A 50,217-nucleotide genomic window follows, 5' to 3' on the forward strand; every position below is an offset into this window, starting at 1 on the left:
CGGAAATAGTTGAGTGATGATAGAGGTATTTAGTAAATATGCTTTAAGGCGATATATTTTTGAGAATGAGAAAGGGAAGACTATTATTGATTGGCTGTTGTTGCGAGTAAAGACTTAACGCTTATTTAGAAAACGAAGATCAAATGAACAGGATTAAATTTTATGGTAAATGAAAAAGTAGTGCCGACTCAGCGTTTAAGGATTAAGTTGCGGGCGTATGATCATAAAATGTTAGATGATTCTCTTGCAAAAATTGTAGAAACGGCAAGACGTACCGGTGCGGCTATAACGGGACCTGTGCTTTTGCCTACCAGCATAAAAAAGTATACGGTTAACAGATCTGTGCATACCGACAAGAAATCGCGCGAACAGTTTGAAATGAGAGTTCACAAGAGATTGGTCGACATTCGCGAACCTTCTTCAAAAACTGTTGAGGAACTTATGAAACTTGATTTGCCAGCAGGCGTCGATATTGAAATCAAGATGTAATGGTTAAAATATTTGAATTTTAGAGAGAAAATATGTTAAAATCTATTATTGGAAAAAAAGTAGGCATGACGCAGGTTTTCAACGAGAAAGGGAATGTCGTACCTGTAACTGTGGTAGAAGCGGGACCCTGCATTGTCACAGGCGTGCGCACGGTTGAAAAAAACGGTTATGCCGCTGTTCAGCTTGGTTTTGGGGAAATAAAGGAAAAAAGCCTCAGCAACCCACAAGTGGGATTTTTTAAGAAAAACAATATATCGTGCAGAAAAATTATCAGAGAGTTCAGAGTCTCTGACGCGAGTGGTTTTTCTGTCGGACAAGAAATAAAAGCGGATGTGTTTAAAGCCGGCGATTACGTTGATGTCTTTGCTCTTACAAAAGGCAAGGGCTATGCCGGAGTTATTAAGAGACATAATTTTGGTATGCAGCCTGTTTCTCACGGGCAGTCTGATAGAACCCGCTCAAGAGGTTCAAGTGGCGCGCAGGGACCTCAGAAAGTTTTAAAAGGCATGAAAATGTCCGGACATTTAGGCAATGAATATGTTACGGTGCAGAAGTTGCTTGTTGTAAATGTTGACGCTGAAAAAAATATTTTGCTTATTAAAGGTTCTGTTCCTTCTGTTAATAAAGGAACGTTGTTTATAAGCAGTACGCTTAAAAAAATTCCAAAAATTTCAGTCGTGCCGGAAAAAGCAAAAGCTAAGAAGAAATAGTGTTACTGTTTTACAGCTTATGTTTGGCTTGGTTGAAATTTAGTTTGATTTGAAATGTGCGGTTTTGAGCATTTTTGAAATAGGCAACTGTCGCTTTTGAGTATGTCCTAGCGGATTTCGCGGTAAGAAAGCGAAGGTGTAAAATAGTTGTGTGTGAAGAATTTGGTTTGACGCAAAAGGCATGACGCTTACTGAGCTTTAGATATTTACCGCTTTGAAACCGGTTCGTAATTTGAAGCGGTTATTTGGTGTAGCTTTAGATAAAAATATAACGGATTTCCCCGCGATGTTTTGGATGAGGCTAAAAGAGAGAAAGTAAAATGGAAACAACAGTTTATGATGCAAAGGGCGACGAAAAAGGGAAAATAGAGCTTCCCTTTTTTTTCGACGTAAAAGTGTCCAGCGCGCTTTTGCATGAAATTACGACAGCGTATTTAAATAATCAACGGACTGGCACGCACAAAACAAAAACGAGAGGCGAAGTATCTTTTTCAGGAGCAAAACCATGGAAGCAGAAAGGTACGGGCAATGCTCGCGCGGGACAGAAAAATTCTCCGTTATGGAGAAAAGGCGGCATCATTTTTGGACCTCAGCCTAGGGATTATTATACAAAAATGTCAAAGCAGAAAAAGAGACTTTCTTTGAGTATGGCATTTTCAGCGCAGCTTCAAAACGGCAATATAATTGTTGTCGATTCGATAAAAGTAAGCGAAGTTAAGACGAAAAAAGTAGCGGAACTTATAAAAAATCTTAAAGTTGAAAATAAGAAAGTTGTTTTTGCGATTCCTGACGACGCGGATTTTAAAAAAGCGGCAAGAAATATAAAAAACGTCGTAATTGAAAATATTAAAAATATCAACGCGTATCAAGTTCTCTGGGCTGACAAACTGATTATTACTCCCGAAGCTGTTAATTTAATAAAAGAAAGACAGTCCGCCGCCGTATAAAGTAGAAATTGTCTTTTGTTATTTAGGAAATAAAATGGATATAAGACATATTATCAAGAAACCGGTAGTAACGGAAAAAGCCACAATTATGAAAGAAAAAAATAATAAATATACTTTTGTGGTAGATAAAGGTGCAAATAAATTTCAAATAAAGCATGCCATTGAAGCTTTGTTTAACGTAAAAGTAAAAAGCGTTCACACTTCAAACTATGCGGGAAAAAGCAGGAGAGTGGGAATGCATGGCGGCTCTGGGCTGGGCTACAAGAGTGATTGGAAAAAAGCGATAGTAAAACTTGGCGAGGGACAGGAAATTCAATTAGTCGACGAAGTCTGATTTCGGACGTGGTTTTTGTTGAAAAGCAACTTACTTTTCAACTGATGTCAAATCTGGTTATGGTTGTGCGATAAATGCGTAATTTGAAGTATCATGGATGAAGTCAGGAGAAAACAACATTTGTTTATTATAGAAACAGCTATGGGCGCAAATAAGATAGAGGTGTCGAAGACGTTTGCCCGATAACAGGAAAAAGCAATGCCGATTAAAACATTTAAGCCGTATACGCAGTCAAGAAGACATATGTCAGTTTCAAGCTTTTCAGATATCACAAAGACGAAGCCTGAAAAATCGTTGACAAAAATAATAAAGAAAAAAGGCGGTCGCAACAATACCGGGCAGATAATGGTTCGTTTCAAAGGCGGCGGCCATAAAAGATTTTACAGAATTATTGATTTTAAACGGAATAAATTTAACATTCCGGCAGAGGTAATGTCAGTAGAGTATGACCCTAACCGTTCAAGCAGAATCGCTCTTCTGCAATATAGGGACGGCGAAAAAAGATATATAATCCACCCTATAGGCGTAAAAGTTGGGGATTTGCTTGTGTCCGGTCCTGACGCTGCAATAAAACCGGGAAATTCTCTTCCTATTGCGAATATACCTGTGGGGACTTTTATACATAATTTGGAGCTTGCAGCGGGTAAAGGCGGACAACTCGTCCGTTCTGCCGGCGCCGCGGCGCAGCTTCTTGCCAAAGAGGGCGATTACGCTCATATAAGAATGCCTTCCGGCGAGATAAGGCTTATCAGAGTGAGCTGTTATGCAACAATTGGTCAGGTGGGAAATTTAGATCACGAAAATATCACTCTGGGTTCTGCGGGTAGAAATCGGCACATGGGCAGAAAACCTCATGTGCGCGGAACCGCGATGAACGCCGTCGACCATCCGCACGGAGGCGGCAGAGGCAGATCTAAAGGCAATAATCAGCCCAGGAGTCCTTGGAACCAGCCTGCTAAAGGTTTTAAGACGAGACCTAAAAAAATCTGGGATTGGACAATAATCAGTCATCGTAATAAAGCTAAGAAGTAGGTGGAGGAAAAAATAGATGAGTCGTTCAACAAAAAAAGGTCCTTATGTAGATGAAAAACTTTTAAAGAAAATGCAGAAACTTAATAAAACCGGCGACAGAAAAGTTATTAAAACATGGGCGAGAGCGAGTGTTATAACTCCGGAATTTGTCGGACATACGATAGCGATACATAATGGCAAGAAGTTTCTCCCGGTATTTATATCGGAACAAATGGTGGGTCATAGACTTGGGGAATTTTCTCCGACAAGGACTTTTAAAGGTCATAGCGGAATGACAAAACAAGAAACGTCTCTTGTATAAGCAAATATAAATAAAAATATGCAACGGTTGTGCTTCGTCGAAGGTGCAGTGTCGGCAGCTGTTGTTTGAGCGAAAGTGTTATTGTTAAACGTAAAAGGATATTTAGATGGAAGCAAAAGCAACGGCAAAGTTTGTAAGATATACTCCAAGAAAGGTAAATCAAGTTCTTGCGCTTGTCAGAGATAAAAAAGTCAGGAGAGCGTTTGAGGTTCTTTCTTTTCTTCCTAAATCGGCCGCCTCGTTTGTTGAAAAGGTCTTAAAAAGCGCGGTCGCAAATGCAGGAAAACTCAAGGATTATTCAAATCTCAAAGTGAAAGAAGCGTGGGTCGGAAACGGACCGACATTAAAAAGAATGAGAGCTGGATCTAAGGGGAGAAGCATGCCGATAAAAAAAAGGACTGTTCATCTTACGATAGTTGTTACAGATGTCGGCGTAATTCCGGAAAAAACAAAGAAAAAAGCGGACAAAAATAAAGTAAAAACGCAGGAAGCGGAGTAAGATAAAAAATTTTTAGGAAAGGTAAGAAAAATGGGGCATAAGGTACATCCAAAAAGCGTGAGACTAGGGTATATTCAAGACTGGGAATCTAAATGGTTTAATATAAAAGAGATGCCCAATTTTATAGAAGAGGATTACCACATAAGAGTTTATTTAAAAGATAAACTTAAATTAGCTGCGGTATCAAAAATTGTTATAGAGAGACCCGGTAAATATTTACGCATAAATATTTATACATCTCGTCCGGGCATTGTAATCGGAAAAGGCGGGCAGGGTATTGAGAATTTGAGAAAAGAAATTGAAACTATGTCGGCAAAGAAAACTTTTGTAAATGTCATGGAGATTAAAAGACCTGAAATAGATGCTCAGCTTGTGGCTGAAAGCATTGCATTTCAGCTGGAAAAACATGTTGCTTTCAGAAGAGTAATGAAAAAAGCGATTGAAAGAGCGATGATGTCGGGGATACAGGGGATAAAAGTGATGGTTTCGGGCAGGCTCGGCGGCGCAGAAATTGCAAGAACCGAGTGGCTTAAGGAAGGGAGAGTTCCTCTGCAGACATTCAGAGCCGATATTGATTACGGTTTTGTGGAAGCGTATACGACTATGGGACAGATAGGCGTAAAAGTGTGGATATTCAAAAAAGAACTTTTTAAAAAGACAACTAAAGAATTAATTGAAGAAGCAAAAGTTGTTGATTTAAATGCGGTGACGGAACAGGTGCAGACTGCTAAGGCGAAAGAAGAATCTAAATAATTGATGCATAAAAAGTCAGAGGACATTTATAATGTTGATGCCGAAAAGAGTTAAATATAGGAAAATGCACAGGGGAAGGATGAAAGGCAAAGCCAAAGGCGGTACTTCGTTGGCTTTTGGCAAGTATGGACTTCAAGCTCTTGAACCTGTGTGGATAAACAGCAATCAGATAGAAGCGGCTCGTATTGCGCTGTCGAGATCTGTAAAGAAAGGCGGAAAAGTTTGGATTAGGATCTTTCCCGATAAGCCGGTCACAAAGAAGCCTGCCGAAACAAGAATGGGTAAAGGTAAAGGCGATCCGCAGTTTTGGGTGGCGGTGGTCAAACCCGGAAGAGTAATGTTTGAAATGGAAGGTATTACGGAAGCGGAAGCAAAGAAAGCTCTGACGCTTGCTTCAAACAAACTTCCTATACATACAAAGATTTTAGTAAGAGCCGATATTTGAGGATGCAATGAAAAGTAAAAATTGGAATGAAATAAAAAATATGTCGGATGTCGAATTAAGAGCGGAGCTTGGCGAACTGCAGGATAGAATTTTCAGATTGAGATTCCGTCATTCGACATCTCCTGTCAAAAATCCTCTTGAAATAAGGAAAATAAGAAGGAATATAGCGAGAGTCAAAACTCTTATTAACTGGAAGAAGAGTCTAAACAAGATAAATAACGGGAAGGAACAATAATGTCAGAACGTGGAAAACGCAAGTTCCGTACGGGCGTAGTTGTAAGCGACAAAAACAGCAAGACAAGACGAGTCTCCGTTGAGAGGACGTATCGGCATTCTTTATATGACCGCGTGCTTCGCAGTAAAAGTAAATTTGTCGTGCATGATGAAAAAAATATTTCTCATACGGGCGATAAAGTCAGGATAATGGAGTCGAGACCGTTGTCAAAGACAAAAAGATGGGTCTTGGTCGAAGTAATAAATAAAATATCAGCAATCTGAAAATAAGCTTTTGGCGAAGGATAACGGAATGATTCAAGAGAGAACTATTTTAAACGTTGCGGATAATTCGGGAGCAAAAAAAATCCGCTGCTTCAGGGTCACTAAGGGTTTAAAACGTCGGTATGCCAGCATAGGCGATGTAATCCATGCGTCGGTACAAGATGCGTTGCCGCATGCAAGTATTAAAAAGGGCGATGTCGTTAAAGCCGTAGTAGTGCGTACGGTAAAAGAAATCCGCCGGATAGACGGAAGCTATATTAAGTTTGACGACAATGCAGCCGTTATTATTAATGACGAAGGTGAACCAAAAGGAACGCGTATTTTAGGTCCGGTCGCAAGAGAATTGAGGGAAAATAATTATCTTAAAATAATTTCTTTAGCGCCGGAAGTGATATAACTTTTATCCTGTCGTGTTTACCTGTCTGCCGAAAGATTGAACGACAGGTGAAGGCGTCCGGCCTGTCATTGCAGAGGGCGAAGCAAAATATTTGCGCTTATCTGTCTGTTACTTTAAAAGAACATAATAAGCGGAGATTTCCGAAAAAGGCGGTAAATAGATGTTTGGATATTTCGGAAATGAAATAGCTGTTTTATCAGTGCGGCGAGTATTAAGAAAGGGAAATATAACAAATGCTTAACATTAAGAAAAAAGACAAGGTGATAATTTTATCGGGAAAAGACAAAGGAAAAAAAGGCGAAGTTATTTATGTTTCCCCTGATAAAGATAGAGTTATCGTTGCAAAAGTAAATTTTGTCAAAAGACATACTAAACCCACGCAGAGAGAGTCGGGAGGGATTTGCGAGAAAGAAGCTCCTGTCAACATAAGCAAAGTTATGCTTATATGTCCCAAATGTGATCAGGCTTCAAGACCTAAATTTGACAGGCTTTCCGACGGGAAAAAGGTAAGAGTATGTCGCCGTTGTGGCGAGATGATAATTTAGTGCTTTGTCTTTTGGTTTTTTTATTTGCGGAAATCTCTTTAGTCTGCGGTTTTTGACGGGCTTTTTTAGTTTTGTTTAGCAGAAAGCTGAGAAAATCCTCATTAAAAAATACTCTAAAACGGTAGAAGCATAAAGGAAACGGATAAGGAAAGAATAATGAATCAGCCTCGTTTAAAAGAACTTTATAATAAAAATGTAAAAGCGGAACTCAGAGAAAAGTTCAACTTTAAGAATATTCACCAAGTTCCAAGTCTTACGAAGATTGTCGTAAACATAGGCTTAGGTGAGGCAAAAGAAAACATTAAAGTTTTAGATATTGCAACAGAGGAGCTTGCGGCGATTACTGGGCAAAAACCTTTAATTTGCCGTGCGAAAAAATCGGTATCAAATTTTAAAATACGACAGGGAATGCCTATAGGCGTTAAGGTAACGCTCAGAAACGCCATGATGTATGAGTTCTTAGATAGGCTTATCAATATTGCAATGCCGCGTATAAGAGACTTCAGGGGTATTGAATCTGATAGTTTTGATGGGAAAGGTAATTTTAATTTAGGACTTACAGAACAATATGTTTTTCCTGAAATAAACGTTGAAAAATCGGATAAAGCGAGAGGTATGAATATCACTATAGTGACGACAGCGGAAAAAGATGAACATGCAAAAGTGCTGCTTGAGTCTTTTGGTATGCCGTTTAAAAAAGTAATAGTCAAAAGTGGCAAATAAATTAAAGGATATTTTTCTATGGCAACAACTTCAGCAGAAGCAAAAATGCGTAAACCTCAAAAATTTGCAACGCGCTACAGAAATAGATGTCGTCTGTGCGGAAGACCGCGTGGCTATTACAGAGATTTCGGGATTTGTAGAATATGTCTGCGCAAATTAGCGCACAACGGCGAAATACCGGGTGTTACTAAGTCAAGTTGGTGATAACTTTTAAGAGAAGAGGTCAGTTTGAATGATTACAGATCCAATATCAGATATGTTTGTGCGCATTCGCAATGCAAATTTAAAATTACACGAAAAAATTAATATTCCGGCTTCAAAATTAAAAGTAGCAATTGCAAGGATTTTGAAAGAAGAGGGGTATATTACAGATTACAGAATCGAAAATGTTGAAAAGCAAAGTCATGGCATTTTGAGAATTCATCTTAGATATATCCACGGAGGCAAATCAGTTATTCAAGGAATAAAAAGAGTTTCAAAATCAAGTTTGAGAATATATAAGGGTTATGCGGATATGCCTAAAACCGTCGGTGGTTTGGGTGTTACCATTGTTTCTACATCTAAAGGTTTAATGACAGACAGACAGGCGAGAAGAGACAAAATCGGCGGAGAAGTGATAGGATACGTCTGGTGACGCAGGACAGACGGGTTAATGCGGCTGTTATTTTTAAGAATGAACTCCTAAGATATCTGACTGTTTAGCAGAAAATTTATATTGAGGATCAAATAATGAGTCGTTTAGGTAAAAAGCCGGTTTTTATGCCGGAAAAAGTGAAAGCGGAGTTTAAAGATAGAATACTTGAAGTAACGGGTCCTGCCGGCAGGCTTTCGCAGGCAATTGATAGGAAGATGAACGTAAAAATTGACAAAAATAGTATCCTTGTCGAAGCACTCGGAGACTCTCGCCAGCACAATATGCTGCACGGTCTTATAAGGGGACTTGTTGTCAATATGGTTGAAGGCGTTACAAAAGGTTTTAAGAAAGAACTTGAAGTAATAGGACTTGGCTATAAAGCGAATATAGAGAACGGAAAAAACTTAGTTATGACTGTGGGTTTCTCTCATTTAGTGACTCTTCCGATACCTTCCGCGGTGAAAACTACAGCGACTCTTATGCCAGATAAAAATACTTTGATTACGGTGTCGGGGACCGATAAATATGAAGTCGGAGCATTCGCCGCCCGTATAAGAGCTGTGAAGCCGGCTGAACCTTATAAAGGTTTTGGTATAAAGTATTCAGGCGAAAAGATTATAAGAAAGGCTGGAAAGGCAGCGTCAAGTTCAGGCAAAAAATAGAGGATTAAATGAAAGATTCAAATAAAAGATTTACTTACCGCGTGAAGAGAGTTAGAAACAGAATTAACGGAACGGCTGATAGACCACGCTTAAGCGTTCACCGCGGGCATAAACATATTTATGCGCAAATTATTGACGACGGCAAAGGCGTCACTCTTGCCTCGGCATCGACATTGTCGCCGGAACTTAAAGGAAAATTTGAAGTTACCGATACTGTGGCAGCTGCTAAGTCTGTCGGCGGGTTAATTGCAAAAAAAGCGGTTGAAAAAGGCGTGAAGAAGGTTGTTTTTGATCGTAGGGGCTACGAATATACTGGTAAAATTAAAGCTCTTGCAGATACCGCGAGAGAAAACGGACTTGAGTTTTAATAAATTTCTTTTTCCTCCCTTTTTGCGAGGATGAAGAAAAAGTATTGTTTTATTTTTAAGTGGTATATAGAATTTAAGCTGACGCAGAATTTAAATTGACATTGTCCGTTTTAGACGTCAATAAATAAACGCTTATCCGTAATTACTCATCTATCAAAAAACTCTTTCTGTATTTTGCATATATAATCTTTGTTTTCCTACTGAGTTATATGTTAACCGTTTTTGTGCTTATGGAGTCTTTGTCTTATTTTGTTTTTTTTAATATCGCGTCGGTTTTATAGTTTTTTTTCTCTTCTTACTGTTTGAAAATAAAACAATATGTTCCAACTTAGTGCTAGAACTGCTCTTTCTCTTTTCTGTCTCGTGTCTATTCTTTTTTTTGATGCTTTTGTGCATAAATCTAAAGAAGTATGCTTAATAACAATATTTTTATTTGTGAAAAAGATAAAAAAATGATAAAATTAAAAAAATATTAAATTATGAGAATAGAGCGCGTTTAAAAGATATAAACGCCTCCTTCAACTTTTTCTTCTTCCTTTACAGAGACTTGCATAGTTTATTTATGGCTGATATGCTCTTGTTTCCTAAGTAAACAGATGAGTTTGCCGATGCTCTAAGAGTGCAGCTCGCTTCTAAATATTTTCGCCTCATTTGAAAAGACAGATAAGTTTGTTGTCGGTAGCGAGGCAATAGCCGTACGGAAACGTCGTATAGGACTGTCCTTGAATCGCGTTATTGCCAGTCGAGCGTGGTGTTTTATGGAGCTGAATGTTTTTGACATTCAGGAATCCGTCAAAGACAAACAATACTTAATAAAAGAGTTTTGATGTAATTAAAGTTTTTACTATTGCGGAAAGCGGAGTTTCTCTAAAGGTTAACGAGAGAATTGAAAAATTGCGCGATTGTCATTGGGATAACGAAAAGAATGATTGAGTAAAAAAGAAGATAGATAATGTTAAAAACGATTATAGCAATTATACAAGCAATAATGCTAGTGTCGTTTTTCTACACGTATCGGGTGTGTCGCAAGACTCCGCTTACAACACCATAACCACAACGAGATTATCCACCATCACGCTGACAAGAGCGAGGCGTTTAATACTAATCACAGCAATAGCGCTAACATGCTCGCGTTATCGTCCGAAACCGACGCCGCGTGTGGATTGTTTTTTAAGTGGGGGCATTGTGTTGATAGTAACCGCAACTCTGCCAATAATTTGGCGTCTGGCATATGTCCGCTTACTGTACTTGCAGCTTACACCTCTGCTTCCTGCTATGATAGAGAGTGTGAAACATTCATTTATGGAGGCTATCAAATGAGGAGAGCGAGGTAACATTTTACGGACAAAACCTGTGCCGCATGTCCTACTGAAGGAACTTGATAGAGCTAGGAGAGTGTCTTTGTGCAAGAGTGGCTACGCGTACTCAGATGATGAACTAATAAGCGTAACTGCGTTTCTTAAACAAAAGGGACTTATAGCATCAATGACTCCTGATACTCTTGTAGTACGGGCAGCAGACAGAGGTACAAAGATACGCGAGGAAGTTAGTTATGGTATAAGCAAGATGAAGACATATCCAGACATGTTTTTTAGCAGGATAAGTCTCGGCGACAAATCATTTAATCGTAACAATAGGAAATGATAAGTTAGAGGAGCTGTTTGGCGATGCGCCTAATTGCTTTTTTACTCTTTCTACGAACGAACTAAAAAGAGTCAGGATGTGTGCTTGTGAACTTATCAACTATGCAAGAAATAGATTATAAGCTAGACGATAGCGATGCCGTACTATAGAAAGAAACGGATTTAGATAAAAGATTGAAAAATTTATTGAAGCTAAAGATGTTAGAAGTGGTCGGAGATAGAGATAACGTCGAAATAGCGGCGTGCAGTTTTAGGAGGAGGATAAGTTGGCTGAACAATCAAGACAACAACAAAACGACAGCGGTTTAAAAGAAACAGTAGTCGCCGTCAACAGAGTGGCAAAAGTTGTTAAAGGCGGCAAGAGATTTTCTTTTAACGCTTTGGTGGTTGTAGGTGATGGATCCGGAAAAGTAGGCTGTGGACTTGGCAAAGCAAACGAAGTGCAGGCTGCGGTTCAAAAAGGTAGAGTGCATGCTTCAAAAAATATGATTCCTATTCGTCTTAAAGGAAGTACTATTCCGCATGAAATAATTGGCGTTTTAGGTTCGGGAAAGGTTTTGTTGAAGCCTGCCGCTCCCGGAACAGGCGTTATTGCGGGCGGTGCTGTAAGAGCAGTGCTTGAAGCTGTGGGAATAAAAGATATTCTTACGAAATCAATGCGTTCTTCTAATCCTTTTAATGTAGCTTATGCGACAATTGAGGCTCTCAAGTCGCTTCGCTTAAAAGAAGATGTTGCTAAAATCAGAAGGAAAGAGGTCGCGGAAATATGATAGGTTTAGATAATTTAAAACCTGCACAGGGTTCAAAGCACAGAAAAAAGATTGTCGGGCGCGGGGTGGGTTCCGGTCACGGTCGCAGTTCCACACGCGGTTGTAAAGGACAAAAATCGCGTTCTGGAGACGGATCGAAAAAAGTGGGCTTTGAAGGCGGACAGATGCCTATTTTTAGGAGGATTCCCAAGAGAGGTTTTAACAATAGTCGGTTCCGCAAAGAATATGAAATTATCAACGTTAATGATTTAAATAGATTTGAAGCAGGCGTCGAAGTTACTCCGGTACTGCTAAAAGAAGCGAATCTTGTTGCCAAAATCAAGCTTGTGAAAATTTTAGGTTCTGGGGATATTAACAAACCTTTGACGGTGAAAGCCGCCGCCTTTTCAAAATCTGCGCTTGACAAAATTAAAGCTGCCGGCGGAAAAACTGAAATTATTTGACGAGACGACAAATAAAAGATTTTGAGGATCGTTTAGGCGACTTGAAGACGATATTAAATGCGGGATTTACGGATATCTTAAAGTTTTTGCTGTTCTTTTAGGTGAAGCAAGAATCTGCTATCGCATACGGAATATTTTTTATTTGCTGTTATATAAAAACGGGAAACAATAACAATATGCTTAAGACTTTTACTGATATATTTAAAATATCTGAACTGCGCAATAAAGTGCTGTTCACTTTGTTTATAATTATTGCTTATAGGATAGGAGCTATAGTTCCTATTCCGGGCGTCAATACTGAAGCGTTAAAGTCTTTTTTTGACGCGCATAATAACGGTCTTTTGGGTTTTTTAGATATGTTTTCGGGCGGAGCTTTAAATAGAATGTCAATTTTTTCTATGGGTATTATGCCGTATATTAATGCGTCTATTATAATGAGCTTAATGCATGGCGCTCACCTAATACCTTACTTGGACAAACTTGAAAAAGAAGGGGAACACGGTAGAAAAAAACTTACGCAGATTACAAGGTATGGAATGGTGATGTTAGGCACGCTGCAGTCTTTCGGCTGGATAATGATGATAAGCAGAATGCCTGCTCCGTCTGGAGTGCCTATAGTTGTCAATCCGTCGTTGTCATGGATTGTTATGGCGGTTTTAACTCTTGTTACGGGTTCCGTGTTAATTATGTGGCTTGGCGAGCAGGTTACAGAAAGAGGAATAGGAAACGGCATCTCTCTTGTAATTTTTGCAGGTATAGTAGAGAGACTTCCGCATTCAATGCTAAGCATTATAAAACTTGTGCAGATGGAAGAAATTTCGGTATTGTTCGTTTTGGCGCTTGCCATTATTGTGATTGTGGTTTTAGTTTTGGTTGTGTGGATTGAAACTGCGCAAAGAAAAATCCCTGTTCATTATGCAAAAAGAGTGATCGGTAGAAAAATGTACGGCACTCAGACGTCTTTTCTGCCGATAAAAGTTGACCAATCCGGCGTTATTGCCGTAATATTTTCAGTATCTGTTTTGTCTGCTCCTTTGACGTTAGCTCAGTTTACCCCGGGATGGACGTTTTGGGGTTTTCCAATAGCTAGGAAAATTACGGAATGGCTCAGTCATAACGGTTCCATAGTGTATAGTTTAGTTTATGCGTCTGTTGTTATTTTCTTTTGCTATTTCTATAATTCTATATCTTTTAATCCTAAAGACTTGTCGGAGAATATGAAGAAATCGGGCGGCTTCATACCGGGTATAAGACCCGGCGAACCGACTTCCGTGTATATACAGAAAATTTTAGAAAGGGTTACGCTCGGCGGAGCATTGTTTGTTGCTTGTATTGCCGTTCTGCCGGATTATTTAAGGTCGGTGGTTAGCGTTCCGTTTGTTTTCGGAGGAACATCGTTGCTTATTGTTGTAGGTGTTTCGCTTGATACTATCGGACAGATAGAATCGCATCTTATTATGCGTCATTACGAAGGATTTGTGAAAGAAGGACGCATAAAAGGAAGATGGTTCAACGTAAAATAAAGTATGAATTATATAATTTTGGGACCTCCCGGAGCGGGTAAAGGCACGCAGGCGAAAAACATTGCCGGAAAGTTTGGCATGGTTCATTTGTCTACGGGCGATATGTTCAGGGAAGAAAAAGAATCGGACGAAGTTGTGAGTAAGCTCCTCTCGGCGGGGCAGCTGGTTCCTGATGAAATAGTTGTCAATATGGTGAAAAAGCATCTTGAAAAAGATGACATAATAAAAAAAGGATTTCTTTTGGACGGGTTTCCTAGAACCGTGAAACAGGCTGAAGAATTAGACGCGGTGCTGAAATCCAAAAATATAAAAATAGAAGGAGTTCTTTTGATAGATGTTCCTTTTGAGGAAGCGGTTAAGAGAATAGTGGGAAGAAGAATTTGCGTATGCGGGGCAAGTTATAATATGACGTTGTTGCCTCCAAAAGAAGATGGAAAATGCGACCGATGTAGCGGCAAGCTGTTTCAAAGAAGCGACGATAAAGAAAATGTTGTCAGAGAAAGATTTGCCGTTTACGAAAGACAGACGAAACCTTTAATTGAATATTATGAAAAAAGCGATACGCTTATTTACATAAATGGTTTGAAAGACGAAAAAGACGTATTTGCGCAGATAAGTAGCTGCATTGCGAATGGATTATAAATTTTTTAAGAAACAAAACGTAGAATTAAAAACTCCAAAAGAAATTGAAAAAATGAGAATTGCCGGCAGAGTCGTGGGGGAAATACTGCAGAAACTCTCCGGAATAATAAAACCCGGAATAACGACGAAAGATATAGACGTTTTCTCAGAAAAATATATAAGGTCGCTGAAAATGACGCCTGCATTTTTAGGCGTTAGAGGAATAAGTTATCCTTTTCCAGCTTCTGCCTGCGTATCGATAAATGACGAAGTAGTACACGGGATTCCGAACGCTTCACGCGTGCTTAAATCGGGTGATATAGTTTCCGTAGATATAGGAGTAATTTACGAAGGCTATTATGGCGACGCGGCAATGACCTATGCGGTGGGCAGTGTTTCAGCCTCCGCCGAAAAACTTCTTGAAGTTACCGAACTATCTTTACAGAAAGGTATTGAACAATCGTTGTCGGGTAAAAGACTCGGCGACATTTCTTATGCGGTTCAGAAGACGGCGGAAGATGGGGGATTTTCTGTTGTAAGGGATTTTGTGGGACACGGGATAGGAAGATCTTTGCATGAAGATCCTCAAATTCCAAATTTTGGCAAAGCTGGTACTGGCATTAAGTTGCTTCCCGGTATGGTGCTTGCGATAGAGCCTATGATAAACACCGGAAGCTGTGAAGTCTGTATGACAAATGACAACTGGACGGTTGTTACAAAAGACGGCGGTTTAAGCGCCCACTTTGAACATACCGTCGCGATAACCGAAAACGGTTATGAAATTTTGACAAAGGTGTAGAATGAGCAAAGAAGAAAAGATTATTGTTGACGGAAAAGTTCTAGAATCTCTGCCGAATGCCGTGTTTAAAGTAGAAATTGAGGGAAAACATGTGATTCTGGCGCACATATGTGGTAAAATGAGAATGCACTACATAAAAATTCTTCCCGGAGATAAAGTAAAAGTTGAACTTTCTCCTTATGATTTGACAAGAGGAAGAATAACATACCGAGAGAAATAGAAGACCGTTTTGATGCTATTTGGCTTTCTGTCCGTAAAAATGAATTTTTTTCTTTACGTTTACAAAGATGGTCGTGATAGAATAAAAAAAATTAACGGCGGATTTAAGGCGGCAGTTGTTTTGTAATGAACCGCTGCGTCTCTCTTTTTTCCCCTTTTCTCTTTTGTGTATTGCGACGACATACATATAGAAATAAAACGGAGCGCTAAATGAAAGTCAGAGCATCAGTAAAACCGATTTGTCAGAAATGTAAAGTGGTGAAACGCAGAGGCGTTGTAAGGATAACGTGCCAAAATCCGAGACACAAACAGAGACAAGGATAAACAAAGACAGAATTGAGATTGAGCGTCAACAGAAACTACAGCATATTCTGTCAGTAAATATTAAGCGGTGTCAGAATTATTTCTGATAAATCGATTGGAGGATAGATAAATGGCGCGCGTAGCCGGAATAGACTTGCCGAAAAATAAAAGGCTTGATATAGCGTTAAGATATATTTACGGTATCGGACCTGCCATATCAGACGAAATTATTGCGGAACTTTCTTTGGATCCCGCAAAAAGAGTTAAAGATTTGACAGAAGAAGAAGTCAGCAGTATAAATAATCTTATAACAAAAAATCTTAAAGTTGAAGGAGACCTCAGAAGAGAAATTCAATCAAATATCAAAAGACTTGTGGAAATAGGAAGTTACAGAGGTTCGCGCCACAGAAAAAATCTTCCCGTTAGAGGGCAGAGGTCTAAAACCAATGCGCGCACAAGGCGCGGCAAAAGAAGAACTGTCGGAGCGGGCAAAGCGCCGTCTCCGAAGAAAAAGGGTTAGAAAATATAGCGTTGTCGGTGATGTTTTATCTGTTGTTGTGGACAAACGCAGCGAAGTGGAAAAATAGTCTGCGGGAAAGTCCGAATACTTAGTAAAAGAAACGACAGTTTCCTCAAAGGTTAAACGGCAGTTCGCAGGAAGCTGCGGCGCTGTAGTATGTTATTTATTATTGTTGGTTGTAGATCAATAATCGGGATAATGGATTATATGACGTAAACGGAGGAAGTATGGCAGAAGAAAAAAGGTCCGCCGGCTCTAAAAAGAAAAGATATACTGGCGGAGTGGCAAAAGCTTATATATTATCAACGTTTAACAATACTATTGTCAACGTAACAGACGAAAAAGGCAACACTTTAGTTTGGTCATCGTCGGGAGGTTCCGGATTTAAAGGCACAAAAAAAGGAACTCCTTTTGCAGCTCAGATGACTGCTGTTTCAGTGGGTAAAAAAGCTTTGAGCATAGGTGTGAAGCAGATTGCTGTTTTTGTAAAGGGTCCCGGACCGGGAAGAGAAACGGCTATAAGAGGTTTGCAGAGTTCAGGGCTTAGCATAACGGCTATAAAAGATATTACTCCCGTTCCTCACGACGGCTGTCGTCCGCCGAAACTGAGAAGAGTATAGGTGGAAATGATGTTCGGCGCAGCAGACTGCTGACGGACATTTATTTAAATTAAGTAATGCAAATAATCTTGGAGGATTTTTATAGATGTCACGTTATTTAGGGTCAGTATGTAAGTTGTGCCGCCGTGAAAAAGAAAGACTTTTTCTCAAAGGGGAAAGATGCTCTTCAAAGTGTACTCTTGACAGAAAGAGAGGCAAAAATGGTCCCGGACAGCACGGAACTACAAAAGGTAGAATGTCCGATTACGCAAAACATTTACGCGAAAAGCAGAAAGCTAGAAGAATATACGGTTTAACGGAAGAACAGTTCAGCCATTATTATAAAATGGCAGAGAAAATGAAAGGTTCCGCCGGCGATAATTTGCTTAAACTTCTTGAATCAAGACTCGATAACGTAGTTTATCGACTTGGGCTTGCTTCGTCAAAAAGAATGGCAAGACAGATTGTAAATCACGGGAATGTTTTGGTTAACGAAAAGAAAATAGACCTTCCGCGTTATCAAGTGAAAGTCGGCGATGTTATAACGGTTCCTGAAAAATATAAATCAAACGCGATTATAAAAAAACTCATTGAAAAAACGATGGGATACATTCCCGCATGGCTAAGTTTTGATAAAAACAAGATTGCCGGAACTGTCTTAGGTGAGCCGCCTGCCGGCGAAAGTTCTCATCCCATAAATAGTCAGCTTATTGTGGAATATTATTCGAAATAAACTAACCGCCGAAAGGCTTTTTGAGTGAGGTTATTAAATAATGAAAGCACTGGATTTGGAAAAATTGCGTAAACTTATTTTAGATGAAAAAACTGCTACTGAGTTTTACGGGCGTTTCAGCGCAGGACCTTTTGAACGCGGTTATGGTCACACAATAGGCAATTCATTGAGAAGAATTCTTCTTTCAAGTCTTGAAGGAGCGGCTGTCACTTCCGTAAAAATTGCGGGAGCTTTGCACGAATTTGCAGTTTTGAAAGGTATTAAAGAAGACGTGGCGCAGATTGTTTTAAATTTAAAAAAAATTAAAGTAAAACTCTATTCCTCATGTCCGGAAACGCTTTATTTAAAAGTTAAAAAAGCCGGGAAAGTAACCGCAAAAGATATTGAAGAAAACGCGAATGTCAGGATAATGAATCCTGAACAGGAAATTGCAAATATAGACAACGGAACGTCGCTTGAAATGGAATTGGAAGTTTCTGCGGGCAAAGGATACGTTCTTGCCGAAGAGATAAAATCGAGCGAATATTCAGTGGGGACAATAACTCTCGATTCGTTGTTTTCTCCTATAACAAAAGTTAATTACGAAGTTGAGAATACCCGCGTGGGGCAGGCTCTCAACTATGACAGACTTATCATGGAAATATGGACGGACGGCTCGTTGTCTCCACAGAATGCTTTGAAGCAGTCTGCAGAAATATTGAGAGATAGTCTTGCGATTTTTACAGACGATGCGGCGGCGGTTAACTCTGCGGAAGTTTCCGAAGATATTGAAGGCGTCGAAGAGGGAAAAGAGGCGGGACAGGTAAAAGAAATTTTTAGGCAGTCGATTAGCGCTATGGGTATTTCAACTAAAGTTTTGAAAATCCTGAAAAAAGCCGGAATTGAAACTGTGGGCGATCTTGTTAAAATGAAAGAAGAAGATTTGCTAACCTTTGATAAATTAGGCAAGCGTTCGTCTGAAGAAATTAAAGATAAAGTCAAAGAATTGGGCTTGTCGCTCGGAATGAAAATAGAAGGGGAGTAGAGAATGATAAAAACTTATAACGGGAGCAAACTTGGAATTACAAGTTCGCATAAAAGAGCTTTACTCCGCAGTTTGACGGTCGAGTTGTTTCTTCATGAGAGAATAACGACTACGCTGCCTAAGGCAAAGGAACTTGTAAGTTACTCCGAAAAGCTTGTAACAAGAGCAAAAAAAGCCGATTTAAGCGCTATCAGAGCAGTGAATGGAGAAATAAACAATAAAGATGTCGTAAAAAAAGTTTTTGACGTTTTAGTGCCTAGGTATAAAGAGAGACCCGGCGGCTATACGCAGATTTTGAAAATAGGAACTAGACACGGCGATAGAGCGCCAATTGCCATAGTTAAACTTGTCGATTAATCGATTAAAAACGGAATTGAAAAATGAAGTTAAGAACCAACTTCGGAAGATAGTTTTGAACTGTTTACATTACAGCGATGGCTAAGAGCGTTTTTTTCTGTTGTCGGCAGTCTCTTTAAATAAATTCAAGGCAGGCGGTTGTTTTTTTTAGAATCTTTAAGTTGGCTTTTGTAGTTTGCTCCATTTTTTGATTTTCGCTTTTAATATTGAGGAAAAAATGTTCAATTATATTTTTGGGTTGTTTTCAAACGACATGGGCATAGATCTCGGAACGGCTTCCGTTCTTGTTTTTATTAAAGGGCAGGATATTGTTTTAAGAGAGCCGTCTGTCGTGGCTATGGAACGCAATACGAAACGCGTTCTGGCTATTGGCGTAGAAGCGAAAAAAATGCTTGGCAAAACTCCTGCAAATATTATTGCCGTAAGACCTCTGAGAAACGGCGTTATTGCGGATTTTGAAGCAACCGAAAAGATGATAAGGTATTTTATAAAAAAGGTTCACAGCAAAAGAACGCTCCTTCATCCGAGGGTGGTTATAGGCGTTCCTTCTGGAATCACTGAAGTTGAAAGAAGAGCCGTAAGAGAATCCGCCGAACAGGCCGGGGCGAGAGAAGTTTATCTCATAGACGAGCCTATGGCGGCTGCAATCGGGGCGGGCATACCCATTCAGGAAGCTGAAGGAAGCATGATAGTTGATATCGGCGGAGGTACGACTGAAGTTGCCATTATATCTTTAGGCGGTATGGTCGTTGCGAAGTCGCTTGATGTCGCGGGCGATAAAATGGATGAAGCCATAATTCAGTATTTCAGACGGAGATATAATCTTACGATAGGCGAAAATACAGCGGAAGGAGTTAAAATGAAGACAGGCTCCGTATTTCCGCTTGAAAAAGAACTCTCTCTGGACGTAAAAGGCAGAGATCTGCTTACAGGTCTTCCTAAAACTGTCACTATTACTTCGGAAGAAGTTAGAAATGCGTTATCAGATCCTATCAAAAAGATAACGGAAGTTATAAAAAATGTTCTTGAAGAAACTCCCGCGGAACTTGCTGCAGATCTTGTTGACCGCGGAATAATATTAAGCGGCGGCGGTTCTCTTGTGCGGGGACTGCCGGAACTCTTATCAAAGGAAACCGAACTTCCCGTAAATCGCGCGGATGATCCGCTTAGCTGCGTCGCGAAAGGAACAGGCGCATACTTGGAAGAGCTGGATAACATAAAAAAATCTGAAAAAAGAAAAATGTAGTATAGTTCTGCCAAGCGACTGCATGCGGCTCTGTTTATGTTCTGCACCGGGTTTTGATAAAAATGCACCGACGCCAAAAATCAAGATATGAAAATATCATCTTTGCAGTTCTCCTTTTAGTTGGTTTTTTTCTTATAACCTGCAGGTTCTCTCTTCCCGTAAAACTTATAAAAAACCTTGTTTATTATATTTCTTATCCCACGCTCGGAACATCGGCTTACATTTTTCGTTCTGTCGGAAGTTTTGCAGCCAACGTTAAAGCGATGGTTCATACACATCAGGAAAACATTACCTATAAACAGAAGAACCAAAAGCTTGCCGATAAACTCCGCAATTACGACGCGATGTCTGAAAAATACGAAAGTTTGTCAGGATTTTTAAAATTAGCAAAAATAAAAAATACCAAATCCGTTTTTGCCGGAATTTCTTTTAGATCTCCAGATGAATGGTATCAGTGGTGTATCATAGATAAAGGCGAGACGGACGGTTTATATAACGGTCTTCCTGTGGCGGTGCTTAATAGAAAAAGCGACGCGTTATGCGTCGCGGGCAGAATAGTGGAAACGTATAAAACTTCGTCAAAAGTCGCTTTAATAACAAATTCAATTTCTGTGATCCCCGTAGAAATTAAAGATAAGGGCATTAACTGTCTTGCGGAGGGATTCAATGCGAGTTTATTGAGAATTACGTATATTCCGCTCGGCGCCGGCGTCGAATACGGCGACGAAATTGTTATAAGCGGACTGAGCGCGGTTTTTCAAAAAGGCATGCCTGTAGGCGTTATTAAAAATGTGTCAAAGAAAACTTCATCGGATTTTAAAACTGCCACAGCCGAAGCTTTTTATGAAACCGGCGCTCTTTATGAAGCGGTTATTCTTGTGCCGCAGGCGGAAACAGAATGAAAAAGTTAATTTCTTATCTCTTATTTTATGTTGTTTTTTGTCTGATTCAGTTTTTTCTCGGTAGATATGTAAACGTTTATGGAATTTTTCCAAACTTTATACTGATTCTTATTGTATATCTTGGACTTTCAAAAGGGATAATGAACGCGCAGTTGGCGGGTTTTTTGTTCGGTCTGACATGGGATGTCTTTTCGACAGATATTTTCGGCATAAGAGCGGTGATGTTTGCCGTTATAGGATATTTCGCCGGCAGATTTTGCGGAAGTTTTGATAGGGAAAAGACTTTGACACAGTTTGTAATAGTATTTTTTGCGAGTATTGTTTACTGGGCGGGTTTCAGCTTGATATATTTTGTTGTTTCCGGCGGCGAAAATTATGCGTTTTCTCTTACTATTTTGTCAATTCTTGTAAAAATTATTATTACGGTGCTGTTTGCTCCCTTAGTGTTTTATATTTTAGACAGGATAGTCGGCTGATTGATATTATAGCCGCGCGCGGCGCTTATTTCTATTCCCTGTCTTTTAGATGGTTGCTGCTTTTTCCCTGTTATCAGAAAGGGGGAAAAAGTTAAGCCGCGCAATTGGCGCGGCTTTCAACTTGGACATACTTGGGCAGAGAAAAGAAAAAGTAAAGGACTAGAGCAGTTTTTGAGATTTTATCTCTTCTGTAATTTTTGCATGTTTTGTCTAAGACTTGTACGCTTGTAAATTTTACTCAGGGGCAGATAAAATTTCTCAAAAAATTCAGACGGAGCGTCCGCTTTGAGTTATTCAGCCGCAGATAGGATGGTATGCGTAAATGACGTTGCAGAAAGAAGACAAATCTGCTTACGAGGCTTTTCTTAAAAAACACAAAATAATTCTTATGTTTTTTATACTGCTGTTTATTTGTCTTTCTTTGCGTCTTTTTTATCTGCAGATTATCAAAGGCGGCAGCTATGAAAAAGTGTCTCAGCAGCAGAGGATGCATAGTACCTATGAACGCGCTCCGCGAGGTGTAATTTATTCTGCGGATAATATCGTGCTTGCGGATAACGAATTTACTTATGCCGCTTTATTTTATCCTTTTGGTCGGCAGCAAACTCCGACGAACGAGAGTATAAAAGAACTCAATAAAATTTTAGGAAGAGATGTAAAAATTTCGGCGGATAAATGCTATAGATACGGCAGGTTTGTAAAACTTGCGGATAACATCACAATGGAAGAAATGTTTAAGATACAGGAAAAAAAGTCGATTTTAAAGAATATTTCCATTGTAAGAGAGACGCGCAGAATTTATTGTTATCCAGAAGTTGTAAGCCATGTAATCGGCTATACGGGTGAAATAAGTGTGGACGAGATTGAGAAGTGGTCGGAACAGGAGCGTAAGATTGGAGATTATGTCGGCAGAGGCGGCATAGAACAGTCTTACGATGTGTATTTGCAGGGCAAGGACGGCGGATGGCAGGTTGAGGTGAACGCAAAAGGGTATCGGGTAAAAGCGTTTAAATATGTTCCGCCGCAAGCTGGGTCAAACGTTTACTCGACGGTGGATTTAAAACTGCAAAAAGCCGCTTACGATGCGCTAAAAAGCAGCAGCACAGGCAGAGGGGCGGTGGTAGTGCTTGACACTAGAACCGGCGCCGTAAAAGCATTGGTTTCGTGTCCGGGCTTTGACGCAAATAAAGCGGGCGCTAAAGATTTTGGCAGATATTTAAAAGACAAAAATCTGCCGCTTTTTAACAGATCGCTGCAAGCTGTTTATCCGCCCGGGTCTGTGTTTAAAATAATAACGTTTGCTGCCGCCGTAGAACTTCTGAATATTGATTCCGAAAAAACAGTGCGCTGCACCGGTAGTTTTGAACTTGGCAACAGGCATTATTCCTGCTGGTATAAACCTGGTCACGGCGCCGTGAATCTTATTTCCGCCTTAGCGCGGTCGTGCAACGTTTATTTTTATCAGCTGGGACTTAAACTTGGTATAGGAAATCTTGAAAAATATGCGAGAAAATTTTATTTCGGACAAAAGACGGACATAGATTTGCCTAATGAAAAAAAAGGTTTTGTTCCCAGCCCGGAGTGGAAAAAATCAAAATTAAAAATGCCGTGGCTTTATGGCGACACCGTTATATTTGCAATAGGGCAGGGCGCTCTTCTGGTAACGCCTATTCAAATGGCGTATGCGATGTCTGCTGTTGCAAACAGAGGCGTATGCCGTAAGCCGTACATTGTTGATAGAATTGTGGATTTTAACGGCAATGAAGTGTATAAACATGCGTTGGAATTTGGCGGGCGAATAGATTTATCGGATAAAACGTGGAGTCTGCTGTGTAAAGCGCTTTTGGAAACTGTTGAAAGCGGAGCAGGAATAAGAAGCAAGATTTCCGGCGTTAAAATCGCCGGTAAAACGGGAACAGCCCAAAATCCGCATGGGAGCGACCACGCTTGGTTTGTTTCTTACGCGCCTGCGGATGCTCCTGAAATCGCGATAGCGGTTGTTGTTGAAAACGGCGGCGGCGGCGGACTTAACGCCGTACCTATAAGCAGAAAGATATATGAAACTTATTTTAATATAGAATCGGAAAAGGAAGAGCGGCAGTGATCCTTAAAACAAAATTTTTTAAGAAGCTGGTTTTTGGTGTAGATTGGCGTCTTATTCTTGCGCTTTTGGTTTTAATGCTTATAAGTTTTACTGCAATATATTCCGCAAGCTTTGGTTGCGGAATGTCGTTTAAATATCTTTCAATTCAGCTTTTAGCGTCTGGAATGGGTTTTGCGGGACTTTTTCTTTTTGCGAGTTTTAACTACCGGTATTATAAGCATCTCAGTAAGTTCATTTATATTTTGTCTCTTGCGCTTTTGATTTCCGTTTTAGTCTTTGGCTCGGTAAAAAGAGGGACAAAAGGCTGGTTTGATTTCGGATTTGTCTCTTTTCAGCCTGTGGAAATTGCAAAAATAATGTTTATTTTGGCGCTTGCCGCTTTTATTGACGCGAGAATAAAAGATGTGAAAAAAATATCCTTTTTAATTTCCGCATTTGCGCTGCTTGCGGGTCATTTGGTGCTTATAATGATGCAGCCTGATTTCTCTTCCACGCTCTCTTATTTTCCTGTGACTTTGGTCCTTCTTTTTATGGCAGGCGTCAATCCTTTTTATCTGTTTTGCATAGTGGTTTCGGGCTGTCTTGCCGCAGGCATACCTCTTTTAGGCACCTTTTTGAATATGCAGCGCGGCGGGACGCTTTTAGCGGATTTAGCGCTTTCTTTAAAATCCGAATGGATTGTCGTTTATATTGCCGTGGCGGTGCCATTTTTGACGGCTGGCATCTGGTATTTCCTTTGGAAATTGCGGATTAGAATTCCGGTTATTTATCCGATTGTTTTATGCGGCGCCGTATTGCTTGGCTGCGCGGCTTCTATACCTGTGGAGAAGTCGCTAAAAGATTATCAAAGAAAAAGGCTTGTGGTATTTTTGAATCCAAAAGTTGATCCGCGGGGTTCAGGCTACAATATAATACAGTCAAAAATAGCCATAGGTTCGGGCAGGTTTGCGGGAAAAGGTTTTAAAAAAGGAACGCAAACCCAGCTGGGCTTTCTTCCAGAACAGCATACGGATTTCATTTTCTCGGTTATTGGCGAAGAAGGCGGCTGGATTATGGCGCAACTTACTCTCTTTTTATATTTTCTTTTTATTTGGCGCGCTCTTGCGATAGCGAAAGGATCTCGCGATAGATACGGATCTCTTGTTGCGACGGGGATTGCCACAATGTTTATGTTCTGCGCGGTAATCAACGTGGGTATGGTTATGGGTATGATGCCTGTGACGGGCATGCCTCTGCTTTTTCTTTCTTACGGAGGCTCGTCAATGCTTTCGTCGTTGTGCGCTGTCGGTATTTTGTGTTCTATTCGTATGGGAAGGCATACTTATTGATTGATGTTTTTTTGGGGACTCTTTTTCTTGTTTTTCATTTATGCTTTTGCTTAAAACTCAAAGATGTCGCGCGCGTAAATACACTGTGCCGTCGCTGCCTCCCGCTGTTTCTTTTTTTATGTGCGCTTGAGGTTTAAACTGAGGCTGTTGAATTTGTCGCTTGATTTTAATTTTATAAAGTTGCGGATGTATTTTTAGTATTTTCCGTCGGGAAGTTTATTGGCTGACATTTGCAAAAACATATGAAGCGGCGGGAAATGCGCGCGTTCAAACTACTGACGCTGTTGATAATCTTGCAGAAAACACACAACCCGCCGGTAGTGCTTTTTTACCGCTTTTTTTTGACTAATATAGTTATAGTTTTTGTTTATTGTTGCTTTCAAGTAGTTGTTCGACTATTCCTGTTTATGAAGATGAAAATTTTAGTTATGGTGCTAGTGCTGGTGCTGGTGCTGGTGCTGGTCGTCTTGACAAATATCAAAGAGCTTATTACTTAAAGTCAATTGAATATATGAATTTTAGGATTGCTTTGTATATTGTTGGTTTTGTTTTCTTCTTTATAGCCGCTATCCTCGTAAAACACTAAATAAAAATGGTAGAGATATTTATTAAAATAAATAATTTGTGTTCTTTGGCAGCTTCATAAGATAGACGTCTTATCTGTTGAGTAATTTAAGTAGAGGTCGTACGATATAAAGTCGCAGAGCGAATATCTGCTGCTAAGTCGCTTGTCCGTCGTTGCCGTTGCCGTCTTTCGTCGTTCTGTTGTTATCTTTGTTGTGTACGCGTTTGTGTAGATAGTTTCAAATATAGCGATTTGAACCAGTCCTTTAGCTGTTTAGCTAAAGGAAAATAGTCCAGTATGTATTTTTTTGTCTTCTTTGATATATATTAGTCCGTCGTTTATAGTCTTTTATTTTTTAATTTCTTTCTCTTATTGTTTTTATTGCTTCTTCCTTTGTAAGTTTGGGGTTTTCAAACTGCATTTCTTCTATCTTATTCTTTGCTTCCCGTATCCATTTGCCCGGAGATTTGTTGAGTATGCGCATCATTTCTCTGCCCGTCAGCAGTTCCTGTTTAGGGTACAGCGTATTATTTAATTTTAAATCTTCAATTCTCTTTTTAAGTTTAACAAGTTTTGCATCGCTGCTGTCTCTGCCGTAATCTGCTTTTGAGATTTCCATTATTAAGTCAAGTTCGCCGCCGCATTTTTTGGCGAATCTGCGCACCGCGCCGTCTGTCCAGCCGTCCGAATACATTTTAGGATACATGTGGTTTCGTATAACCGATACGGTTTTTTGTATAAATTCTTTTGAATATCTAAGTCTCTTTAAAATGATTTCGGCTTCTTTGGCGCTTTTGACGTCGTGTCCGTAAAAGCAAATTTTACCGCTGTCTTTTTTATATGTTGCGTATTTTCCCGTGTCGTGCAGTAAAGCTGCCATTTTGAGGATAATGTCATCTCTTTTTATTCTGTCTAGCACTTTCAGAGTATGTGTAAACGCGTCGTCAGCGTGATATTTTGCGGGCTGTTCTAAATTCTTTAATCTTGCGACTTCAGGCAAAATTTCAAATAACAGATTGATTTCGTCCATTATCTTAAGCGCTTTTGACGGATTTTTTTCGGCTAAAATTTTGTTTATTTCATCTCTTACGCGTTCGGGCGAGACAATTTTAATGCGCGCTGCCGAAATTTTCATTGCGTTATAAGTTTCAGGTTCAATGTCGAAGCCGAGCTGAATGCTTTGGCGCACGGCGCGCAGGATTCTTAAAGGATCCTGTTTAAATATTATTTCAGCATTTAAAGGATCGGCCACTCTTATGATTTTGTTTCTGATATCGCTGGCGCCTTGTGAGGTAAAATCTAGAATTTCCATGTTGCTGAGTCTCAAAAACAGAGCATTTATTGTGAAGTCTCTCCTTAAAGCGTCGTGTTCTAAAGAAGCTGGACGAGTGTCTGGATTTCTGGAATCCGCGCCGTAATACTCTTTTCTAGGCATTACAAATTCTACTTCTTCGCCGTCTATTGACAGTTTGGACGTTCCAAATCTTTCAAAAACGACGGGATTGTTAAGCTTATATTTTTTTGCCAGAATTTTAGAAAAATTTATTCCGGCTGATTTTCCGCCGGCGCTGTCTTTTCCGCCGCAGACCATAATATCTAAGTCTTTAGGTTCTCTTTTGATAAGTAAATCTCTTATGAAACCGCCGACAATATAGACGTCAAAACCGCTTTCTTTTGCAGTAACGGAAATTTTATCGATTATTGATTTGTATCTTTGAGCCGTAAGCATATTTTTTATATTCATAAATGCAATTGTGTAACGAAACGACAGAATCAAAAGGCTGCGGTGTCAAATAACCGTTTTAATTTCCTTTTCCGCTCTGCCGTTTGGATATGAAATTATTATATCTTCCATATTGTTGGCGGAATCTTTGATTGGAACCGGACACCCTGCGAAACTCGATATAAGTATCTGAAGTTTTTCTTTTTTTATTTTAGCCGTATATTCAATTTTTGTTTTGCCGTCGTCGAAAAACTTTATAGTTCCTTCGGCGGATAGAGCTAAGTCGCGGCATATAAAATCTGTTATACAGAGAGTTTTTGCTTTTCTGTCGTAATTAAACTTAAAACTTGCCTCAGACTGAATGGCGCCTATTTTAAATTCAAAAGAGCCGTTGCCGGCGAAGTAGTTGCTGCGGTAGTCAAACAGATTTGATTTTAAGACGATTTTGTTTAATTTAATGTTTCCCATATCGAGTTTTAAATTTAAACTTCCGTTTTCAATTACAATGGAACGGATTTCCATTCTTCTTATTAAACCGATTCCCGCGTATTTTTTTGAAAAATTCCTTTTTATATCGTCGTATAGTTCGATATGATTGAATTTTCTTTTATCTTCATAATTAAGATACACTGTCGCTCCGCTGATATGGATGCCGTTTATAATGAAATCCGCTTTGAGCAGTTTTAATATGGATATTCTTACGGATATGTCGTTTATGGACAAAAAAGTTCCGCTCTCAAAGCCGTTTTTGTCCGACAGCTCAAAGTTTTTCAGCGCGAATTTGCCTAAGAGAGAAAGTGAAGCTTTTGACAGACGCATTTCTCTTTCTGTCAGCGAGCCGGCGAGATATTTTATTTGTTTGGTAAAATTCGTGCTGTTAAAATAAGTGGTGAAGATTGCGAAATATGTTATGGCGGGAACTGTCACTATAGCTAATATTATTATAAGTATTCTTTTTTTTGTTTGCATAAAATATATCCTATTTTGATATTAAACCGGAAAAGTTCTGCCGTTTGTCTTTATTTAGTGTCATTGAGTAATATTAAATTTTATTTCTTTTTAACAGATTGCGCTTAATCTGTGATTTTGAAAATGTCGCATTTTTCTATTAAATCATTTTAAAAAGACGTTGGGAATTAATGAGATTTTAAAAATTTAGAATTGGGATTTAATAAGCGCGGAGACTGAAGATATAATATGATTGAGTTAAGCGGAAATGGTGTCGGAAGCTGCGAAGAGAACAAAAGTGAATAAAAAAAAGACTAAAAGCGGTAAATCGAGTCAGATAATTCTGTTAAGTTTCTTTTTAAGTTTGAGAGTTTATGCGGGGCGTTGGTTTTTAAGATAAGACTCTTGACAAACATTTAACGCCGCGTTTTCTTACATTATACGATTTGTTTTTTTGTCAAAAAGTCTCAGTCGTTTTGTATAGTCTGCGCTTAATGCAGACAGTGCGCGGATAATTGATAAAAACGGAGAACAGCGCACAGTTATCAATGTCTTTAAGAAGGGTTTTAAGCGTCCGAATGTTGAGAGCGCGAGAGAATAAGCGCGTTATTACCATGAAAGTAAAACCTATTCGCGCTGTCTTTTTAGAGCGCTTCTTTCGTCTTGTGAAAACGTTGCTTGAGGATATTTCAAACTTTAAGGCTGCTCTGAAAAAAATCGTTGTTAATTATTTTTATGGTATTACTTCTTTTCGGTTGCTGTAAATGGACTTTTAATAATCGCCGGTGCCGTAAAAAAACGGCTGCGACCTCTGCTTAAACGCGCGCTGACGGTTTAAATTTGGATATCCAAATTTAAAATCCTATACGAAGTGCCGTAAAACTATGGTGAGTCGGCGTCAAATATGTATAAAATTTTACTTATTTAGTACAATAAAATTATTAATTCTATAAAAACCAAAGAAAATACGGTTTCTTCTCTTATTACCTATAGTAAAGGTATAAAAATGAAAAGGATAGCGGCGGCAATTTTAACAGTTTGTATCTTGACAAGGTGTAAAGGTGTAGTGGTCAGTCTGTAAAATCAACTCCGCATTAAAGTTGAAAATACCTGATCATCTCCGGATTGATTTATGCGCTAATGGGATTACTCCTTTTTATGAGTTGCAGATGTCGTTATATCCCTTCTACGAGGTTGTTTGGGAACGAGAATATTGAGGTTTCTTGCTTACTGTTCGGGAAAACTCTTCCAGCTTAACTGTTGTTTTGTTTATTATGTAGTTGAACAAGTAATTATGTACAAAGATATTATTAAAAGAACAAAAAAGAAATATATGTGAATATGTATATTATTTGCGGTAAACTACCAACCAAAAAAGAAGATAATCAAGAAAGAAGATAGTGTATATAATAGATGCGTTTAAAAATAATTTTGAAAGCTGTGAGGCTAAGTCGGCAGAGTCTGGAGTCTTTTCAAATTATTAAAAAATTGGAATGGGAGTTGGGTCTATCGTTGCAGCTGGTTTAAGAATTTGGGCAATAACTCGCTGTTGCAGTAGTAAATCAAGAGACAACAATTCTTCAGCTAGAAGTACTCCAGAACCTTTAAAAGTAGATAATAGAGAAAGTAACAATTCTTCACAAGACATTCCTGAGATAGAATCTTTAGGAAAAAGTAATCGGATTATGTGTCAAACTTTGCATAAGTATTATTCTTATGAAATACGGAGATTATTTTTTACTCGATGAGATAGAACGTTATATTAATCCGCAAACTTTTGCAACTATAAATTTTGAGCATATCAAAAAAGCGTTAACGCTTAACTATAATCTTAATATTCCTTCAACTTTAAAATCTCTTCCTGATTTTGTTAGTATAGAATTTGACCGCGCGATTAGTAATCCTAAAATAAAAAAAGAAAAAACGAAAGAGGCGGTTAATACCGCGAAAGAAAAAGTAAATGGAGTAATATTGGTATCGCAATGGAAAAATTTCACGCTGAATATAAAGAAAACACAGCTTTGAAAGATCAGCGTTGCTTTTTTCAAAAGATCTTGCCGAGTTAGAGCTTGGCGAAATTGAAAAGCTTAGAAAACATCGTACTAGTTCCTTTACTGCTTTTAAAGCGAATGTCCTTCAAGGGTTTTACAAACATTTGCAGAAGATGTCGTTAAATATGCCGAAGGCAAATTAAGAATAAATTGAATTTAACCCGTTCAATACCTCGGCTAATAGATTATTTAATTTAGCAGCGAGCGGGCTTGAAGCGCAGCAGTAAAAATAGTCCTAAAAGAAAATTAAAACGGAGCAGGCATTATATTTAAGAGTTATGCGGGCGAATCCGGAGGGATTTGTCGCGGGTTTAGAAATATGTCGTCGGAGGGAAGATGATCATAGGTTTGACTGGTTATTACTGTTCGGGCAAAGATGCGATTGCAGAATATATTTCTAAAAAATACGAATATAAGCACTATTCTCTGTCAGACATTTTAAGAGAGATGATGAAAGAAAAAGGCATTGACCCCAGCAGAAAAAATCTGATAGCGTTTGGAACTGAATTAAGAGAGGAAAACGGAAACGGAGTTCTTGCGAGAAAAGTTTTGAAAAAAATTGGTTTTAACGACGATTGTTGCATAACTTCCATAAGACATTCCGAAGAAGTTGAAGAACTTAGGAAAAGAAAAGATTTTGTTTTGGTAAATGTTGCCGCCCCGCGGAGCGTGCGTTTTGAAAGAATGCAAAAGAGAAAAAGATTGGGAGATCCGCAGACTTTGAAAAAATTTACTGAGTTTGAAGAAAAAGAATCTCAGACTGAAGGTAGCGGGCAGCAGCTGGGAAAAACGGCGGATATGGCTGATATCACTTTTGTCAACGATTCAAACGATGTGTCAAATCTTGGGACTGCGGTTGAAAAGCTGTTGAAAGACATTAAAAATGTATGAAATAAACGGTGTCGCAAAGTTCTGCCGCGATGACGGCGTTTCTTCTTACGCTTGAGCGGGTTCTTAAAGTTTGTTGCAAGTGAAAGAGATTTTAATTTGCAGGTATAATTTTTTTTAAAACGAGATAATAAAATGAGTATTTTTGAAGCTTTAATGATGATTTTTTTCGGCGCCGCATGGCCGTTTTCAATATATAAGTCGTATAAGTCAAGAACCAATAAAGGCAAGAGTTTGCATTTTTTATTGGTTGCTTTGACAGGTTATATATTTGGTATAATCCACAAAGTATTTTATAATTACGACAACGTTATTTTTCTGTATATTTTTAATTTTCTGATGATTTTTATAGATTCTTGCCTGTATGTGAGAAATAGTCTGATCTCTGGTGAAAAACCGCCTAAACATAAATAAATTTTATAAACAAAACGCCGCCGGTTCCCTGTCTTTTGGAGCAGCGGGAAACGTGTCGTTAGTTTTATTTTGCGTTTATTTGCGTGCATACTCGCGCGGCGTACGCTATTGCCTCTGTCATTGCGCGTGCGTCCGCCTTGTTTTTGCCTGCAATGTCAAACGCCGTTCCATGTCCGGGAGACGTTCTTATAAAAGGAAGTCCGACGGTGACGTTTACTATTTTTGTAGGATCAATACATTTGAGAGCTATCATTAGCTGATCGTGGTACATAGCGCATATTAAATCATACTGTTTGTTTTTTGTTTTTAGCCACGCAGAATCTGCGGGAAGCGGTTTTGTTATGTTGATGCCGGACTTTTTCAATATTTTGTGTGCCGGAAGTATAAACTTTCTTTCTTCAAAACCTAAAATTGAATTGTCGCCGGCGTGCGGATTTAAACCGCATAAAGCGACTTTTATATTTTTTCTGCCTGTTTTCCTAAGGAAATCTGCGCTCAGCGTTACAGTTTCAACTATAGTTTTTGTTTTTATGTTTTTGGAGATTTCCGAAATGGGAATATGCCTTGTGACCATAACGCTGTGTATGCTGCCGCAAGCCATCATCATTGCTATTTGCCGGCTTTTTGTAAGATCGGCAAGCAGCTCTGTATGTCCCGGATATTTTATTCCTGCCATTTTTAACGATTCTTTTGAAACTGGAGCTGTGACAAGCGCAAGAGCTTTGCCGTCCATGCAGTATTTTACGGCTTTATAAATTGCAGACGCCGCAATCATGCCTGCCTTTTCTGACGGAACTCCCATTTTTACGGAATCTCCGATATTTGAAGATTCTATAAATTCAAATGGCGTTTTATTTTTGAGGTATTTAAACGAGCTTTGTTTCAGACTCTGTTTATCGCCGAATACGACAGGGCTGCAAACTCTTTTTACCGCTGAAGAATTTACAGCCCTGAAAACTATTTCGTAGCCTATGCCCGCAGGATCGCCTAAAGTGATCGCTAAACGAGGTTTAATCACGCGCGGTCTTCCGCTTTACCAAATTTTATTTATTTTAATATTTGCTTTTGCTCTCAAAGTGTTTAAGAAATTAATGTAGCCTTTAATTATGTTGACTTGAAGTGTAACGGTTCTTAAAAGGTCTTTGAGGTCTTTATCAAGAGTTATCTCTTTGCTTGCGGTTTTCTCTTCAACTTTTATAAAGTAGCACCCTTTATCTGTTTTTATGGGTTCCTTTGTGTAATCGCCGGCTTTCATAGCAAAGATGATTTTGTCTAGCTCCGGAGGCAGATCGCCTTTTGCAACTGTTCCCACGTCGCCGTTTTTAGACTTAGAAACAATATCTTCGGAATATTGTTTTGCAATATCTGCAAAGGGCTTTTTCTGGAGTTCTTTTTTGACAGTTTCAACTTTATCCGCCGCCGCTTTTGCTTCGGCAGCTGTTGCGCCTTTAGGGTTTTTAATAAAAATTTGTTTAATTCTCGCTTTTTCGCCGAATATTTTTTTCACTTCAATTACGGCTCTTTCAATAAAAATATCCGCATCAGGCGGAAGCGTAGTATTTCCACCTTTCATTTTTATAATAACTTTGTCGTAAATGTCTTTTATTTCGCTGTCCGTCGCCGGTCTTGTGAGGCTTGGAATATTTTGGGTTAAAAGCTTCATTATTACAAGCTGTTCGCCCATATATTTTTCAAAATCTGCAGGCGTAAAATTTTGTTTTTTTATTTCTGCGTTAAAAGCACTTTCGCCTCCCTGCTTTTTCATCTCGTTAATACTATCTAAAACTTCTTTTTTTGAAACTGTGATTCTTTGTTTTTTTGCTTCCTGTCTCAAAAGGACTTCTTCAATTTTTTTGTTTAAAAATGTATTTTTAACCTCGCCCATTTTTTGTTCTGGAATCTGGTCCATGGGCATTATAGATTTTAATTGAGCAATAACTACATTAAAATAATTGTTAAATTCTGAGGCAAGAATAGGTTCGCCGTTTACTATAGCCAGCGTTTGATCCTTAGACGGTGCTGCGAAGATATTTCCTGCTCCTGTCACAAAGACCATCGTCAGCAGTCCTACGAAAAATTTTTTCATCTTTACTCCTGTTCTGTTTTAGGTTTAAATTAAATATTTTTATTGTTTCTCATAAATCGGCGTCAAAAAACAAAATGCCGTAATTTACTTTAACGTCGAATTTTTGTTTCTTCTGATAAACTGTGTGCCAGACCTTTTTTTGCTTTGCCGGCGGTATTTGCAAAAAGTTTTAATGATGTCTGTCGTTTCCGTGCTTTTGGAGTTAACGCTAATTTGCTCTAGTTTTAGAATAAGCTTGTCTCTTCTTAAATCTTCCGCGGATTTGTCGTTTGCCGCGTATTTATGCTTTAGAACTTCTTAACAGATTTTTTTAGACTTTCACCGTTTTAAAGTCTTTCATAAGCGTTTCGGGCGGTTCGTAAATCTGGAACTGAGAACATGTCTTAATGCATACGCGGACAAATTTTCAAATATAACCTTATTTTAATTTATGTATGCTTAAATATGTATCGGTGAGCCTAATGCTTTCATGAATTTCTTTGCCTGCTTTCTTTGCGATTTATGCGATAATGGCTTCTCTGGCAGCAGCGTCGATAAATTGTTTCCCTAAGAAAGCCGTATTTACATAATTTTGATATTCCCAAAAAGGTTGCCGCTTGTTTTTTTACTTAGAACAACTTTTGTAGTTCCTGCTTTTGCTTCAGTATAATCTTTTTTTGTTTTTCTAGCTTTAATCGCCCAAGTCGTCGCCGCGGTTGTTAACGGCAGTTTCTCGCCGTTCTTTTTTATTTTTTATACACTTGGGATAATTCTACAATTTTACAATTTATTAGTCAAACTAATTTGCGAATATGCGGAGCAGCTTTTAAGACGGCAGATAATGCGGTTGTTATCCTCAATGAAAAAACTGTTAAAATATGGATGCGATAAGGCGGTGTCATTTTTTAAACTATATAAATTTAATTAGATTGTCAAAAAGGCAATCAATTATCATCAACAACTCATCTACAGGTCTCATTTTTTGTACTCCCTTATCAAAAATTTCAGCGCAAGATAATACGGCAAAACAAGGCGCGACCGCTGTGCAGCCATGTCCAGGGGGGAGCGGTATCCGCTGAATTTTTAAAACCTATAACCGCTTGCGCCGGGGGCGGTTACACGTTAAAACGAAATTCTATTATATCGCCGTCTTTGACTAAGTAGTCTTTCCCTTCGCTTTTCAATAGTCCCGCTTCTTTTACGGCTTTTTCGCTGCCGAGTCTAAACAAGTCGTCAAAACTCATAACTTCGGCGCGTATAAAACCTCTTTCAAAATCAGAGTGTATTACGCCGGCAGCCTTCGGAGCGGGAGAGCCTTTTTTTATAGTCCATGCTCTTACTTCGTCTTCTCCCGCGGTAAGAAATGTTGCAAGACCAAGTAAATCGTATCCCGCTCTTATTAGACGTTTAAGTCCTGCTTCTTCCAATCCCAAATCTTTTAAAAAAGTTTTTTGGTCGTTTTCGGAAAGTTCGGAGAGTTCTGCTTCAATTTTTGCGCATATGGGCATTGCCCGCGCTCCTTCTTTTTTTGATTTTTCTTTTACAATTTCCGTATATTTATTTTCCATTTCGGGTAAATCGCTTTCCGCAACGTTGCAGACGTATAGGACGGGTTTTGCAGTTATTAAGAAAAAGTCTTTTAATATTATTTTTTCGTCGTCGGAAAGCTGGAGTGTTCTTGCGGGATTTCCCGCGTCGAGGTGAGTTTTGACTTTTATTGCGAGTTCTCTTTCCGCCAGTACTTTTTTATCGTTGAGTCTGACGCTTTTTTCAAGCCTTTCAAGTCTTTTTGAAACAGATTCTATGTCAGACAGAATGAGTTCCGTATCTATAATTTCTATATCTCTCAAGGGGTCGACTCTGCCCATGACATGCGTGATATCTTTGCTTTCAAAACATCTTACCGTATGGACGACCGCTGCAGTTTCTCTTATATGCGACAAAAACTGGTTGCCAAGACCTTCTCCCTGCGAAGCGCCTTTTACAAGTCCCGCAATATCTAAAAATTCTGCGGAGGCATAAACTTTTTTTTTTGATTTATAAAGTTTCTCGAGGAAGTCTAACCGTTTATCTGAAACCGTAACCGCTCCGATATTTGGATTAATAGTACAAAAAGGATAGTTTGCTGTTTCGGCGCCCGCTTTTGTTATAGCGTTAAACAGCGTCGATTTGCCTACGTTAGGAAGTCCGATAATACCGAGTTTCATATGACCTCTGTGGTAAAATAAGTTTAATCTTGCTTGTGTATGATAAAAATTAACGCTGTAAATTCTCTGCGGTTTCTTCATTTTTGTTGAAATCGCGATGAGCGTTGCTCTATAATATTGCTTATTTTATTTCTACTTCTGGCTGCTCCCTGTTTCTTGTCGCTCCTTGACAATGGAGAAGCTTAGCGGAGTACTGCTGCGATAGCGGTTTTTTCATTCCTGCAATTACTTACGGCTCTTTGCGCTCTATTGCTTCTTATAAAAAGTTTACTGTTTTAATGGCTCTATAAAATCAAGATGTTTGGCGTTTTAATTTTCGTCGATCGTCAATATTGATAAATCGATAAGATTATCTAATTTTATTTTATAAGTTCCTGCTGTTTTATTTCATTCTGTCTGTTCTGATTTGCGAATATATAATGCTATAAAAAATACGTTTAATAATCAAATCGTTCGGATTTGGCGTTAACTGCCGCAATAATTTTTTTGTCAGTTTTTCCGCTTTTCTCCAGTTTATAGTTTTTTTATATTTTACGCGGGTTTACAGTGAAAAACATTTTCCTTTTCAGAGGATTAATATCACCCTAACGCGAAATATCTGTTTTTGTTTTATTGACACATTGATGAATTTTTATTAAAATCTTAATCATGAATTCTATAGGATGGATATTAATTAGCATAACGGCTGCTTTAATAAGTCTATGTATAGTTGCAGCGACAGTTTTTCTGGCACTTGTATTAATCAGAATAAGAAAAGCTGTAATAGAGTTTGAAAATACAATAAGAAAAGCAACCGGCAGGTTAAATATTGTCAATAAAGTTTCCGGTAAGGTCGCGTCAATAGGCTGGAGGTTGTCGTCTTTGGTTATTTCGGCTATTTCATTTCTGTTTTATGTTTTTTTGAACGTTAATAAAAAGAAAGACAAAAAATAGACGAGAGAAAGAGATGGGCGGTAATTGAAAAATACTAAACTAAAGCAACGCGCCGCAATAAATAAAAAGCATTTCTGTGCGTATCGGCGGAAATAAATATCAGACGTAAGCTGCCAAGACAGCTAAAGCTAAAATATTATACTGAGCGGCGCTGAAAGAGCGTTTTTGGCGCAGTCTGAAAATAAGCAGCCGATATGCGGGGCGATGCCGACATAGTGCGCCGATAGTTCTGACTGCACAGGAGCTTTTGAAGCGGAGAGCCGGACGTTTATAACTGTTTGACATGTAAATGTCCCGGGGGTGCAAAAAAGCGTTTTTTGTGAATAAGCTGCCAATAAGAAGCTGAGCAGTTACATGTCGCTTGACAGCAATAGCGCCGCCTGCTCAAAAAGCGGACTTAAAAAGGATTAAAAAAAAGCCTTATACTTTCTCTTCCGTCCGGATAGGGCGGGAATGGCAGGGATGAAAAAGGTAACAGCTTTTCTTTTGGTAGCAGCGTTTGTCTCAGGCTGTATGAAAATGAGTTTACCTGCAAAAAAGGGATAGTCTCCTCACATGGCATGCGCTGTACACTCCATCTCCAAGATGATAACGCAGTTTATCGTCTTCGTCAACGCCGACTAATCTAAATTTCATTAGTCCTCTCACGATAAGTACCATCAAAGAGATAATTCCAATAACAACCTTTATAACCTTGCGCAATGGCTTATTCAAGAATAAGGTCAACAGTATCTAAAGTAAAAGGGGCATACAATAAAAATTTGCAGGTCTTACATATTCATCAACTTATAAACGACGCAAGATACACCAATAAGAGTAACAGCACGAAGACCAATATTTATAACATATTTTATAAGCGAATTATGTATATTAATCACAGGAAGATATTCATACCAAGTTGCAGGATTATCATGCCAAGAAAGCCGAGAGGAAGACACAGCATTATCGGACAGGCTTGGAGCAGTTCTTTTCAGCTCAGTCGTTGATGCTGGTGTGGGAACGGTCGTAAATGTCGGCTCAGGCTCAGAAGCGTTTTGAGACTTAGGTGCAGGACTTACACTGTCAGTCAGTCTATTACAGCCAGAGATTAAGCTTACAATTAAGAACAGCGATATTATTATTTTTTTCATTTTCTTACAGGATTTTCACAACGCTTTAATTCCTCTTGAGAAATGCAAGTACCGCCATATTTACAATAACCGTATCTGGCATAACCGCATTTGTTATAACCATCTTTATTATAGTCAAGCCTATCACAGCCATCTCTATCACAGTCAAATATATCATAGCCATTTTATCATATTTATATTTTAAACAGCAGGAGGCTAAAACTGCTATTAATAGCAGTAATCTTTTCGTTGACTTATAATTATTCTCTTTGTGTTATCTATGTTGGAATAGTATGCGCTTTCAAATAATTCGGCAAGCGGCTACTCGCGGACAATCCTTGTATTTTCTTCTTCGTCATCTTTTGTTTCTTCTTTGATAGCCTATCAGCCGTGCGGTCAATTTTCTTCTTTTGGCTCCCCTATATTTGGACACGTGTAACATATATGAGACCGGGTACTGCTGTATTTCTCTTGCGGTTTCTGGCAAGGTCTTTTACATTGCTTCTTTATAGTCTTGTCTAACGGAAAACATTCAGGATAATCTCTGTTCTTCAGGCAAGGACAAAGGTCATCAATACTCATTATATGCTCCCTTTTATCTTGAGATTTATATCTGGCGTCGCTTTTGAAATTAGAGTCATTTGCTCTATTAAAGCCTTTATTACTTCCGTTTGCGCTTCCGTTGCTTCTTGCGCTCCTTGATTTACAATGGTAAAAGTTACCTCTGAGGTATCAAGCTTAAGTTTTACGTCCTCAGTGTCAACTTTTATTTTCTGGCCATGAGCAAGCTTTACTATATCAATCTCTTGGTTCGATTCGAGAAGCAGTCTTTGCTCTGGATTAATCTCAAGTTTATTCTCTCCTATATCAAGTCCTGCTTTTCCTATCTCTGGGGTCTCTTTGAAGAACGTACAATAAACAGCCGCTCCCGCCGTAACAACGGCTGCTAAAGCCCCAAATATATCCGCATAAGTCGCAGGGTTCTTCCATACGGGCGTTGCGGTGGAGCTGTTTACTATTGCCTCTGCTTCGTAATTGTAATGCGTATGCGTATCGGCAGGAACAATCTTATCTGCATATACTACTTCTTTCAGTTACCATCGACTCCTTTATTGTCTTTGTACAACCCATTGTCATCATCAGACACAACAATAAGAGGCAATCACTTTTTTCATTTTTTTACCTCTTCCGCTTTATCCTTCTTTGCATTCTGCTCCTGCTGAGCATATGCTGCTTTTAATGTATCTGCGCTTATGCCTCTCATTGCAGCAGCAATCGGTTCAATCATTTTTACAGATACCTTTGAGGCAACACTGTCCGATAGCTGGTCACAACCTATAAACATCATACAGCATACTGCCAAGCTAACTGCTTTTTTCATATCTATCCACACCTATCCTATCCTGTCCTATGCGGAACAGACAGGAGATTTTTACAACACTATTCAGACGCCGAATCGGCAGTCTGAGGACTGCCTTTCGGCTCAATTTCAAATCAATTCATGCCTGTAGTTGAACCTCATTCCACCTCTTCCTTGAAAATCAAAGAGGAAGGCGCAGCGCTATCGGGCAAGACTGGTGCAGTTTCTCTCGGCGAAGATGTTGGAGCGGGAGACTTTGAAGGTTCAAGAGCAGTCTTTGATGTCTGCGTCGGCGTTAGAACGTCTTCTCTTCCTTCATCATTCTCAACGACAGTATTCACAGTGCTTCCATGATTAGGCAGCTTGCCGCAGTCAGACATCAAACATATACATATACATATACATATACATATAATTTTTTTCATTTTCTTGGTTGACCTCAATTCTGTAAACTGAACTTATTATATCTCCGCACATATCAATCAGGTCTCTGGGAGGCTCGTCAAACTTACCGCATAACTGCCTTATCAGCGACTGTGCGGAAATGTAGATACTGCGTGTTTCCTTTAAAATGTCTTCTGTAACGCTCTCAACGTTCTCGGGCATTCTAGGCTCCTATATTGCTAGGTGCAGGCTTGAGTTTATAAAGGCGAGAATAATCAACCCCGTACTTCTCTGACTTGTATGCTTCAACATTATCATTCGTTATAATAGGTATTCCTTTAAGCTCTTCTTTTGTCGTTGCATCCAAAAAAAAAGAGCGAGTAGTTACCTTCTTAAAAATATACCAAGTATAAGAAACAATATCCTCATAACCTATATCACAAATTCCATAACCTAGCTCGCCGACTTCTTCCAAAGAAATGCTAACATCATCATCACTTTGAATATAATCTTGAATATACTCCCCTTCCAAAGGGCTTACAAGTCTATACAAAGCCACACAACCGACAGCAATAGCAGCATAAACGACAGCATTCAAAGCCCAATATGCAACTGGATTATCTACTAGGTTAATCGTAGGAACATATCCATACCAAGAAAACAAAGAGGAAGACGCAGCACTATCAGACGACGGAGCAGACTTACTCGGCTCAGGTGTTGGAGCGGGAGACTTTGAAGGTTCAAGAGCAGTCTTTGATGTCTGCGTCGGCGTTAGAACGTCTTCTCTTCCTTCATCATTCTCAACAACAGTATTCACAGTGCTTCCATGATTAAGCAGCTTGCCGCAGCCAGACATCAAACATAAACATATACATAAACATATACATAAACATATACATAAACATAAACATAAACATAAACATATACATATAATTTTTTTCATTTTCTTGGTTGACCTCAATCCTGTAAACTGAACTTATTATATCTTCGTATATCAATCAATTCTCTCGGAGGATCATTAAACTTATCTCATAACCGCCTTATTAACGACTGTGCGGAAATGTAGATACTGCGTGTTTCCTTTAAAATGTCTTCAGCGACGCTCTCAGCGTTTTCAGGTATTATTTTGTTCTTACTTTTCTTATTGCACTATTTTACATTATATAAAAAAGCAAACGAAATAAAACCATTTTCATTACTCAGCAAATTAAGATGTCGAATAGATAGCTGTGAAACTCTTACTTCTTCTTGATTTGGAATATTATAATTTTCTTGTTTTTGCGCCAAGTTTTAAACTTTTAATTAGCGCTGATAATTAGCGCTGAAAAAGCGATAAGCAAGATTAAAAAGAGCTTTAAAAGCAAAGAATTGCGGCAAGAATTGGTTTGACAAAAACTACGATAATTTTATATCATGCTTACAGCGTTATAAATTATAACAGCGACGCAGCATATCTATTCTATTTAAACTTTTAATAAAAAATAATAATTTGGAGGCGTGTTATGGCAATTAAAGTGGGTATCAATGGTTTTGGGCGTATAGGGCGTTTAGTGTTTCGGGCCGCGCAGAGCAGAAGCGATATTGAAGTAGTTGCCGTCAACGATTTAATCAGCGTTGATTATATGGCTTATATGTTGAAATACGATTCTGTTCATGGATCTTTTAAAGGAACCGTTGAAGTTAAAAATGGCAATTTGATTGTCAACGGCAACGCTGTCCGCGTGACGGCGGAAAAAAATCCTGAAGATTTGAAATGGGGAGATATAAACGCCGAATATGTTGTGGAATCGACAGGGTTATTCCTTTCCAAAGATAAAGCTCTGGCGCATATTAATGCCGGCGCAAAATATGTCGTTATGTCCGCTCCTTCTAAAGACGACACTCCTATGTTTGTCTGCGGAGTAAATTTGGATTCGTACAAAAAAGGCACGCAGTTTGTGTCTAACGCTTCTTGTACGACAAATTGTTTGGCTCCGATCGCTAAAGTGTTAAACGATAACTTTGGCATTCTTGACGGTTTGATGACTACGGTTCACGCTACTACAGCTACTCAGAAAACTGTCGACGGACCGTCTGCTAAAGACTGGAGAGGCGGTAGAGCCGCATCCGGCAATATTATCCCTTCTTCTACAGGCGCTGCTAAAGCTGTGGGGAAAGTAATTCCTCAGTTAAACGGCAAATTGACGGGTATGTCGTTCCGTATTCCTACGCTTGATGTTTCGGTTGTCGATTTAACGGTTAATTTGGCAAAATCCGCTTCTTACGACCAGATTAAGGCTGCTATGAAGTCAGCTTCTGAAAACGACCTCAAAGGAATTTTAGGTTATACTGAAGACGAAGTTGTGTCTTCGGATTTTCTCGGCGACGCGCGCACTTCAATATTTGACGCGAAAGCCGGAATTGCTTTAACGGACAAGTTTGTAAAAGTTGTTTCATGGTATGACAATGAATGGGGTTATTCCAATAAAGTTCTGGAACTCATTGCTTATATGAAAAAAGTAAACGGATAAAATTAAGAAAATAAGTTTTAAAAACGCCGTCGTCCCGCGAACGGCGGGTTTAGTTTCGTTTAAAAATAACTTGTAAGACCGCACGTACACATGATTTTGTGTGGTGCGGTCTTCGGTCTTAATGAGGTATAAAATGAAAAAGACGCTTAAAGACATTGACGTAAGAGGCAAAAAAGTTTTAGTCCGCGTGGATTATAATGTTCCGCTTGACGCGAATCTTAAAATTACAAACGATAAAAGAATAGCTGCAACTCTTCCGACTATACAGTACCTTTTGGACGAAAACGCCGCAATAATTCTTATGGCTCATTTGGGAAGACCAAAGGGAAAAAATGTTCCCGAACTGAGCTTAGAACCAGTTCCGGCGCGTTTAAGCGAACTTCTCGGCAAGTCTGTTAAATTTGTCGGCGGTGATTGCATAGACCGGCAATCAAAAAAAGCGGCTGCCGATTTAAAGTCCGGCGAAATACTTTTATTGGAGAATCTTAGATTTCATCCTGAAGAAGAGGGTAAAAACGCTTCAGGCGAAAAAGATAAAGCTGCGATGGACGGATTTGCGAAAGAGCTTGCTTCAATGGGCGAAGTTTTTGTCCAAGACGCTTTCGGGACGATGCACAGATCCCATGCTTCAACCGCGGGCATTGTCAAATATGTTAAAGATGCCGCGGCGGGATTTCTTGTTGAGAAAGAATTGAAATTTTTAGGCGAAGCGCTTGAGAATCCAGCAAGACCTTTCTTGGCAATTCTCGGCGGGGCAAAAGTGTCGGATAAAATAAACGTCATAGAAAATCTTTTGAATAAAGTTAATGCGATTATAATTGGCGGAGCGATGGCGTACACTTTCTTAAAATCTCAGGGAGTAAACACTGGAACTTCTTTGGTTGAAGACGATAAACTTGGCTTGGCGGCTGAGCTTCTTAAAAAATCCAAAGAGAAAAAAGTTGATTTTTTGCTTCCCGTCGACCATATAATTACGGATAAGGCGGACTTTGCAAATAAAAGGGTGCCGTGTGACGCGGTGGTAAAAACTACTGGCGGCGCGTCGATATCTGAAAAATTTATGGGTGTTGACATAGGTCCTAAATCGATAAAAAAATTCTCTGAAGCAGTTATATCCGCAAAGACTATAGTCTGGAACGGACCGCTGGGCGTATTTGAAATAGATGAGTTTTCTAAAGGAACGGTTGAAATTGCGAAACTTGCGGCTGAAGCGACTGATAAAGGGGCGATATCTGTGGTCGGCGGCGGAGATTCTGTCGCTGCGGTTAAAAAAGCAGGCGTAGATAAAAGGATAAGCCATATTTCTACAGGCGGCGGAGCGTCCTTAGAATTCCTTGAAGGCAAGGAACTTCCCGGAATCACAGCTCTTCCTGATAAAAAATAGTTTGTTTTGCCGTTCCGGGCAATTGATTTATAATTGCAATAAAGCTGTAGAGCAATTGCGGCTGTGGACTTTATATATCCGAAATATCGGCAAAATATTTAAAGAGCTTGGTGCTTTTTGTTGTTTTATGTTATAATAAAAAATTATGGAAATATTGTTTTTTATTTTTAAAATCACTCATTATGTGACGTGCGGCGGATTGATTCTTGTGGTTCTCGTACAGGGCGGAAAAAGCGGCGGTATGGCAAATATTTTCGGCGGAGGCGGAGCAGATCAGGTTTTCAATGCTCCTTCGGGAATGGCTTTTATAAAAAAGTTGACCATCTTTATGGCATGTGTATTTTTATTTACTTCTTTAATGCTTACAAAGCTTTCTCCAGCTCTGTCTGTTGCCAATTAGCTCTTTAGTAATTTCAGTAAGTACGACTATAAGCAGATGGTAAAATGGAGTTGCTGGGGTGGCGGAATTGGCATACGCGCACGTTTGAGGGGCGTGTCCTTAACTGGATGCGGGTTCAAATCCCGCCCTCAGCATTTTAAAAAATAAACACGTCCGGTCTTTTATAAAAACTTTTGCGGGTGTAGTTCAGCGGTAGAACGTCTCGTTGCCAACGAGAAGGTCGTGGGTTCAAGTCCCATCGCCCGCTTTTGTTTTAATAAGCGGTCTTAAAGGCTGGCTTTTTTTATCTCTTATTATATTACGACCAAACAAAGCAAGTCGTTTTTATTATCAGATATGCCGTTTTAGATGAACTCGTCGCGGTGTGCGTAGCGATAGGCAATGTAGTTAAGCATACCATGCAGATAGTGAGAGACGAACTCGGTGTTATGTGCGTAGCGGCGAGGCGATAGTCTGCACGGCATACGTTTAAACGCACGGAAGAAAATTTGCATTATAATCGTTTTGTCATGGTTAACAGCTAAACGGCAGAAGCGAGCCTAAAAATTGATTTTTGAATGCGGAAGAGGAACCAATAGGCTGGTATGCACATAATATACACATAATCACGGGATTATCATTGTCTGCAGTCTGCGTTTTGGGGAGGTAAGAATGAATCGGGACGAGTTGCGTATGAGGAATGTTATCTTGGCACTTTGTTTATTGATATTAGTTCCTTTGATATTGGCTGCTCAGCTTGGTTTTTGCATTGCTTTCTTGGAGACGACACTAGGAATAAATATAATGGACAAATGTGAAAACGACCATAAGGATATCGCTGGCGTGTGTTTGGCAAGAGGCAAAAAAGGTGTGCGATTTTGAAATGGGCTGCCTCTAATTTGCATTAGAGGCACCGCAAATCACACGCTTTTTTTTACTCCCTTTTTTTTCCACGCACAAACCAAAATTTGACTTTTTTGCAACTTTTTGGCTAGACTATAGTTGCAACGTAAAACGGTCTCAGGTTTTGGAAAAAAAGGCGACCTTCGGTTTTTGAATAATTGATTATCATGGTCTCAGCCGAGCGTGAGACTAGAAAAAAGCAATTTGGTATAGGATAGATATGAGAAGAGTGCTTGTAGTATTATTGTTGTGTATGATGTTGATAGGTTGCGGTAAACAAGAAGTTATTAAGTACGTGCCAACTGAAAAAGCAGTGGTAACCGAAGTGGAAAGAATTNCTAGAAAAAAGCAATTTGGTATAGGATAGATATGAGAAGAGTGCTTGTAGTATTATTGTTGTGTATGATGTTGATAGGTTGCGGTAAACAAGAAGTTATTAAGTACGTGCCAACTGAAAAAGCAGTGGTAACCGAAGTGGAAAGAATTGTACCCAGAGACACTATAATCACCGAAATGAATTATCTAAAACTAGGAGGGACTATCTGTGGCGGGATAGTTGCTGCTCTTGGTATAGTATTTGGATTATCGCATGTGCCATACATTGGCACACCATTTAGACAAGTTCACGTTACGGCAAAATAAAGTTTAAGCGGTTCCAACCTCATTAAGAAATTTATTATTACTTCCGCCTGTCCGCATAGGATAGGATAGGATAGGATAGGATAGGATAGGATAGGATAGGATAGGATAGGATAGGAATGAAAAAAGCAATATCAGCTGTATTAACGCTGTTACTTATATCGGGTTGTGTTGCCCCGCCTCGTCAACTATCCAAGTCAGACGCTGTTGCAGAGGTTATCGAATCGGTACAAACAGAGGCACGCCAAGAAGCACCTGCCGACATATGCCCAGAGCAACAAAAATGCCCTGTATTGCAACCAAACAGCAACACAGGACTTAAGATAGCTTTAGTCTCTTTCATTTTACTTTTTGTGGTTGCGTCAGGTCTGTGTTATTATTTTTTCAAATGCGAAAAGTCGTCCACATTAGAGGCTATCGGAGCGACGGCTAGAGAAAAAGTAGCCTTACAAGATAATGCTAGCCTCAACAACGAAATCCAACAGCTTAAAGCAAATAAAAACAACGAGGGAGTCGGAGTAGGCGAAAAGGCACAGCTTGTAAGAGCGAATCGAGACCTGCAGGAGAGTGTGAACTTCTTAGAAATGCAGTTGTCCACGAAAGAGCAAGAGCTAAACTATGCCCTTGGTGAACTACGGCAAACAAAAGAAAAAGGCGCTCAGGTATTGCAGAATAACAAAAATCTTAACGCCGACAACGAACAGCTTGTCCAAAAGAACAACCTTCTGGTGTCCGAGAACGCCACACTGAAGCAAGATATCCTCAAGGTGAACAAAAAAAATGATATCCACCTGCAACAAAAGCAAGAGTTGGCACGCCAGAACGATGTTTGGTCACGAAACATTATAGACATTAAAGCCGCTAATTTTCAGCTTGAGCAAGAAATAAAAAGGCTTAAGGCAGCGCTTGCAAAACATAACTGATTTGTATGCAGTTAAATGAAGATAAAGATAAAAAGGATTTTAGATTTCGTTATTACTTCCGCCTGTCCGCATAGGATAGGATAGGATAGGATAGGATAGGATAGGATAGGAATGAAAAAAGTAATATCGTTGTTGTTATGTATAGTCTTAGTCTCTGGCTGTGGTAAGCAACCAGCTGTCGAATTGGCTCCGATTAACGTTCTGCCGTCCGCGCCGACAATTGATAATAAGGTTTTATTAGACCCTAAAAATTTCCCAGCTACTAACGTCACTCATAATCATTATACGCTCATTGAATTCAACGGGGACAAGCTGGCAGAGCTATGGAGCAAAACACCGCAAAAAGTTAAGTATGCAATATATGGTGTTAGTGCTTTTATTGTATTGCTGTTGTCCGCTCATGGTGTGTTTAGTTTTCTCGCACGTCTTGGGATACTCAAAGACCATTCTGCTGTTACGTCAATTAAGGTTGATACTTCTGGCTCTACATTGAAAGGCGAGGTATCGTTGCAAGCAGGTTCGTCTGTATCAATAGACCCAAGTAATAACAGTGTTGCTATAGACCAGAACAATGGTCATAATTTGGTTGTAACTACTCGTTCTTCTCGTCCTGCATCAAGCGTTCCGTCTTCAGACAGTCCGCCTTCAGGGTAGCCGATTTCCGAGTTGTCTAAAATGCATACTATTCCAAGATAGGATAATACAAAGAGAATGAAGAAAAAGAGAATGAAGAAAATAATATCGTTGTTCTTAATAGCGAGTTTAATCTCAGGTTGTGATAAACTAACTGATATCGTAAGGCCTGTAGCACCACAGTCCTTAAATGCCACCTCTCTTGCACCTAAGTCTCCAAAAGTTCCCGCTCCTAAGCCTTCAAATACTCCCATTCCAACATCTTCGACGAAAGAAACTGCACCAGTCTTGCCCGATAGTGCTGTGTCTTCTTCTTTGTTTTCTTGGTATGGATATGTTCCTACGATTAACCTAGTAGATAATCCAGTTGTATATTGGGCTTTGAATGCTGTCGTTTATGCTGTTATTCTTGCTGGTATTGTTTTCAGTTATGCGTTGTGTAGAGAAAAAAAATCTACAATAAATCAGCCGGCATCTGTAAATCAGATACCACCTGCCCAGCCCAACCAGCCACCATTTGCACCACCTGTACAGCAGCCCGCACCGCCGCCACCACTACAACAGCCAAACCCAGCGCCGCCGCCTGTAAATCAGATACTACCTGACCAACCCAACCCGCAACAATTTGCCCAGCCCAACCTGCCACCACCTGACCAGCCTGTAAATCCGCCACAGCCTGTAAATCAGATACCGCCTGTACAGCCCGACCCGCCGCCATTTGTACCACCCGCCCAGCCTGTAAATCATATACCACCTGTAAATCAGATAATACCACCTGCCCAGTCCAACCCGCCACAATTCGCACCGCCTGCACAGTCCGCAAATCAGTTTCCGCCAATTTCTTTATCGACGCCGAATTTTCCTAACTTTTCACAAGTACCAAGTTTTCCATTTGTGACATTCAGACAGTTTTCATCAAATCCACCGCCTCAATTCAATCCTCCGCCTCAATTCAATCCACCAAATCAACCCAATCCTTTTCAGGGCGGTCCGAACCAGCATCCTCCCGTTAACCCTTACCCTGCGTTTAATCCGGACTTGTTTGCGGAGCCTATTTTCGCTCCTCCACCCGTGCAGGTTCAGGCAAACCACGATTATGTGGTGCTTCCTCCCGTGCCGTTTCAGGCAAGACCCGATAACGAAGTCCCTCAGCCTAATAAGAACCAAGGCAGAGGCAGAGTTGTCAGAGGCAACTTACACTAGACTAGACTTTGGTATCTGCAAAAGATACATAAAGGATACATTATGAGTCTAAGGCAAGCCGAGCCAATCACACCTATCCCATTTGTGACAATCAAACAGTTTTCCTCTAAATAATTGCAAAATTTTAGTAAAAGCTTGTATAATAATTATAGTACTCTTGTTCTCACAATATGGCAAGATTACTCTAATAACCTTTTATTATTATTTCAGAATAGACGCAGCGGGTAACTCCGTTGCGTTTGTTTTTTTGGTAGCGAACGTGCGAAACAGAGCAACCTGATTTCAGTTTTTGGGAAAAAAGGCGACCTTCGGAAAAAAGATAATTGATTATTTTGGTCTCAGCCGAGCGGGAAACTCGAAAAGGCAATTGGTAGCGGTATCATTTGTCATTAATATTTGTAGTTAAAAGGCTTGTAATTGTCGGCAAAATGTGGTATCATTGGTATAGCAGATAGATGGTATTATTAGCGTGATTGCAGTGTTATCGGCGGTGATGTTCGAGTATATTCTTGTTTTATAGTAAAAAAAAGGCAGGAGCGGATAATGAAACAGCCAAGCAAAAAAGAGCTAAAAGAAATAATAAAAAGAGCGATGGCTGAGAATGAGGACTGGGGAAACAGGTATAAACAAGTATCTCGGGAAAGCGGATTAACACGGGTGTAGAGATTTTGTACAACTAATAATTAGAAGCAGAGAATACGCGCATGGGAGCGGCAACTGAATTAATGGTTGTTGACGGCGTCGGCAGTAAAGTAGAAATTGCAGAAAAAGCAGAAATAAAAGAAGAATGGTTTGACAGATTTATCAGCTATTTGGACGCCACGCCGACAACTGTAAAAGCGTACAAATACGAATTAATTCACTTTGCAAAGTACCTGACTGACACACAAAAAACAACGCCGACACGGGAAGATATTATCGGATATCGTGAATATCTGAAAAGTAAATATAAACCAGCGACAACGATTTTTCGTCTGGGAGTAGTGAAGCTTTTCTTCAGGTGGCTGGCAAGCGAGAACCTGTACAAAAACATCTATAGGAAAAAGGAATTATGCTATAATAGCGTTATCGGCAACGTGCGGATTGAGGACGATAGAACTCGCAAGAGCGAATGTTGAAGACTTGAGAAATATCGGAGACATGGAAGTATTGTATCTGCAGGGGAAAGGCAGAAATGAAAAAACGGAATATACTAAAATTGGGGAAAAGGTGAGCATGGCGATACTGGAGTATTTGTCAGATATTGCGAGCGATATAAAAGCAGAAAGCCCGCTGTTTATGGTGTTCTCGGACGGGAACAAAGGCAAGCGTTTAGCGACAAGAAGTTTGCGTAAAATAATAAAGCAGGCATACAAAGAAGCAGGTCTGAATTCCGACAGGTTTACGTCGCACAGTTTGAGACATACGGCGATAACGTTGTCGCTGGCAGGCGGAGCAACACTGCAGGAAGCACAGCAGTTCGCAAGACACGGCAACATAAACACGACGATGATATATTCGCGCAATCTGGAACTGCAAAAAAACAGGAAGATACAACGCCCAGCGGAGTTTTGCAGCAGTTTTTTAAAAGATATTTAGAGCGTGATACCAATGAGAAAAATGATAAGAAACATCGCATTGGGTGCCGAGTTGATTATGTGACTTGGTCAAGGTTACAGGTGCGAGCAAAGCAGAAGAATATGTCGCTGAGTTCGCTGTGCATGAATATACTTGAAGAACAAATGATTGAGTACAAAAAGAACGAAATGAAATGAGGCGTGTCGGGAAGCCAAACAAATAATCTGACATAATAGGATAGTAGTTAAGATGAAAAAAATTATATGTATATGTATATGTATATGTATATCGCTAACCGCAGGGTGCGGGAAACAGGCTCAGACGAAGCCGTTGCCTCAACCCGCGCAACAGATGGCGGTCAAGAAATTGGCTCCGCTAGGTAACAATAAAGAATCTGCTTCTGTTGAGAAATTACAAGAGGAGGCGTCCGAAGTATTGGAAACCTCAAAAAGTTATCTTGAATCAGGTTATGGATTTGCAAGAAATCATTGG

63 protein-coding genes and 2 tRNA genes are annotated in these 50,217 nt (G+C 39.5%); 54 read left to right on the top strand and 11 right to left on the bottom strand.

Features of this window, described 5'->3' with window-relative positions; translation table 11 throughout:
- The first annotated feature begins 162 nt into the window (after positions 1–162).
- From rpsJ to LE179_RS05860, 36 genes are all read left to right on the top strand, one after another.
- On the top strand, positions 163–489 hold the full coding sequence (gene rpsJ / locus LE179_RS05685) for a 30S ribosomal protein S10 (protein ID WP_374129411.1): 327 nt from the start codon (positions 163–165) through the stop codon (positions 487–489).
- 32 nt (positions 490–521) lie between these two features.
- Entirely contained in the window at positions 522–1,199 is a 678-nt protein-coding gene (rplC, locus tag LE179_RS05690; protein ID WP_374129412.1) for a 50S ribosomal protein L3, read from the top strand.
- Positions 1,200–1,519: 320 nt separating this feature from the next.
- Positions 1,520–2,146 carry a 50S ribosomal protein L4 gene (gene rplD / locus LE179_RS05695; protein WP_374129413.1) on the top strand — a complete coding sequence of 209 codons (627 nt, stop codon included), beginning with the start codon at positions 1,520–1,522 and terminating at the stop codon, positions 2,144–2,146.
- Positions 2,147–2,180: 34 nt separating this feature from the next.
- Positions 2,181–2,480 (top strand): 50S ribosomal protein L23, encoded by a 300-nt coding sequence (rplW, locus tag LE179_RS05700; protein ID WP_374129414.1) that lies wholly within the window; start codon positions 2,181–2,183, stop codon positions 2,478–2,480.
- Positions 2,481–2,678: 198 nt separating this feature from the next.
- Positions 2,679–3,512, top strand: coding sequence for a 50S ribosomal protein L2 (gene rplB, locus LE179_RS05705; RefSeq protein ID WP_374129415.1), 834 nt, complete (start codon positions 2,679–2,681; stop codon positions 3,510–3,512).
- 16 nt (positions 3,513–3,528) lie between these two features.
- A complete protein-coding gene (rpsS, locus tag LE179_RS05710) occupies positions 3,529–3,813 on the top strand; it encodes a 30S ribosomal protein S19 (RefSeq protein WP_374129416.1) in 285 nt (94 codons plus the stop codon).
- A 106-nt stretch (positions 3,814–3,919) separates the two neighbouring features.
- Positions 3,920–4,312 carry a 50S ribosomal protein L22 gene (rplV, locus tag LE179_RS05715; RefSeq protein WP_374129417.1) on the top strand — a complete coding sequence of 131 codons (393 nt, stop codon included), beginning with the start codon at positions 3,920–3,922 and terminating at the stop codon, positions 4,310–4,312.
- Positions 4,313–4,342: 30 nt separating this feature from the next.
- The gene (gene rpsC, locus LE179_RS05720; protein WP_374129418.1) at positions 4,343–5,065 is read left to right on the top strand and encodes a 30S ribosomal protein S3; all 723 of its coding nucleotides are present in this window, start codon (positions 4,343–4,345) and stop codon (positions 5,063–5,065) included.
- A gap of 31 nt (positions 5,066–5,096) precedes the next feature.
- Positions 5,097–5,510, top strand: coding sequence for a 50S ribosomal protein L16 (gene rplP / locus LE179_RS05725; RefSeq protein WP_374129419.1), 414 nt, complete (start codon positions 5,097–5,099; stop codon positions 5,508–5,510).
- A 7-nt stretch (positions 5,511–5,517) separates the two neighbouring features.
- Positions 5,518–5,745 (top strand): 50S ribosomal protein L29, encoded by a 228-nt coding sequence (rpmC, locus tag LE179_RS05730; protein ID WP_374129420.1) that lies wholly within the window; start codon positions 5,518–5,520, stop codon positions 5,743–5,745.
- Positions 5,745–6,008 carry a 30S ribosomal protein S17 gene (rpsQ, locus tag LE179_RS05735; protein WP_374129421.1) on the top strand — a complete coding sequence of 88 codons (264 nt, stop codon included), beginning with the start codon at positions 5,745–5,747 and terminating at the stop codon, positions 6,006–6,008. Before rpmC ends, rpsQ begins: the two co-directional genes overlap by 1 nt.
- 28 nt (positions 6,009–6,036) lie before the next feature.
- Positions 6,037–6,405, top strand: a complete 369-nt coding sequence (rplN, locus tag LE179_RS05740) for a 50S ribosomal protein L14 (RefSeq protein ID WP_374129422.1) — start codon at positions 6,037–6,039, stop codon at positions 6,403–6,405.
- Between the two features lie 233 nt (positions 6,406–6,638).
- A complete protein-coding gene (rplX, locus tag LE179_RS05745; protein WP_374129423.1) occupies positions 6,639–6,950 on the top strand; it encodes a 50S ribosomal protein L24 in 312 nt (103 codons plus the stop codon).
- Between the two features lie 156 nt (positions 6,951–7,106).
- Positions 7,107–7,673, top strand: coding sequence for a 50S ribosomal protein L5 (gene rplE / locus LE179_RS05750; RefSeq protein ID WP_374129424.1), 567 nt, complete (start codon positions 7,107–7,109; stop codon positions 7,671–7,673).
- A gap of 18 nt (positions 7,674–7,691) precedes the next feature.
- Positions 7,692–7,877, top strand: coding sequence for a 30S ribosomal protein S14 (locus LE179_RS05755; RefSeq protein ID WP_374129425.1), 186 nt, complete (start codon positions 7,692–7,694; stop codon positions 7,875–7,877).
- A gap of 28 nt (positions 7,878–7,905) precedes the next feature.
- Entirely contained in the window at positions 7,906–8,307 is a 402-nt protein-coding gene (gene rpsH / locus LE179_RS05760; RefSeq protein WP_374129426.1) for a 30S ribosomal protein S8, read from the top strand.
- Positions 8,308–8,402: 95 nt separating this feature from the next.
- On the top strand, positions 8,403–8,969 hold the full coding sequence (gene rplF / locus LE179_RS05765) for a 50S ribosomal protein L6 (protein ID WP_374129427.1): 567 nt from the start codon (positions 8,403–8,405) through the stop codon (positions 8,967–8,969).
- An 8-nt stretch (positions 8,970–8,977) separates the two neighbouring features.
- On the top strand, positions 8,978–9,337 hold the full coding sequence (rplR, locus tag LE179_RS05770) for a 50S ribosomal protein L18 (RefSeq protein ID WP_374129428.1): 360 nt from the start codon (positions 8,978–8,980) through the stop codon (positions 9,335–9,337).
- 1,909 nt (positions 9,338–11,246) lie between these two features.
- Positions 11,247–11,750 (top strand): 30S ribosomal protein S5, encoded by a 504-nt coding sequence (rpsE, locus tag LE179_RS05775; RefSeq protein ID WP_374129429.1) that lies wholly within the window; start codon positions 11,247–11,249, stop codon positions 11,748–11,750.
- On the top strand, positions 11,747–12,193 hold the full coding sequence (gene rplO, locus LE179_RS05780) for a 50S ribosomal protein L15 (RefSeq protein WP_374129430.1): 447 nt from the start codon (positions 11,747–11,749) through the stop codon (positions 12,191–12,193). The genes rpsE and rplO overlap by 4 nt, the downstream gene beginning before the upstream one ends.
- A 176-nt stretch (positions 12,194–12,369) precedes the next feature.
- Positions 12,370–13,716 carry a preprotein translocase subunit SecY gene (gene secY, locus LE179_RS05785; RefSeq protein ID WP_374129431.1) on the top strand — a complete coding sequence of 449 codons (1,347 nt, stop codon included), beginning with the start codon at positions 12,370–12,372 and terminating at the stop codon, positions 13,714–13,716.
- Between the two features lie 3 nt (positions 13,717–13,719).
- A complete protein-coding gene (locus tag LE179_RS05790; protein WP_374129432.1) occupies positions 13,720–14,358 on the top strand; it encodes an adenylate kinase in 639 nt (212 codons plus the stop codon).
- A complete protein-coding gene (gene map / locus LE179_RS05795; RefSeq protein ID WP_374129433.1) occupies positions 14,348–15,136 on the top strand; it encodes a type I methionyl aminopeptidase in 789 nt (262 codons plus the stop codon). Before LE179_RS05790 ends, map begins: the two co-directional genes overlap by 11 nt.
- A gap of 1 nt (position 15,137) precedes the next feature.
- A complete protein-coding gene (gene infA, locus LE179_RS05800; protein WP_374129434.1) occupies positions 15,138–15,356 on the top strand; it encodes a translation initiation factor IF-1 in 219 nt (72 codons plus the stop codon).
- A gap of 209 nt (positions 15,357–15,565) precedes the next feature.
- Positions 15,566–15,679, top strand: a complete 114-nt coding sequence (gene rpmJ / locus LE179_RS05805; RefSeq protein ID WP_374129435.1) for a 50S ribosomal protein L36 — start codon at positions 15,566–15,568, stop codon at positions 15,677–15,679.
- Between the two features lie 109 nt (positions 15,680–15,788).
- A complete protein-coding gene (gene rpsM / locus LE179_RS05810) occupies positions 15,789–16,178 on the top strand; it encodes a 30S ribosomal protein S13 (RefSeq protein ID WP_374129436.1) in 390 nt (129 codons plus the stop codon).
- Positions 16,179–16,405: 227 nt separating this feature from the next.
- Entirely contained in the window at positions 16,406–16,798 is a 393-nt protein-coding gene (gene rpsK, locus LE179_RS05815; protein ID WP_374129437.1) for a 30S ribosomal protein S11, read from the top strand.
- A gap of 85 nt (positions 16,799–16,883) precedes the next feature.
- Entirely contained in the window at positions 16,884–17,510 is a 627-nt protein-coding gene (gene rpsD, locus LE179_RS05820) for a 30S ribosomal protein S4 (protein WP_374129438.1), read from the top strand.
- A 40-nt stretch (positions 17,511–17,550) separates the two neighbouring features.
- Positions 17,551–18,534: a DNA-directed RNA polymerase subunit alpha gene (locus LE179_RS05825; RefSeq protein WP_374129439.1), complete on the top strand. Its 984-nt coding sequence runs from the start codon at positions 17,551–17,553 to the stop codon at positions 18,532–18,534.
- A 3-nt stretch (positions 18,535–18,537) separates the two neighbouring features.
- Positions 18,538–18,891, top strand: coding sequence for a 50S ribosomal protein L17 (gene rplQ / locus LE179_RS05830; RefSeq protein WP_374129440.1), 354 nt, complete (start codon positions 18,538–18,540; stop codon positions 18,889–18,891).
- 217 nt (positions 18,892–19,108) lie between these two features.
- Positions 19,109–20,137: a rod shape-determining protein gene (locus LE179_RS05835; RefSeq protein WP_374129441.1), complete on the top strand. Its 1,029-nt coding sequence runs from the start codon at positions 19,109–19,111 to the stop codon at positions 20,135–20,137.
- A gap of 62 nt (positions 20,138–20,199) precedes the next feature.
- Positions 20,200–21,039: a rod shape-determining protein MreC gene (gene mreC / locus LE179_RS05840; protein WP_374129471.1), complete on the top strand. Its 840-nt coding sequence runs from the start codon at positions 20,200–20,202 to the stop codon at positions 21,037–21,039.
- Positions 21,036–21,515 (top strand): rod shape-determining protein MreD, encoded by a 480-nt coding sequence (mreD, locus tag LE179_RS05845; RefSeq protein ID WP_374129442.1) that lies wholly within the window; start codon positions 21,036–21,038, stop codon positions 21,513–21,515. The genes mreC and mreD overlap by 4 nt, the downstream gene beginning before the upstream one ends.
- A 322-nt stretch (positions 21,516–21,837) precedes the next feature.
- Positions 21,838–23,619 (top strand): penicillin-binding protein 2, encoded by a 1,782-nt coding sequence (mrdA, locus tag LE179_RS05850; protein ID WP_374129443.1) that lies wholly within the window; start codon positions 21,838–21,840, stop codon positions 23,617–23,619.
- A complete protein-coding gene (gene rodA / locus LE179_RS05855; RefSeq protein ID WP_374129444.1) occupies positions 23,616–24,947 on the top strand; it encodes a rod shape-determining protein RodA in 1,332 nt (443 codons plus the stop codon). Before mrdA ends, rodA begins: the two co-directional genes overlap by 4 nt.
- Positions 24,948–25,317: 370 nt before the next feature.
- Positions 25,318–25,533, top strand: a complete 216-nt coding sequence (locus tag LE179_RS05860) for a hypothetical protein (RefSeq protein WP_374129445.1) — start codon at positions 25,318–25,320, stop codon at positions 25,531–25,533.
- A gap of 334 nt (positions 25,534–25,867) precedes the next feature.
- Here LE179_RS05860 and LE179_RS05865 read toward each other — a convergent pair whose 3' ends face one another.
- A complete protein-coding gene (locus LE179_RS05865) occupies positions 25,868–27,256 on the bottom strand; it encodes a CCA tRNA nucleotidyltransferase (protein WP_374129446.1) in 1,389 nt (462 codons plus the stop codon).
- 45 nt (positions 27,257–27,301) lie between these two features.
- Positions 27,302–28,204: an AsmA family protein gene (locus LE179_RS05870; protein ID WP_374129447.1), complete on the bottom strand. Its 903-nt coding sequence runs from the start codon at positions 28,202–28,204 to the stop codon at positions 27,302–27,304.
- Positions 28,205–28,698: 494 nt separating this feature from the next.
- On the opposite strand from LE179_RS05870, the gene LE179_RS05875 reads away from it, so the two are divergent.
- From LE179_RS05875 to LE179_RS05885, 3 genes are all read left to right on the top strand, one after another.
- The gene (locus LE179_RS05875; RefSeq protein WP_374129448.1) at positions 28,699–28,947 is read left to right on the top strand and encodes a hypothetical protein; all 249 of its coding nucleotides are present in this window, start codon (positions 28,699–28,701) and stop codon (positions 28,945–28,947) included.
- 952 nt (positions 28,948–29,899) lie between these two features.
- Positions 29,900–30,208: a hypothetical protein gene (locus tag LE179_RS05880; protein WP_374129449.1), complete on the top strand. Its 309-nt coding sequence runs from the start codon at positions 29,900–29,902 to the stop codon at positions 30,206–30,208.
- Positions 30,209–30,570: 362 nt separating this feature from the next.
- Positions 30,571–31,125: an AAA family ATPase gene (locus tag LE179_RS05885; RefSeq protein WP_374129450.1), complete on the top strand. Its 555-nt coding sequence runs from the start codon at positions 30,571–30,573 to the stop codon at positions 31,123–31,125.
- A 475-nt stretch (positions 31,126–31,600) separates the two neighbouring features.
- Here the strand turns inward: LE179_RS05885 and pdxA are convergent, their stop codons facing one another.
- A complete protein-coding gene (pdxA, locus tag LE179_RS05890) occupies positions 31,601–32,554 on the bottom strand; it encodes a 4-hydroxythreonine-4-phosphate dehydrogenase PdxA (RefSeq protein WP_374129451.1) in 954 nt (317 codons plus the stop codon).
- A gap of 15 nt (positions 32,555–32,569) precedes the next feature.
- Positions 32,570–33,622 carry a SurA N-terminal domain-containing protein gene (locus LE179_RS05895; RefSeq protein WP_374129452.1) on the bottom strand — a complete coding sequence of 351 codons (1,053 nt, stop codon included), beginning with the start codon at positions 33,620–33,622 and terminating at the stop codon, positions 32,570–32,572.
- 908 nt (positions 33,623–34,530) lie between these two features.
- Between LE179_RS05895 and LE179_RS05900 the strand changes: the two genes are divergently transcribed.
- Complete coding sequence (locus LE179_RS05900) at positions 34,531–34,680, top strand: hypothetical protein (protein WP_374129453.1); 150 nt, start codon at positions 34,531–34,533, stop codon at positions 34,678–34,680.
- Positions 34,681–34,716: 36 nt separating this feature from the next.
- On the opposite strand, the gene ychF is transcribed toward LE179_RS05900, so the two are convergent.
- On the bottom strand, positions 34,717–35,808 hold the full coding sequence (ychF, locus tag LE179_RS05905) for a redox-regulated ATPase YchF (protein WP_374129472.1): 1,092 nt from the start codon (positions 35,806–35,808) through the stop codon (positions 34,717–34,719).
- A 648-nt stretch (positions 35,809–36,456) separates the two neighbouring features.
- On the opposite strand from ychF, the gene LE179_RS05910 reads away from it, so the two are divergent.
- Complete coding sequence (locus LE179_RS05910) at positions 36,457–36,741, top strand: hypothetical protein (RefSeq protein WP_374129454.1); 285 nt, start codon at positions 36,457–36,459, stop codon at positions 36,739–36,741.
- Positions 36,742–37,511: 770 nt separating this feature from the next.
- Here LE179_RS05910 and LE179_RS05915 read toward each other — a convergent pair.
- The 6 genes from LE179_RS05915 to LE179_RS05940 all read right to left on the bottom strand — a co-directional run bounded on the left by LE179_RS05915 (position 37,512) and on the right by LE179_RS05940 (position 40,537).
- On the bottom strand, positions 37,512–37,871 hold the full coding sequence (locus tag LE179_RS05915; RefSeq protein ID WP_374129455.1) for a hypothetical protein: 360 nt from the start codon (positions 37,869–37,871) through the stop codon (positions 37,512–37,514).
- A 25-nt stretch (positions 37,872–37,896) separates the two neighbouring features.
- Positions 37,897–38,034 carry a hypothetical protein gene (locus LE179_RS05920; RefSeq protein WP_374129456.1) on the bottom strand — a complete coding sequence of 46 codons (138 nt, stop codon included), beginning with the start codon at positions 38,032–38,034 and terminating at the stop codon, positions 37,897–37,899.
- A 987-nt stretch (positions 38,035–39,021) separates the two neighbouring features.
- Positions 39,022–39,231 carry a hypothetical protein gene (locus tag LE179_RS05925; RefSeq protein ID WP_374129457.1) on the bottom strand — a complete coding sequence of 70 codons (210 nt, stop codon included), beginning with the start codon at positions 39,229–39,231 and terminating at the stop codon, positions 39,022–39,024.
- A gap of 137 nt (positions 39,232–39,368) precedes the next feature.
- Positions 39,369–39,635, bottom strand: a complete 267-nt coding sequence (locus LE179_RS05930; RefSeq protein WP_374129458.1) for a hypothetical protein — start codon at positions 39,633–39,635, stop codon at positions 39,369–39,371.
- Positions 39,583–39,816, bottom strand: a complete 234-nt coding sequence (locus tag LE179_RS05935) for a hypothetical protein (RefSeq protein ID WP_374129459.1) — start codon at positions 39,814–39,816, stop codon at positions 39,583–39,585. The genes LE179_RS05930 and LE179_RS05935 overlap by 53 nt, the downstream gene beginning before the upstream one ends.
- Before the next feature lies 1 nt (position 39,817).
- A complete protein-coding gene (locus tag LE179_RS05940) occupies positions 39,818–40,537 on the bottom strand; it encodes a hypothetical protein (protein ID WP_374129460.1) in 720 nt (239 codons plus the stop codon).
- A gap of 559 nt (positions 40,538–41,096) precedes the next feature.
- Here LE179_RS05940 and gap point away from each other — a divergent pair.
- From gap to LE179_RS06005, 13 genes are all read left to right on the top strand, one after another.
- A complete protein-coding gene (gene gap, locus LE179_RS05945; RefSeq protein WP_374129461.1) occupies positions 41,097–42,104 on the top strand; it encodes a type I glyceraldehyde-3-phosphate dehydrogenase in 1,008 nt (335 codons plus the stop codon).
- 133 nt (positions 42,105–42,237) lie between these two features.
- Complete coding sequence (gene pgk / locus LE179_RS05950) at positions 42,238–43,488, top strand: phosphoglycerate kinase (RefSeq protein WP_374129462.1); 1,251 nt, start codon at positions 42,238–42,240, stop codon at positions 43,486–43,488.
- A 145-nt stretch (positions 43,489–43,633) separates the two neighbouring features.
- On the top strand, positions 43,634–43,888 hold the full coding sequence (gene secG / locus LE179_RS05955) for a preprotein translocase subunit SecG (RefSeq protein ID WP_374129463.1): 255 nt from the start codon (positions 43,634–43,636) through the stop codon (positions 43,886–43,888).
- Between the two features lie 52 nt (positions 43,889–43,940).
- Positions 43,941–44,022, top strand: a tRNA-Leu gene (locus LE179_RS05960).
- Between the two features lie 41 nt (positions 44,023–44,063).
- Positions 44,064–44,135: transfer RNA gene (locus tag LE179_RS05965), tRNA-Gly, on the top strand.
- Positions 44,136–44,539: 404 nt separating this feature from the next.
- Positions 44,540–44,749 (top strand): hypothetical protein, encoded by a 210-nt coding sequence (locus LE179_RS05970; RefSeq protein ID WP_374129464.1) that lies wholly within the window; start codon positions 44,540–44,542, stop codon positions 44,747–44,749.
- A 390-nt stretch (positions 44,750–45,139) separates the two neighbouring features.
- Positions 45,140–45,412, top strand: a complete 273-nt coding sequence (locus tag LE179_RS05975) for a hypothetical protein (protein ID WP_374129465.1) — start codon at positions 45,140–45,142, stop codon at positions 45,410–45,412.
- A 116-nt stretch (positions 45,413–45,528) separates the two neighbouring features.
- Positions 45,529–46,332 carry a hypothetical protein gene (locus LE179_RS05980; RefSeq protein ID WP_374129466.1) on the top strand — a complete coding sequence of 268 codons (804 nt, stop codon included), beginning with the start codon at positions 45,529–45,531 and terminating at the stop codon, positions 46,330–46,332.
- A 111-nt stretch (positions 46,333–46,443) separates the two neighbouring features.
- Positions 46,444–46,986: a hypothetical protein gene (locus LE179_RS05985; protein ID WP_374129467.1), complete on the top strand. Its 543-nt coding sequence runs from the start codon at positions 46,444–46,446 to the stop codon at positions 46,984–46,986.
- 72 nt (positions 46,987–47,058) lie between these two features.
- Entirely contained in the window at positions 47,059–48,168 is a 1,110-nt protein-coding gene (locus LE179_RS05990) for a hypothetical protein (protein ID WP_374129468.1), read from the top strand.
- 704 nt (positions 48,169–48,872) lie between these two features.
- Complete coding sequence (locus LE179_RS05995) at positions 48,873–49,286, top strand: site-specific integrase (protein WP_374129469.1); 414 nt, start codon at positions 48,873–48,875, stop codon at positions 49,284–49,286.
- A complete protein-coding gene (locus tag LE179_RS06000) occupies positions 49,228–49,746 on the top strand; it encodes a tyrosine-type recombinase/integrase (protein WP_374129473.1) in 519 nt (172 codons plus the stop codon). The genes LE179_RS05995 and LE179_RS06000 overlap by 59 nt, the downstream gene beginning before the upstream one ends.
- A 228-nt stretch (positions 49,747–49,974) precedes the next feature.
- The coding region (locus tag LE179_RS06005; RefSeq protein WP_374129470.1) for a hypothetical protein at positions 49,975–50,217 on the top strand (243 nt) is incomplete at its 3' end.

Origin of the sequence: Candidatus Endomicrobiellum agilis, assembly GCF_020328115.1 — a bacterium.
In the GTDB taxonomy this organism is placed as follows: domain Bacteria; phylum Elusimicrobiota; class Endomicrobiia; order Endomicrobiales; family Endomicrobiaceae; genus Endomicrobiellum; species Endomicrobiellum agilis.

Excerpts from the sequence above, each read along its gene's own strand:
- map (WP_374129433.1), top strand. The coding sequence starts at position 14,348 with ATGGATTATAAATTTTTTAAGAAACAAAACGTAGAATTAAAAACTCCA.
- LE179_RS05925 (WP_374129457.1), bottom strand. The coding sequence starts at position 39,231 with ATGAAAAAAGCAGTTAGCTTGGCAGTATGCTGTATGATGTTTATAGGT.
- secG (WP_374129463.1), top strand. The coding sequence starts at position 43,634 with ATGGAAATATTGTTTTTTATTTTTAAAATCACTCATTATGTGACGTGC.
- LE179_RS05835 (WP_374129441.1), top strand. The coding sequence starts at position 19,109 with ATGTTCAATTATATTTTTGGGTTGTTTTCAAACGACATGGGCATAGAT.
- mreD (WP_374129442.1), top strand. The coding sequence starts at position 21,036 with ATGAAAAAGTTAATTTCTTATCTCTTATTTTATGTTGTTTTTTGTCTG.
- gap (WP_374129461.1), top strand. The coding sequence starts at position 41,097 with ATGGCAATTAAAGTGGGTATCAATGGTTTTGGGCGTATAGGGCGTTTA.
- rplB (WP_374129415.1), top strand. The coding sequence starts at position 2,679 with ATGCCGATTAAAACATTTAAGCCGTATACGCAGTCAAGAAGACATATG.
- secY (WP_374129431.1), top strand. The coding sequence starts at position 12,370 with ATGCTTAAGACTTTTACTGATATATTTAAAATATCTGAACTGCGCAAT.
- mrdA (WP_374129443.1), top strand. The coding sequence starts at position 21,838 with ATGACGTTGCAGAAAGAAGACAAATCTGCTTACGAGGCTTTTCTTAAA.
- LE179_RS05920 (WP_374129456.1), bottom strand. The coding sequence starts at position 38,034 with ATGGCTATGATATATTTGACTGTGATAGAGATGGCTGTGATAGGCTTG.
- LE179_RS05985 (WP_374129467.1), top strand. The coding sequence starts at position 46,444 with ATGAAAAAAGTAATATCGTTGTTGTTATGTATAGTCTTAGTCTCTGGC.
- LE179_RS05970 (WP_374129464.1), top strand. The coding sequence starts at position 44,540 with ATGAATCGGGACGAGTTGCGTATGAGGAATGTTATCTTGGCACTTTGT.
- rplN (WP_374129422.1), top strand. The coding sequence starts at position 6,037 with ATGATTCAAGAGAGAACTATTTTAAACGTTGCGGATAATTCGGGAGCA.
- rpsC (WP_374129418.1), top strand. The coding sequence starts at position 4,343 with ATGGGGCATAAGGTACATCCAAAAAGCGTGAGACTAGGGTATATTCAA.
- rplO (WP_374129430.1), top strand. The coding sequence starts at position 11,747 with ATGATAGGTTTAGATAATTTAAAACCTGCACAGGGTTCAAAGCACAGA.
- LE179_RS05755 (WP_374129425.1), top strand. The coding sequence starts at position 7,692 with ATGGCAACAACTTCAGCAGAAGCAAAAATGCGTAAACCTCAAAAATTT.
- rpsS (WP_374129416.1), top strand. The coding sequence starts at position 3,529 with ATGAGTCGTTCAACAAAAAAAGGTCCTTATGTAGATGAAAAACTTTTA.
- ychF (WP_374129472.1), bottom strand. The coding sequence starts at position 35,808 with ATGAAACTCGGTATTATCGGACTTCCTAACGTAGGCAAATCGACGCTG.
- rpsK (WP_374129437.1), top strand. The coding sequence starts at position 16,406 with ATGGCAGAAGAAAAAAGGTCCGCCGGCTCTAAAAAGAAAAGATATACT.
- LE179_RS05980 (WP_374129466.1), top strand. The coding sequence starts at position 45,529 with ATGAAAAAAGCAATATCAGCTGTATTAACGCTGTTACTTATATCGGGT.
- rplR (WP_374129428.1), top strand. The coding sequence starts at position 8,978 with ATGAAAGATTCAAATAAAAGATTTACTTACCGCGTGAAGAGAGTTAGA.
- LE179_RS05930 (WP_374129458.1), bottom strand. The coding sequence starts at position 39,635 with ATGAAAAAAATTATATGTATATGTATATGTATATGTATATGTTTGATG.
- LE179_RS05790 (WP_374129432.1), top strand. The coding sequence starts at position 13,720 with ATGAATTATATAATTTTGGGACCTCCCGGAGCGGGTAAAGGCACGCAG.
- LE179_RS05990 (WP_374129468.1), top strand. The coding sequence starts at position 47,059 with ATGAAGAAAATAATATCGTTGTTCTTAATAGCGAGTTTAATCTCAGGT.
- LE179_RS05870 (WP_374129447.1), bottom strand. The coding sequence starts at position 28,204 with ATGCAAACAAAAAAAAGAATACTTATAATAATATTAGCTATAGTGACA.
- rpmJ (WP_374129435.1), top strand. The coding sequence starts at position 15,566 with ATGAAAGTCAGAGCATCAGTAAAACCGATTTGTCAGAAATGTAAAGTG.
- LE179_RS05995 (WP_374129469.1), top strand. The coding sequence starts at position 48,873 with ATGGGAGCGGCAACTGAATTAATGGTTGTTGACGGCGTCGGCAGTAAA.
- rplE (WP_374129424.1), top strand. The coding sequence starts at position 7,107 with ATGAATCAGCCTCGTTTAAAAGAACTTTATAATAAAAATGTAAAAGCG.
- LE179_RS05940 (WP_374129460.1), bottom strand. The coding sequence starts at position 40,537 with ATGAAAAAAATTATATGTATATGTTTATGTTTATGTTTATGTTTATGT.
- rpsQ (WP_374129421.1), top strand. The coding sequence starts at position 5,745 with ATGTCAGAACGTGGAAAACGCAAGTTCCGTACGGGCGTAGTTGTAAGC.
- LE179_RS05975 (WP_374129465.1), top strand. The coding sequence starts at position 45,140 with ATGAGAAGAGTGCTTGTAGTATTATTGTTGTGTATGATGTTGATAGGT.
- rpsJ (WP_374129411.1), top strand. The coding sequence starts at position 163 with ATGGTAAATGAAAAAGTAGTGCCGACTCAGCGTTTAAGGATTAAGTTG.
- LE179_RS05865 (WP_374129446.1), bottom strand. The coding sequence starts at position 27,256 with ATGAATATAAAAAATATGCTTACGGCTCAAAGATACAAATCAATAATC.
- LE179_RS05910 (WP_374129454.1), top strand. The coding sequence starts at position 36,457 with ATGAATTCTATAGGATGGATATTAATTAGCATAACGGCTGCTTTAATA.
- infA (WP_374129434.1), top strand. The coding sequence starts at position 15,138 with ATGAGCAAAGAAGAAAAGATTATTGTTGACGGAAAAGTTCTAGAATCT.
- LE179_RS05885 (WP_374129450.1), top strand. The coding sequence starts at position 30,571 with ATGATCATAGGTTTGACTGGTTATTACTGTTCGGGCAAAGATGCGATT.
- rpmC (WP_374129420.1), top strand. The coding sequence starts at position 5,518 with ATGAAAAGTAAAAATTGGAATGAAATAAAAAATATGTCGGATGTCGAA.
- LE179_RS05825 (WP_374129439.1), top strand. The coding sequence starts at position 17,551 with ATGAAAGCACTGGATTTGGAAAAATTGCGTAAACTTATTTTAGATGAA.
- rplQ (WP_374129440.1), top strand. The coding sequence starts at position 18,538 with ATGATAAAAACTTATAACGGGAGCAAACTTGGAATTACAAGTTCGCAT.
- mreC (WP_374129471.1), top strand. The coding sequence starts at position 20,200 with ATGCACCGACGCCAAAAATCAAGATATGAAAATATCATCTTTGCAGTT.
- rplD (WP_374129413.1), top strand. The coding sequence starts at position 1,520 with ATGGAAACAACAGTTTATGATGCAAAGGGCGACGAAAAAGGGAAAATA.
- LE179_RS05895 (WP_374129452.1), bottom strand. The coding sequence starts at position 33,622 with ATGAAAAAATTTTTCGTAGGACTGCTGACGATGGTCTTTGTGACAGGA.
- rpsH (WP_374129426.1), top strand. The coding sequence starts at position 7,906 with ATGATTACAGATCCAATATCAGATATGTTTGTGCGCATTCGCAATGCA.
- rplC (WP_374129412.1), top strand. The coding sequence starts at position 522 with ATGTTAAAATCTATTATTGGAAAAAAAGTAGGCATGACGCAGGTTTTC.
- LE179_RS05915 (WP_374129455.1), bottom strand. The coding sequence starts at position 37,871 with ATGAAAAAAATAATAATATCGCTGTTCTTAATTGTAAGCTTAATCTCT.
- rplX (WP_374129423.1), top strand. The coding sequence starts at position 6,639 with ATGCTTAACATTAAGAAAAAAGACAAGGTGATAATTTTATCGGGAAAA.
- LE179_RS05880 (WP_374129449.1), top strand. The coding sequence starts at position 29,900 with ATGAAATACGGAGATTATTTTTTACTCGATGAGATAGAACGTTATATT.
- rpsM (WP_374129436.1), top strand. The coding sequence starts at position 15,789 with ATGGCGCGCGTAGCCGGAATAGACTTGCCGAAAAATAAAAGGCTTGAT.
- rpsD (WP_374129438.1), top strand. The coding sequence starts at position 16,884 with ATGTCACGTTATTTAGGGTCAGTATGTAAGTTGTGCCGCCGTGAAAAA.
- LE179_RS05935 (WP_374129459.1), bottom strand. The coding sequence starts at position 39,816 with ATGCCCGAGAACGTTGAGAGCGTTACAGAAGACATTTTAAAGGAAACA.
- rplP (WP_374129419.1), top strand. The coding sequence starts at position 5,097 with ATGTTGATGCCGAAAAGAGTTAAATATAGGAAAATGCACAGGGGAAGG.
- rplV (WP_374129417.1), top strand. The coding sequence starts at position 3,920 with ATGGAAGCAAAAGCAACGGCAAAGTTTGTAAGATATACTCCAAGAAAG.
- pgk (WP_374129462.1), top strand. The coding sequence starts at position 42,238 with ATGAAAAAGACGCTTAAAGACATTGACGTAAGAGGCAAAAAAGTTTTA.
- rplW (WP_374129414.1), top strand. The coding sequence starts at position 2,181 with ATGGATATAAGACATATTATCAAGAAACCGGTAGTAACGGAAAAAGCC.
- rplF (WP_374129427.1), top strand. The coding sequence starts at position 8,403 with ATGAGTCGTTTAGGTAAAAAGCCGGTTTTTATGCCGGAAAAAGTGAAA.